The following is a 55,428-nucleotide window of genomic DNA, read 5'->3' as shown; positions in this document are numbered from 1 at the left end:
AACTGCAGCGCCTGGCCGGCGGTGTAGCGCGGCAGCAGGCGGGGCGTCCACCGCAGGCAGACGGTGATCATCGAGTGCGCCCACGCGAACTGCTGGCGCAGGTAGGTCGCCAGCGTGTCGGGCCCGTCGCCGGTGGCGATGATCTCCGGGTGGTAGACGCCCCGGTAGCCGTGGGCGGCGAGCACGACCGTGTCGAGGTGATCCTCGGCGCGGGTCGGCTGGAAGCCGCCGATCTCGCGGACGGCCGACGTGCGGTAGGTCGTGTGCGAGCCGATGATGAACGGCGTGCGCGAGTTGCCGTAGAAGCCCATCTGCAGCGGTCCCTGGAGGACGAGCTCGTGCTCGGCGAGGCCGCGCGCGGTCCAGCGCTCGAGGTTGCCGCCGACGCTCGGCGCCTGGACCCACCCGACCTGGGGATCGTCGAACTGCCCGAGCACCGCGTCGAGGTAGGACGGCTCGGGGTGGTGATCGACGTCCATCTGGACGAAGTAGTCGTAGTCCTCGCCGAGCGCGTCGAGGTGATCGAGCCACGCGTTGACGTTGCCAGCCTTCGTCTTGGCCTGCCACGGCGGAGCCGGCTGGTTCCAGCGGGCGACGCCGGCGCGCGTGAAGTACCGCACCCCGTACCGGTCCGCGAGCGCGCGCACCGCGGGCGAGCCACCCTCGTCCAGGACCCACGAGTCGTGCGGATAGCGCACGGCCGCCAGCGCGGCGAGCTGCTCCTCGATCACCTCGAGCGCCTCGACCGCCGGGACGCAGAGCGTCACCATCGCGACGCGCGTGCCAGCGGCGGAGGGCGCGAAGGCCGGCGCCGGCCGGCGCATGCGGGCGATGAACCACCAGAAGACGGACGGCAGGAACAGCGCCGTGTAGGTCAGCGCGACCGTCACGACGATGCCGAGCGGGAGCCAGCCCTCGGCCATCCGCGGGATCCACCACGCCCAGAACGAGACGTTGACGACCGCCCACAGGCCCGTCAGCGCGGCGTACGCGAGCCAGTGCGCCCGGGTCAGGACCGCCTGCGATCCACGCGCGTCGCGTGATCGCGGCAGCGCCCCGAAGCCGCCGCCGTCGACGACGGCGCCGCCGCCGGGATCGAGCGGCTCGTCCTGCTCGACGAGGGAAGAGGCGATCGGTGACCGCTGCGGTGCGTACGCCATGATCGGGTGCCTCACGTGCAACGTCCCCGACCAGCGGTCGGATGCGTGCGCCGCGTCCGTGACGAGCAGTCACGGGGCGGCAGCCGTTCGTACGCGGGGAGACAGCGTACGCCTCTTGGTGCGGTCCGTGGCGCCACCTTCTCGGGACCGCCCGGAGGTGGCCGGGACGGCCCGCGCCCCGCGACGCACGCGTGTCGGGCGATCGCTATATTCCTCCGTCGCTGCGCCCGTAGCTCAGCTGGATAGAGCGTCGGTCTACGGAACCGAAGGTCAGAGGTTCGAATCCTCTCGGGCGCGTCCACGAAACCCTCGCATTTGCGGGGGTTTCTTGCGTTCGCACGGAGCGCGCGCTCCCGGACCCGGCGGGCGGTCCTGCGCCCGCCCCTGCCACGGGAGCCCCGGTCCCGACTCAGCCGAGCCAGGCCGCGAGCTCTCCCACCGCGTCCGGCAGGACGTAGTAGTAGGCCCAGAGCCCCCGGCGCTCGGCGTCGACGATCCCGGCGTCGCGGAGCTTCTTCAGGTGGTGCGACAGCGTCGACTGCGAGACGTCGAACAGCGGCACGAGCTCGTACACGCAGACCTTGCCGGCGTGCTTGCGCAGGACGTCGACGATCTGCAGCCGGATCGGATCGCCGAGCGCCTTGGCGACCTCGGCCATCCGGACGGCCTCGTCGCGGTCGACGTTGGGATAGACGACGGGCTCGCAGCACGGAGCGCCCGCCGCGCGCTTCACCTTCGGCGCGAGCTCCAGATCGACATCCATGGATCTACTTCTATCGATTGAATCGATATGAATCAATGGATAGGGTGCCGCCCGTGACGGCCCCATCGACCGACGCGAGCGACGGCGCGGTGCTCGAGCGGCTCTCGACGCTCGACCGCTACCTGCCCGTGTGGATCCTCATGGCGATGGGGGCCGGCCTCGGCCTCGGCTCCGCGGTCGACGGCCTGGGCGACGCGCTCGACGCGCTCGCGATCGGCACGGTGTCCCTGCCGATCGGGCTGGGCCTGCTGCTCATGATGTACCCGGTCCTGGCGAAGGTCCGCTACGGCGAGATCGCGCGCGATCGGTCGCCCCAGACCCGCCGGATGCTCGGCGCGTCGCTCGTGCTCAACTGGGTGATCGGGCCCGCGCTGATGTTCGCGCTCGCCTGGCTGCTGCTGCCCGACGAGCCGGAGTTCCGCACCGGCCTCATCATCGTCGGTCTCGCCCGCTGCATCGCGATGGTGCTGATCTGGTCGGACCTCTCGTGCGCCGATCGCGAGGCGACGGCGCTGCTCGTCGCGATCAACTCGGTGTTCCAGATCGTCGCCTACAGCGTGCTCGGCTGGTTCTACCTCACCGCGCTCCCCGACCTGCTGGGCCTCGACAGCCAGGGATTCGCCGTCGGCCTCTGGGAGGTCGCCCGCACCGTCCTCATCTTCCTCGGCGTGCCGCTCGTCGCGGGCGCCCTCACCCGCGGCATCGGGGTCCGGCGCCTGGGCGAGCAGGCCTACGAGGCCCGCGTGCTGGCGAGGATCTCGCCGCTCGCGCTCCACGGCCTGCTCTTCACGATCGTCATGCTCTTCGCCCTCCAGGGGGACGCGATCACCCGTGAGCCGCTCGACGTCGCGCGGATCGCCTTGCCGCTGCTCGTCTACTTCGCGGTGATGTTCGCCGCGGGCATCGCGGTCGGCCGGCGGCTGCAGCTCGGCTACCCCCGCACCGCGTCGCTCGCCTTCACCGCCGCCGGCAACAACTTCGAGCTCGCGATCGCCGTCTCGATCGGCGTCTTCGGCGCGACCTCCGGCCAGGCGCTCGCCGGCGTCGTCGGACCCCTGATCGAGGTCCCCGTCCTCGTCGGGCTCGTCTCCGTGGCGCTCTGGCTCCGCCGCCGCTGGTCCACGCCGCTCCCGACCGGCACGACCGCCTGATCCCCGATGGCCAACGTCCTGTTCGTCTGCCTCCAGAACGCCGGTCGCTCGCAGATGAGTGAGGCGCTCTTCGCCCGCGTCGCCGGTCCCGCGCACCACGCCCGCTCCGCCGGCACCGCGCCCGCCGACCGCGTGCACCCGGAGGTCGTCACCGTCATGGACGAGCTCGGGATCGACCTGCGGGACCGCATTCCGTCGCTCCTGACCCGCGAGCTCGCCGAATGGGCCGACGTCGTGGTCACGATGGGGTGCGGCGACGACTGCCCCTACGTCCCCGGCGTGCGGTACGTCGACTGGGATCTCCCGGACCCCCACGGCCGCAGCGTGAGCGACGTCCGAGCGACCCGCGACGAGATCGCCGGGCGAACCGCCGCGCTGGCGCGCTCCCTCTCCGACTGAGACGGCCTCCCGCCGTCCGCGGACGCCACGCGGCACCAGGCCGCGCGCCCCAGGCGCCGCGGCACCCGGAGCGCGTTCGTCGGATCGGGTCCACGGGTAGTCCCGCTGGGCCCGCAGGTCCGGGCGCCCACGAATCCCCTGACGGGGAGGACCAGGAGAGCCCCATGGCTACCACCACCGCCACCACCCCGAGCACTGGCAGCAGCGACCGCGGCCGAGCGGCCGCCCATCGCCAGACGACCGAGACGAAGCACGCCTTCAAGACGACCGAGTTCCTCGGCATGGTCGCCGTGATCGCCGGGATCCTCATCAGCGCCGCCGTCATCAAGGGCGGCGACGACGGCACCGATCAGTTCATCGCCAAGCAGGCCTGGCTCTACGTCGCGATCGTGGCCGGCGCGTACTTCATCTCGCGCGGTCTGGCGAAGTCCGGCTCCCGCGAGCCGTACTACGAGGACGGCTCGAACGCCCACCGCGGCGACGGCCACCGCGGGGTCTGAGGCTGCCGGACGCGGCGGCCGTCCGACGGCCGCCGCCCTGGCGCAGCGCTCGCGCCCGCGCTCCCGAGGCGGCCGGGACCGCCTCGGCCGGACGAGGTCGGTCAGGCGACCGCCACGGCGACCTCGGTCGGCTCGGCCGCCAGCCGCTGCGCCGCGCGCCGCTCGTCCCGTCGGCGCTGGGCCGCCTCGACCGCCTCGCGGGTCAGCGCGAGCTCCTGGGTGAGCATCGCGTCGAGGGCGTGGTCGGCGGGCACCGCCGGCGTCCCCGCCTCGGCGGCGCCGAAGCGGCGGATGAGCACGATCGCCACGCCGCACAGCGCGACGGTCGCGAGGTTCGCCGCGCCGAGGAGCATCGCTCCCAGGCCGGCGAGGTTCACGTACGCCAGGCAGAGGTTCGTGACGGCGCCCATCCCCCACCCGACCGCGGACTGCCCGCCCGCCGAGCGGGTCCGGAGCATGCGGGAGATCTGGGGCAGGTTGGCGCCGAGGCCGAAGGCGATCGCAGCGGTGGAGAGCGCGGTGATGAGGAACATGGCGAAGCAGGGGTTCGAGAGGCGCGGCACCGGGACCCGCCACCCACCGCAGGGCGGGGGCCACGTGCACCGCAGGACATGGAGCGCCCGGCCGTGGCCGTGACGCGGTGGGCGACTCGGTGGCTGTCGCCGGCCTCCTCGGCCGCGGCGGCGCCACCTCCTCGCGTCGATTCACTGTAGCTCCGGTCGCCGGGACCGCAAGGGGTCTCGACGCCCGTCGGCCGTGTGATGCGTCACAAGACGCGCCGGGCTCGCCCGGCCTCGACGCCCGCGGCGAGGACGGCGCACGCCAGCGGCTCGTCGAGCGAGCGCTGCGGCCCGACCCGGCGCGGCGGGTACGGTCGACGTCATGAGCGACCTCTCCGCCCGCGCCACCCGCCTGCTCGAGCTCCACCAGGCCCCCGAGATCCTCGTCCTGGCCAACGTGTGGGACGTCGTCTCGGCCCAGGTCGTGGCCGCCACCGACGGCGTCCGGGCGCTCGCCACGGCGAGCCACTCGATCGCGTCGACCTTCGGCTACGAGGACGGCGAGAACATCCCGCTGGACCTCCACCTGGACATGGTCGGCCGGATCGCCCGGGCCGTCGACGTGCCGGTCACGATGGACCTCGAGGCCGGGTACGGCGATCCGGGCGAGACCGCGCGCCGCGCGATCGAGGCCGGCGCCGTCGGCGCGAACCTCGAGGACCAGCTCAAGCCGCTGGACGAGGCGGTCGCCGCGGTCGAGGCGGTGCTGCGCGCCGGGCGCGACGCTGGCATCGACTTCGTCCTCAACGCCCGCACGGACGCGTTCGTGCGCGGGGCGGAGGACCCGGTGCAGGAGGCGATCCGTCGGGGGCGCGCGTTCCTCGAGGCCGGCGCGCCGGTGGTCTTCGTCCCCGGCGCGATCGAGCGCGACCACGTCGCGGAGATCGCCGAGGCCCTTGGTCCCCGCCGGCTCACCGTCATCTCCGTCCCCGGCGCGTCGCTGCCGGCGTCCGAGCTCGAGGCGCTCGGCGTCGCCCGCGTCTCGACCGGGCCGTTCACCCAGCGCGTCGCGCTCACGGCGCTGCAGGACGCGGCGGCCGCGATCGTCGCGGGCGGCACGCTGCCCGAGGGCACGCGGGCGCTGAACTGAGCCGCGGCGCGCGGGGCCGGCCCGGCCGGCCCCGCGGCCGGGCCTAGGGCCCGACCTCGAGCAGCTGCTCGTACGTGCCGCGGTCGAAGAACGGCAGCGGCGGCGGCTGCTGCGCGCCCTGGGCCGACATGTCGTACATCTCGCGCGGCGCCCGCCAGCGGGCGGGGTCCGGCGTGCCGAAGCGCTTCGTCATCGCCGCGGCGGTCGTGGCCGCCGCCTCGCGGTACCCCGCCGGCGAGAGCGTGCGCAGCGCGTAGGCCTCCTTCGCGGTGATGTCGAAGGCGTGGCTCGTGCCGGGGCGATCCTCGAACGCCTTGGCGCCCTTCGCGAACGGCGCGACGGCGAGGTCGGCCGCGGCGGTCTTGAACGCCTCCCACGTCGCGACGCCCGGGTCGACCGTGCCCTTGGCGTCGGTGGCGACGTAGTCCCCGCTCCAGGCGGTGAGGACGCCGAGGACCTTCGCCGCCTCGCCGGTCGCGCCCCGCGACGCCTTGCGCAGGCGCGCGGAGGCGAGCGGGCGCTGCTGCGCGACGCTGCCGGCGCGGCGGATCGTCGCCTGCAGGTCGGCGAACGTCGGCGACGGCAGCGCCTTCAGCGCCCCGGCGAGCCGCGCGAGGTAGGCGTCGCGATCGAACGGGCCCGTCACGCGCTCGGACGCCGGGCCGTCGCCGGTCGTCCAGCCCTGCGAGGGGACGTTGTTCCAGTTCGAGAGCCAGCCCTGCTTCGGGTTGATGACGTGCGGCATCCGCTCGCGCGGCACGAGGCCCTCCCACTCCGCCTCGCCGGTGCCCGGCAGCGGCAGGCGTTGGTCCCAGCCGGCGGGACGCAGCTGCACGAGGCCGGGGTGCCAGTAGCCGATGTTGCCCTGCGAGTCGGCGGCCATGAGGTTCTCGTTCCACGTCAGGCGCCGTGCGGCGGCGTCGACGTCCTGGATCGTCCGGGCGCGGTTGACGAGGTCGAGGCCCTCGATCGTCTCCAGCTCGCGGCCCCAGATCGCGTAGCGGCGGGCGTAGGCGACGTTCCCGACGACCGACTGGACCGGACCGTGGACCGTGCGGCAGACCCGCTTGCGCGTGGAGCCGATCGACGGCAGCGCGCCGTCGAGGAGCGTCGTGACCGGGTCCTTCCAGCGGATCGTCACGTCGCGGCAGTCCATCGACCGGACCTCGCCGTTGTACCAGTACTTCTCCTTCTCGCCGGGCACGAGCTTCTCCGCGTAGAGGTCGTCCTCGTCGGAGAGCCCGGAGGTGATCCCCCAGGCGACGTTGCCGTTGTGCCCGATGCCGATCACCGGCAGGCCGGGCGCGGTGACGCCGCGGACGTCGAGCCCCGGCGCGTGGACCTCGAGCTCGACGAAGAGCTCCGGCGCCGAGAAGCCCAGCTGCGGGCCGTTGAAGAGGAATGCCCGGTTGCCGGGCGCGCGGACCGCGAGCATCGACGAGCCGCCGACGCGGCCGATCTCGCCGGGGTCGAGCTCGGACTTGCGCGCGGTGGCGCGGGCGAGCGAGGCCGGCGTGCCGGGCAGCGTCGCGGCGAACGCCAGCGACCGGTCGCGCGCCGCGGTCACCTGCTTGGCGCTCAGCGCCCGGCCCTGCGGGAACGTCCCCTCGGACCGCGGGATGGTCGAGACCTGTCGCGGCGGCTGGACCGGCAGCAGCGCGTCGAGCACGGCGGGACGCATCCCCTCGGCCTGCAGGGCGCGGAGGTTGCGCAGCTCCTCGCCGTCGCCCGACGGCACGGTGCGGGCGAGGAAGACGCCGATCCGCAGCGAGTCCATGACGGTCCAGGCCGCGAGCGACGACGTCGTCGCGACGTACTCGGCCGGCACGTCGAGCGGGTTCGTCCGCACGTGCGTGATCCAGGCGTTGATGCCGTCGCGGTAGGCCTCCAGTCGCTGGCGGAAGCGCACCGGCAGCCGGTCGTGCTGGCGCTCGAGCTCGGCGCGCGTGTAGTAGTCGCGGTGCGTGACGAGGTCGGTCTCGACGTCGCCCTTGCCGGTGACGAGCGCCCGCTCGCCCCGCGTCGCGTGGCGGAACGCCTCGAGCTGGAAGAGCCGGTCCTGGGCCACCGCGTACCCCGCCCCCTTCCAGGCGGCGAGGTCGTCGGCGCCGACGACGTTCGGCACGCCGTAGGCGTCGCGCGTGATCGTCACGCCGGGGAACGGCCGCTCGGTCGAGCGCGCCGGCTGGTGGAACCCGAACGGCTTGCGCCGGAACCCGATGAACGGCGACTGCTGGTCGTAGGCGTGCGGCGAGCCCCCGCCGCTCGTCAGGCCGGTCAGCGAGACGTAGCCGCTCTGGCCCGGGGGCAGGATCGACTCGGCGTTCAGGACCCGCGCGCCCGCGGGTGCGGCCCCCGCCAGGGCCGCCGCCGCGACCCCGACGACCACCGCCTGTCGCCATCCGCGCGTGCCTGACCGCTCCCGTGCCCCCCACATGGGGGGCCAGCCTAGCCGGACCGGGACACCGGGGTGCGGCGTGTACCGCGTCCGCGCGGCGCGCGTCTGGGATCGTCCGCGTGCAGCGATGTCCGACGCGCGCGCCACGACCGGGCTGGTCGCCCACGGGCTGCACCTCGCCCGCGCGGGGCGGCCGGTGCTGCGCGACGCCGGGATCGTCCTGCCGCCTGGGCGGGTCACCGCGCTCGTCGCCCCGTCCGGCGCGGGCAAGAGCACCCTGCTGCGCTGCCTCGTGCGCCTCGTCGAGCCGGACGCGGGCGAGATCCGCCTCGACGGCCGGCCGGTGACCGAGCTCGAGGCCACCGCGCTGCGCCGCCGCGTCGGGCTCGTCGCCCAGCACCCGGCGATGCTGCCGGGCACCGTCGCCGACAACGTCCGCCACGGGCTGCCCGACCTCGCCGACGAGGCGGTCGGTGAGGCGCTACGGGCCGCCGGGCTCACCGAGGGGTTCGCCGGGCGCCCGGCGGCCGCGCTCTCCGGCGGCGAGCAGGCGCGGGTCGGCCTCGCCCGCGCCCTCTCCCGGCGTCCGGAGATCCTGCTGCTCGACGAGCCGACGGCGGCCCTCGACGAGGCGGCCGCCGGCCGGATCGGGACGACGCTGCGCACGCTCGCCGCCGACGGGATCGGGATCTGCCTCTCCACGCACGACCTCGCGCTCGCCGACGCGGTGGCCGACACCCGCGCGACCCTGCCGGGGCCGGCGTGAGCCAGCCGCTGCTTCAGGTGGTCGGAGCCGTGGGGCTGGCCTCCCTCGCGATCGTCGTCGCCTGGCGACTCGGGCTCGGCCTGGCTCGCGCGATCGCCGTCGCCGCGGTCCGCGCGATCGTGCAGCTCGCGGCCGTCGGCGCGCTGATCGCGCTCGTCCTGCGGGTGCCGGCGCTCGCGGTCGCGTTCGTCGCGACGATGATCCTCACGGCCGCGCTCACCGCCGGTGGCCGATTGCGGCCCGTGCCGGGCGCGCGGCGCCGCGCGGCGCTCGCCATCGGCCTGCCCGCGGTCGGGGCCACCGGCGCGCTGGTCGCGATCGGCGCGTTCGATGCGACGCCGCGGACGGTCGTCCCGGCGGCGGGGATCCTGCTCGGCGGCGCGATGACCGCCACGACGCTCGCGGGCCGCCGGATGCTCGAGGCGCTGCACGACGACGCGGCGACGATCGAGGCGCGGCTCGCGCTCGGCGACCCGGCGGTCGAGGCGCTGCGCCCGACGGTCCGTCGCGCGGTCGCCACGGCCGTCGTCCCCGCGATCGACCAGACCCGCAGCGTCGGGCTCGTGACGCTGCCCGGGACGTTCGTCGGCCTCGTCCTCGGCGGCGCGGACCCCGCCGACGCCGCGCGACTCCAGGCGGTCGTCCTGCTGGCGCTGCTCGCCGTCGAGCTGCTGGCGGCGCTGCTCGTCGCCGAGCTCCTCGCGCGCGCCGTGGTCGCGCCCGGGGAGCGGATCCGCGACGAGGACGAGCTGCGGCGGCGCGGCCGGTCCCCGTCCCGCGCCTGCCGCGGCGACGGCTGAGCGCCGCGCGCGACCGGCGGGGGCGCCGGCCCCTGGTCGGGCGCCCGCGGCGGTGGCAGACTCGGGGCGTGTCGACGCACGCTCCGGGGGTCCACGCCGCGCTCGCCCGCGAGCTCGACCCCGCGCGCCTGGCCTCCGTCCTCGCCGCCGCCCTCGCCGACGAGGTCTATCCCGACCTCGCGGTCCGCCCGGCGTTCCGGGGGCTCGTCGACGACGCGTGCCGCGCGAAGGCCGAGCTCCTCGTCGACCTGCTCGCCGATCGCGTGTCGCCCGACGACCTCGCCCCGGCGGCGGCCGTCGCCCTGGCGCACGAGCTCGCCGTCGCGGGCGTGCCGGCGGAGACGGTCGCGCGCTCGTACCGGGTCGGCCAGGAGGTCGCGTGGGCGACGCTGCTGGACGCGATCGAGCGGCTCGCCGAGCGCGACGGCGTCCCCGTGGTCGAGAGCGTGCGGGCCACCACCCCGGTGCTCTTCGCGTTCGTCGAGCGGATGATGACCGTGACGATGGCCGCCTACGACGACGCGCTGGACGACGAGCGTCGCTCGCTCGCCCGGCGCCGGCGACGGCTCGTGGACGGCCTGCTCGACGGCACGGTCGCGGCGATCGGTGAGGACGGCGAGCGCTTCCTCGGCTACCGGCTCGACGGCCTGCACCTGGCGATCGCGCTGCCCGGGCCGGCGACCCGGACGGACGAGGGCCTCGTCCGTCGCCTCGGCACGGACCTCGGGACCGGCGGCACGCTCGTCGTCGGCGAGCGGGCGTGGATCCACCTCGCACGGCCGCTGCGACCGAGCGACCGCGCGGCGGTGGGTCGCGCGTTCGCCGAGGCCGGGCGCCGCGGCGGCGTCGGCGACCCCGGGTCCGGCGTCCCGGGCTTCCGCGCGAGCCACGAGCAGGCCGAGCTCGCCCTGCGCGTGCGCCGCGCCCGCGGCCACGAGGACGTCGGGGCGACGTGGGCGCGCGACGTCGGCATCGAGGCGCTCGGGCTGGAGGCGACGACGTCGGCGCGGCGCCTGGCGACGGCCGAGCTCGCGGCGCTCGAGGGCCTGTCGGCGCGCACGCGGCGCACCCTCCTGGCGTGGCTGGAGACCGGCAGCAACGTCGGCGCCGCCGCGCGGCTCGGCGTGCACGAGCAGACGGTGCGCAACCACCTGCGCCTCGTCGAGGACCGCCTGCCCGGTCCGCTGCTCGAGCGCCGCACCGAGCTCCACGTGGCCCTGCGGCTCGCCGCGGTGCTCGAACCGCGGAATCCGCGAACCGGAGGCCCGGGATTCACGCAAGACGCGCTTCGCGGGGCCGCCGGGCGCTCCTAGCATCGGGCGATGACGCCCCCGCCCCGCCCCGTCGCCGAGATCGTCTGGAAGATCCACCGCAAGCTCTACGCCGGCACCCGTGGCCGCGTGGGTCGGCGGTTCCTCGGGATGACGACCCTCCTGCTGACGACGGTGGGACGCAAGAGCGGCGAGCCGCGCTCGACCGCCTTGATGTACCGGGAGGAGGGGCCGGCGCTGGCCGTCGTCGCGTCGAACCTCGGCAGCGACCGGCCGCCGGCGTGGTGGCTGAACCTCCAGGCCACCCCGATCGCGCAGGTCCGGGTCGGACCCGAGCGGCGCCGGGTCCGGGCGCGGCTGGCCTCCCCGGAGGAGCGCGACGAGATGTGGCCGCGGTTCGTCGAGATGTACGCCGATTACGCCGAGTACGAGCGGATGACCGACCGCCCGATCCCGATCGTCCTCCTGGAGCGGGCATGAGGGTCGAGGAGACCGACGTCGTCGTCGTGGGCGGTCGCCTGGCCGGCTCGGCGACGGCGATCACCCTCGCCCGGGGCGGCCATCGCGTCGTCGTGCTCGAGAAGCGGCGGCTCCCCTCCGACACCCTCTCCTCGCACGCGCTCGTCCCGTCGGCCGTCGCGGAGACGGCGCGCCTGGGCGCGCTGGACCGCCTGCTCGCGCTGCGTCCGCCGCGCTCGCCCTGGGTCCACGTCGGGGCCGGCGACGTCCAGGTCCACGAGCACTGGTCGGCGGTCGACGGGATCGGCTACGGCCTCTGCATCCCCCGGATCGACCAGGACGTCGAGCTCGCGCGGACCGCGGAGGCCGCCGGGGCCGACGTGCGGATGGACGCCGAGGTCGTCGACGTGGTCTGGCGCGGCGGGCGCGCGGCCGGCGTGCGGGTCGTGCAGGACGGCGAGGAGCGCGAGATCCGCGCGCGGCTCGTCGTCGGGGCCGACGGGCGGCGCTCGACGGTCGCCGCGCGCGTCGGGGCGTGGCAGCCCTATCGCGCCTCGCGCAACGGACGGGGCGCCGCCTACCGCTACATGACCGACCCGCAGGTCGGGACCCGCTGGCACGAGACGATGTCCCAGTGGCGCTGGGGGACGACGATCGGCTACACGTTCCCGATCCCGGGCGAGCGGATGATCTGCATGCTCATGCCGCCCGCCGAGCGGATCGCCGAGCTGCGGCGCGACCCCGAGGCGGCGTGGAGTCGCCTCGTGGCCGAGGACCCGGCCGGGATCGGCGAGCGGCTGCGCGGCGCCGCGGAGCACACGAAGATCCGCTCGACGGCCGAGACGATCTCGTTCTTCCGGGCCTCGAGCGGCCCCGGCTGGGCGCTCGCCGGCGATGCGGGGCACTTCAAGGACCCGGTGATCGGGTCCGGTCAGCGCGACGCGCTGCGGTTCGGCCGCAGGCTCGGCGAGCTCGTCGGCCCGGTGCTCGACGCCGACGGCGAGGACCACGAGCTCGACGACGCCCTGCGGACCTGGGAGCGGGAGCGCGACCGCACGTGCATGGCCTCCTACCACTGGGGCTCGCGCGAGAGCCGTCCGATCGCGCCGGCCACGCCGCTGCAGCGCGAGATCATCCGGACCTTCGACGGCCACCGCGGCCAGCTCGCCGACAACTTCGGACGCGTCCGCGACCCCGAGCGGATCGTCGGTCCCCGCGTCGTCGCGCTCGGGCTGCTGAACGCCCTGCACCGCTTCCCGGAGCAGCGGGGCGCGATCGTCCGCGAGGCACTGGGCGAGCTGCCGATCGAGGCCGGCATCCGGCTGGACCGCTGGCTCGGCCGGCGTCTGTTCCGCGCGTCGACCACCCGGCCCTCCGAGCGCGGCGACGTGGCGTTCCCGCCCGCCCCGCGGCCTCGCCGCGCGGCGGAGCCCACCGGCGGATCGGGCGAGGCCGCCGGCGCGCCCGCGGCGGAGGCGTCGCCCGCGCCGGCGGCGTGACGCCGGCGCGGATCAGGCGAGGATCGTCCGCCGGAGGAACGCGACCTGGTCGGCCGCGATCCGCGTGGGGAGCTCGCCGTGGAACGGCGCGAAGTGGTCGCCGGGGTAGTCGTGCAGCTCGGCGCGCGGCGCGCGGTCGGCGAGCTTCCCGATCGCCTTCCCGTCGGCGCTGACGTCGTCGGCGCAGCGACCGACCCAGGTCGGCACGCCGATCCGCGACGCCCGGGCGACGGGCCGGAACGCCGCGACCGTCGCGAAGAGCCCGGGCGAGATCTCGTTGCGCCAGCGCGAGTCCGGTCGCACCGTGGCGGCGAAGCCGTCCGCCTCGCCGGGCAGGTTCATCGCGGCGCGCTCCCCCGGCTGGCCGGTGACCGGCACCGTGACGTGGCGCCCCGCCATGTCGGCGAGGGCCCGCGGCAGCAGCCACGCGACCGTCTTCGGCGGGCTGGCGAGCACCCGCGGGACGCCGTCCGAGAACGGGCAGAGCAGCAGCGCGGCGGCGACGTCGATACCGTCGGCGAGGAGCGTCGCGACGTGGCCGCCGCTGAACGAGAACCCCCAGAGGGCGATCCGCGCGGCGTCGACGTCGTCCCGACTCCGGACGTGCGCCACGGCGTTGCGCCAGTCCTCGCGCTGCTCGCCGGCGCGGAAGCGCTGGCGCGGCGCGCCGCCGGAGTCGCCGAGGTAGCGGTGGTCGAAGACGAGGACGTGCGCTCCCGCCGCCTGCAGCGCCTCGGCGTACGAGGCGAGGCCGTCCTCCCGGGTGAGGCTGAACCCGTGGGCCATCACGACGCACGGCGCCGGGGTCGTGGCCCCGGCCGCCGGGTACCACCAGGCGGCGCACTCGACCCCGCCGGACGTGAAGGTCAGGTCCTCGCGCATGGGTGCACCCTAGCCCGGGGGTGGCAGCCCGACCACGGCGCGTCCCGCCGACCGGGGGCTCCGTCGCCTCCCCCCCCCGCCCGGGTCCGCCGGCGCGGGTCCGGGCATCGGAGGGGATCAGCCGCCCGCGAGCGGCGCAGCGGCGATCGCGGTGGCCGTCGCCGACAGCGCCTCGGCCAGCGCGGCGTCGTCGACGGCGAGCGTCCCGTCGAGCCGGCGGCCGATGAGCGCGACGGCGGCGCCGCCGATCGCGGTGGCCCGCACGCGCCGCTCCTCGACGTCGGCGGCGACCTGCGGGAAGAACGTCTCCCACCGCTCGCCGAGGAGGTCGAAGAGGCCGAGGATCGCCTCGCGTCGGCGCTGCTCCAGGCCCTGGAGGCCGATGCCCTCCAGGAGCGCCGCGCGGCCCCGGCGCGGGTCGCCGACGAGCTGCGCCACGAGCGCGGCGGACGAGGCGCGCATGCGCTCGGCCGGGTCGTCGTGCCGGGCCGCGGCGCCGAAGACCGCCGCGCGCAGCTCGTCGCCGAGGTCGTCGAGCAGCGCCTCGTAGAGCGCCTCGCGCGAGCGGAAGCTCTCGTAGAAGTAGCGCTCGGTGAGGCCGGCGACCCGGCAGATCTCGGTCATCGTCGCCTCGGCCCAGCCGCGGGTGCCGATGACCTCCAGCGCCGCCTCCTCGAGCCGGGCGCGGCGCTCCGCCACCCGCTCGGCCGTCGTCCGGCCCTTGTAGGTGCGTTGCCCCGAGGTCCCGTCGACGGCGGCCATCGACCCCATCTTGACAGGGGGTCCTGTCAATTGCGAGGATCGCGGCAAGCATTGACAGGATGCCCTGTCACTTCGCCGAGCCCCTAAGAGTCCTCCGCGCATGACCCGCACCTCGCCGCCCAGCCCGAAGGCCCGCGTCGCCCCGAGCGCGCCGCCGCCCGCGCCCGTCGACCGGCGGCTGCACGTCGACGTCGCCCGGGACCTGCGCGACGAACGCGCCGCGCGCCAGCGGATCCCGTTGCCGGCCGGCTCGCACCGCCCGAGCCTGCGCAACACGTGGCTCACGACGAGCGACCCGCTGCGGCTGCTGCTCGAGCACGAGCGCCGCTTCGGGCCGGTCTTCACCATCCGTCACGGGCACCAGGCCGTCGTCTGGGGGATCGGCGCGGAGGCCAACCACCAGATCCTCGTCCGCGAGGCCGACGCGTTCTCGTGGCGCCACGGGCGCTTCGCCGACCTCTGGCACCTGCTCGGCGACAGCTTCTTCGCGATCGACGGGCCCTACCACCACCAGACGCGGCGGATGCTCCTGCCGGGCTTCCACGCCGATGCCGTCGAGGGCGTCGCGAACGGGATCGTCGCCGAGGCGCGCGCCGGGGCCGACGCGCTCGCCGCGCAGGCCGGATCGCGGATCGACCTCAACGGCTGGATCCGCGAGCTCGCGATGCGGATCGCGCTGCGCGTCCTGGCCGGGATCCGCGGGGACGAGGCCGGCGAGCGGCGGATGGCCCACGAGTTCGAGCGGGCGCTGCGCTACCACGGGCACTCGATCCCGGCCCAGATGCTGCGCGGTCCGCGCACGCCGTTCGCGGACATGCAGGACGCCCGGGCGATCCTGGACCGGATGCTCGGTGCCGAGATCGAGCGTCGTCGCGCCGCCGACGATCCCGGTCCGGGCGTGCTCGGGATGCTCGTCGGCGCGACCGACGAGCACGGCGCGCCGCTGCCGGCGTCGGTCGTCCGCGACCACCTGACGTCGCTGCTCTTCGCCGGGCACGACACGACGACCGCGACGTTCACGTTCCTCGCCTACGAGCTCGGCCGCAACCCGGCGGCGCGCGAGGCGCTGCTGGCCGAGCTCGACGAGCACGTCGACGGCGGCCCGACGGCGGCCCAGCTCGACGGCACCGCGCTGCCCGTGCTCGAGCGCACGCTGAGCGAGACGCTGCGTCGCTACCCGATCGCCTGGCTCGGGCCGCGGCGCACCGTCCGCGACGTCGAGCTCTGCGGGGTGCCGATCCCGGCGGGCGTCGGCGTGCACTACTCCAGCTGGGTCACCCACCACCTCGACGCGCTCTATCCCGACCCGCTCGCCTTCCGGCCCGATCGCTTCCTGCCCGGGGGCGAGGTCGACCGCCTGCCGAAGGGCGCCTACGTCCCGTTCGGCGGTGGCTCGCGGATCTGCCTCGGCAAGCGCTTCGCCCAGTACGAGCTGCGGGCGATCGCCGCGACGGTCCTCCCCCGCCTGCTCCTGGAGCCCGATCCCGCCGACCCGCTGCGGATGAGCTTCACCCCGACGCTCGGCCCGCGGGGCGGAATGCGGTTCATGGTCCGCCCGCGCTGATCGCCGGCCGGCCGGAGCACCCGGCCCGCCGGCGACGACGCGGCGTGGATCGCCCTCAGCGACGCCGGGGCAGGAGCCGCAGCGAGCGGGTCGCGGTCGGGGCGACGAGGCCGTCGGCCGTCGCCCCGACGACGAGCCGGTAGCGCCCGGCGCGGGTGCCGAGGAACGTCCGCGAGAGCGCCACCGACGACGCACCGGCGGGCAGCGAGCGCGAGAGGGTCCGGACGGTCGTCGTCCGCGTGCAGCGCGCCCCACGTCGCCCGGGCTTCGGCGCCACGCACCGCCCGTTCCGGCGCACGCCGGTGCTCCGGCGGACCAGTCGCACGGTGACCCGGGCGGCACGGTTCAGGCGCAGCCGCACCGTGGCGCGCGCACCCACCCGGACCGTGGCCGGGGCGCGCACGGCCGAGAGGCGCGGCGCGACCGGCGGCGTGTCGCCGCCACCGCCACCGCCTCCGGTGCCGCCGCCCGTGCCGCCGCCCCCACCGGGGCCGGTCGCCGCCGCCGTGGTGAACGTCCCGTCGGTGCTCTGCGCCGTCCCGGCGGGCGTCGTGACGACGAGCCGGTAGTGGTAGGTCGTCGCGGGCGAGAGCCCGGAGATCGCCGCCGTCTGCGGCAGCGGATCGTCGCTCCCGGCGGTGATCGCGGCGTCCGGCGTGCTCGCGCCGTAGCTCGTCGTCGTGCCGTACTCGAAGCGCGCCGTCCCGGCGTTGCGGCCGGTGCCCGCGACGCCGGCGAGGGTCGCGCCGGTGCTCGTCACCCCGGTGGCCGCCGCCGTCGTCGCCTGCGGGGCGGGCTGCCACTCGTCGGCGCCGATGTCGGTCCGCGCGCCGAGCGTGCGGAGGGTGGCCCCGCCGAGCGCCGTCAGGCCGTTCGCGGCGTCGTCGAGTCCGGCGTCGATCGTCGGCGAGGTGGCGAGCTGGCGGAGATCGCCCGACGCGGGCGCCACGAGCTGCGGCGGCGTCGCGAGGTTGCTCGCCGCCACCGGCCCGGTCGCGCCGCCGGCGACCACGACCTTCGCCGGATCGTAGGCCGAGCGGGTGGCCGAGACGGAGGCCGGGTCGCCGCTCTTCGCGACGTAGATGTCGTACCCCGCTCCGTGGACGATCGAGTTCACGAGCTGCAGGCTGATCGGGCGGGTGGCGACCGACTGCGCCTCGAGACCGTTCCCGCCGACCGCCCAGATCGTGCTGTTGCGGATCACGGCGTTCGTCGGCCCCCACAGGCCGCTGATCGCCGCCAACGCCGGGGCGTTCACCGCCTCGCTCCAGCAGGTCGAGCTGCGCACGACGTTGCCCCCGACGCCGCCGACGAGGCAGGCGTACCCGCTGCCGCCGATCCGCCGGACGACGACGTCGTCGACGACGATCGGGGCCGGTGAGCCCGCGGTGGCGGCGACGATCGCGAACCCGACCTGACCGGACGGGTTCGACGCCGGCCGCACCGCGTCGACCTCGAGGTGCGAGATGCGCGACCCGGCGGCGCTGCCTCCGATCGAGAACCCGTAGTCGGCGGTCGTGAAGATCCGCGGGCGCGGCTGGCCCGCGACGCCGTGGACGTCGAGGTTCGTCGAGGAGGGCGAGAGCACGTCGGTCAGGGGCGTCGCCTCGCTGCCGTAGTCGCCGGGCGCGACGACGACCTCGTCGCCCGACGAGGCGCTGTTGATGCCCGTCGTCACCGCGCACGGCGCCGCGCTCGAGCACGCTCCGCCGCTGCCCGTGGGCGCCACGTAGCGCGTGGCGGCCTGGGTCGCGGCGGGCAGGACGAGCGGCAGCAGGACCGCTCCGAGGGCGAATGGACGACGCATGCCGCGATCCTGCTCCGCGCGTACGGTGCATGCATGGGTCCTGGCGCAGCCGCGCTCGATCCTGGACGGTCCCGGCGCGCCGACGCTCGCCGTCCTGTCGCGGTCGCGTTGCCACGGCCCGCGCCCCTCCTCCCCTCGCCGGTTCCGGGCGCGCTCAGCAGCGCCGCATGCGCTTCGTGCGCACGCTGCGCAGGCCGCCGGTGCGCTCGACCTCGACGCGGACGCGGGTGAGCCGGCCGCGCGCGAGGCGGCGCGCGGCGAAGCGCACGCGGTAGGGCGCAACGACGTCGGAGCCGACGGCCCGGCCGCCGACCCGCACGAGCATGCCGGTGACGTCGGGGCCGGCCACGCGGACGGTCACCGCACCGGCCCGGCAGGCGCGACGGGCGACGCGCCGCTCGCGGCCGGTGTACGTCACGAACGGCCCCAGCCGGGTCGTCGAGGCCGGCGGACGGGCCGCCGCCTCGCGCTCCGCGCGCCAGGTCGCGGTCTGGGCGGCGACCGCCCGCTGCAGGTCGCCCAGCGCGACGTTCACGTCAACGAGGTGCACGCCCCAGCCCGGCCCGGGGAACGGCTGCAGCGGTCGGGCGCCGTCGATGCCGGACAGCCGCAGCACGCGTGCGCCGCCCTCGCGGACGCACCGGGCCCGGTACCGGTCGGCCGGCCGGACCCACGGCGTGTCGGCACGCGGCGGCAGGCCGCCGTAGGTCACCAGCACGCCGGCCGCGATCCCGCCCGGCGCGAACGCGCGGGACGGCACGTACGAGGTCAGCTCGGTCGGGGCGTTGGCGGCGATCGACGCCGGATTGACGCACGCGACCTCGCGGCCCGTCGGGGGGAGCCGTTCCTCGGTCTGCGGGTCGACCCCCGGCGTGACGCGTCCGAAGCGCGAGGTCGCCGGCGGCGACGCGGCGAACGCCGAGTACGCGATGACGCACCCGGCCTGCGCCTCCCGCGTGCAGAGCGGCACGTCGATGAGGTCGCCGCCGCGGTCGCGTCCCGCGGCGACGGTGACGTTGCCGCCGAGGAGCAGCGCCGACACGAGCCGCGCGCGCAGCGGGGCGCTCGCCGCGCCGTCGAACCGCTCGCGCAGGAGCCGCCGCAGGATGCCGGCGCCCTGCGAGTGCCCGACGAGGACGATGCCCCGCCCGCGGTTGTCGTCGCGCAGGTACTCGTCGAACGCCTGCGCGACGTCGGCGTAGGCGGTCCGCCGCACGGCGGCGTCGCCGTTGGCGGAGACGAGCGCCACGAGCGTCCGCTGCCGGTAGACCGGGGCGAAGACCCGGCACTGCTGCGAGAACCGCTGGGCCTGGAAGCGGGCGATGCTCTCGAGCTCCGGCTCGACGGTGCGCGAGGCGCTCGGGCCGAGCTGGTTGCTCACCGTCGGGTAGACGTAGAAGCAGTCGACCGGCGGCGTCGCGGGCACGGGCTCGGGCACGACGCGGTCCGCCTGGCCGCGGGCCTGGACCGTCGTCGTGAGGTCGCCGCTGCACGGATCGCCGGGCAGGCCCGGACGGCAGAGCCACACCGTCCGACCCTGCGCCGCGCCGGCCCGCTCCGGCCCGGTGAGCGGCGCTCCCGCGCCCGGCCCGAGCGCCGCGCCGCCGAGGGCGGCCGCCCCGACCGCGACCGTTGCCACCAGGGACCCCGTCGAGCGCATCGCGGCACTCTCCCACACGCCGGTGGACGCCCGCGACCGGGCGACCCGGTCTACGCTGGATCGGTGCGGGCCCCGACCTACGACGCCCTGCTGGCGATCTCCGCCCGCAACGCCTGGGACCCGGCGGGGATCGCCCTCGACGCGGACGCCGCGCGCTGGACGGCGCTGCCGGTCGACGACGCCGCGCGGCTGCGCGCCCTCGTCGCGGCCTTCGTCGTGGGCGAGGAGGCCGTCGCCGACCACCTCGCCGCGATCGGGCGCGCCGCGACCGATCCGGGGCTGCGCGCCTGCCTCGCCGCGCAGGAGCGCGAGGAGGAGCGCCACGCGGCCGCCGTGCGTCGCGCCTGGCGCGCGCTGCGCGCCGCCGAGGGCGGTCCCGACGAGAACGCCGCGGCGCACGCGCCGGCGGCGATCGTCGCGCTCTTCCGCGAGCGCCTGCCGGCGACCGTCGCGCGCGCGGCGCACGAGCTCGGCGAGGCGGTCGGGCTCTACCACGGCCTGCTGGAGGGCGTGATCTTCCTCGCCGGGCAGCGCGAGCTGCTGGCGCGCGCCAGGGCCGCCGGGCTGGCGGGACTGCACGAGACGTTCACGCGGATCGAGCGCGACGAGCGCTGGCACGTCGCCCTCGGCGTCCGGGCGCTCGTCGACCACCCGGACGGCCCCGCGGTGGCGGGGCGCCTGGCCGAGGAGGCCGACGCGGTCGCCGACGCGTGGGGCCCCCTCGTGGCGGAGGCGACCCGACGCGAGGTGGCGACGCTCGTCGCCCGCCGTGCGCGCGCCGTCGGCCTGCTGCCGCACCGCGCGCCGGCCTGACGTCGCACGGCGGGCCCCGCCGCGCACGAGCCGACGCCCAGGACGACCGGGGCGTCGCGCGACGCCGCGTCGGCCTACGCTCGGGCGGCGGCCCAGTCGGCGAACGAGCGCCAGCCGACCTCGGGATACCGCTCCCGCACCGCCGCGACGTCGATCCCGTAGCCGGGATCGCGGAGGAAGCGGTACATCGCCGCGAGATCGTGCGAGCGCGCCTCGACCTCCTCCAGCGGGGTCTCCACGTGGACGGCGCCGAGGGCGGCGGCCATCTCCCGGGGCGTCGGCGCGTCGCCGGCGAGCTCGATCCGCGCGCCGAGGTGCTCCTCGCGCCGGGCGAGGATCGCGGCCACCGCGGCGCCGAGGTCGGCGAGCGCGAGCTGATGCAGCGGCACGTCGCCGGGCAGCGGGACCGGCAGCCGACCGTCGCGCGCGCCGCCGGCGACGTTCTCGTAGAAGTAGCTCGGCGCGACGACCGTCCAGTCGAGCTCCGTCGCGCGCAGCTCGTCCTCGATCGCCGCCTTGCTCGCGAAGTGCGGGACGTCCGCGCGTCCGGCCGAGGCCACCGAGGCGAGGAGCAGCCAGCCGAGGCCGGCCTCCCGGGCGGCCGCGAGGATCGCCCGTCCCTGCGCGAGCTCGGCGTCGACGCCGTCGCCGAACGGGGTCGTGACCGCGTAGGCCGCGTCGACCGGCTCGAGCGCCGCCACGAGCGACGGGACGTCCGTGAGATCGCCGACCACGAGCGTCGCGCCCTCGCGCGCGAGGGCCGCGGCGGCGTCGCTCTCGGGCCGGCGCACGAGCGCGGAGACGGCGTGCCCGGCGGCGAGCAGGGCGCGGGCGACGTGGCCGCCCTGGCTGCCGGTCGCGCCGGTCACCAGGACGTGGGGCTTGCTCATGGGGGCCTCGGGATCCAGGGGGACGGGTCGCCCACGATAGCCCCCGCTCAGCCGACGGGCAGCTCCCCGGAGCGCTCGTCGGACCACCGCAGCGCGAGCTCGGTGCGCGAGCGGACGCCGAGCTTGCGGTAGGCGAGGCGGAGGTGGTGCTCGACCGTCCGGGGCGAGAGGAAGAGCTCCGCGGCGACCTCGCGGTTCGTCCGCCCGGCGGCCACGAGCGCGCAGACGTCGCGCTCGCGGGCGGTCATGGGCTCCGCGCCGTCGCCCGGCTCGATCGCGGTGGTCGCGGTCGTGGCCGCGAGCTCCGTCGCGGCGCGCCGCTCCCAGAGCGCGCAGCCCATCGCCTCGAACGCCGCCCGTGCCGCCTCCAGCTGCTCGCGCGCGTCGACCCGGCGACGCTCGCGCCGCAGTCGCTCGCCGACGACGAGCCGCGTGCGCGCCTCCTCGAAGGGCATCGGCTGCGCGGCGTGCGCGGCCAGCGCGCCCGCGAGCAGCGCGTCGACGTCGGCGTCGGGCTCCAGCAGTGCCCGATAGCGCGCCGTGACGGCCCGCGCCCAGGGCCCGCCCGTCCGCTCGGCGCCCTCGGCGAGCTCGGCGAGCAGCTCGGCCGGCTCCACCGTCCGTCCCTGGCGCAGCAGCGCCTCGAGCAGGTCGGGCTGCGTGAAGAGCAGCGCCGGGTTGCGGCCGCCGTGCGCGCGGCTGAGCGCCAGCGCCCGCCGCAGCGCGGGCTCGGCGGCCACGACGTCGCCGCGCGAGAGCTCGAGCATCCCGAGCGCCTGCCAGGCGCAGGCGACCGCGGACACGGAGTCCAGCGGCCCGCCGACCTCGATCGCCCGGGCGGCGGCCGCGCGGCAGGTCGCCTCGTCCCCGCGGTGAGCGGCGACCATCGCCACCGCAGCCGCCGCGAGCACGAGGGTGAAGCCCCCGAGTCCCGCCTCGGCGATGTCGAGCGCCTCCTCGGCGGTCGCCGCGGCCGCGGCGAACGCGCCGCGACGGATGTGCAGGGACGCGAGGATCGTCAGCGGCAGCGCGAGCGTCGAGACCGCGCCGATCGCCCGGTTGGCGTCGACGAGCGGCACGAGCAGCGCCTCGGCGTCGTCGTGGTCGCCGAGCCAGAGCCGCGCGAGGCCCACGAGGGTCACGATCTCGTGGCCCGGCAGCGTCGGGTCCCAGTCGCGCACCGCCGGCTCGACGAGGGCGAGCAGCCGCCGGGCCTCGTCCGTCCGGCCCAGCACGACCTGCATCTCGGCCAGCACGGCCGTCGGGATGACGGCGGCGCCCGCCGGAGCGAGGTCCCGCGCGCGCTCGGCGAGCGCGCCGAGCCGGTCGACCGGCCCCTGGTCCAGCAGGGCGACGCACGCCTGGACGAGCAGCGCCGAGGCGCGAGCGGGATCCTCGGGCTCGATCCGGGCGGCCTCCGCCTCCATGAGCGTCAGCGCCTCGCGCGGGGCGCCGGCCTGCGCCATCGCGACGCCGCGCAGCAGCTGGACGTCCGCGCGCGCCCGCGGGTCCCGAACGCGCGGCAGGAGCTCCTCCAGCAGCGCACGGGCGCGCGCCGGGCGACCGGCGACCGTCAGGTGGACCGCTGCGCCCAGCAGGCGCCGCTCCCCGTCGGCCGGCGCGGGGCTGAGCCGTGCCGCGCGCTCGAGGATCCGCCCCGCGCTGCCCGGAGCGCCACCCGCCAGCGCCTGGCCCGCGAGCCGCTCGAGCTGCCCGGCGAGGACCTCGTCCGGTCCGGGGGCGGCGAGCGCCAGCTGCCACGAGCGCTCCGGCTCCGGCACGTGGTCGGCGATCGCACGGTGCGCGGCGCGGCGCTGCGCCGGCGTGGCCGCGTGGTAGACCGCCGAGCGCACGAACGGGTGGGAGAACGCGACCCCGTCGCCGAGCCGGACGAGGCCCGCGTCCTGGGCCTCCTCGAGCGCGGGCGCCGTCTCGCCGGCCGCCGCTCCGCAGGCGGCCCGCAGCAGGGCATCGCGGGTCGCGGGCGCGAGCTGGGCCAGCCGCGCGCCGTAGGCCCGGCGCAGGCGCTCGCCGACCGGCAGCGGCTCGGGCAGCAGCGCGCGGCCGGCCCGCTGGGCGGCGGTCAGCGACGCGGGCGCCTCGACGAGCGCGAGCGGGTTGCCGCCCAGCGCGTCGACGAGCGCCTCGGCCACGAGCGGCACGACGCCCCCGGCCCGGGCGAGGCCCACGGCGTCCCGGCGGGCGAGCTCGGCGAGCTCCCAGTCCGCCACGCCCGGCCACGGATCCGGTTCCTCGCCCCGCTGCGACCAGACCGCGACGACCCCGATCCCCAGGCGCGGTGCGCGCCGGGCGAGGTAGCCGACGGCCAGCCGCGAGCCGTCGTCGAGCCACTGGAGGTCGTCGACGAGCACGAGCACCGGCGCCGCGGCGGCGAGCGTGGTGCCGAGCACCCGCAGCAGCGCGACGGGATCGCTCGCGTCGAGGGCGGCGGCGTCCGTCCCGAGCGGGTGCAGCAGCTCGTCGAGCGCCGCGTGCGGCAGCTCCGCCTCGTGCTCGACGCCGGTCGCGCGCAGGACCGTGAGGCCGGTCGCCTCGGTCGCCAGGGCGTCGAGCAGCGCGGTCTTGCCGACCCCGGGGGCACCGAGGACCCGCTGCGCGCCGCCGCGCCCCTCGCGCAGCCCGCCGAGCAGCGCGCGCAGGCGGCGCAGCTCGGCTCCGCGGCCGACCAGCGCCCGCCGTGGGGGATCGCCGGCTGACACGCGGACATCGTACTCCCGCCCCGACCGTCCTCCCGCAATCCGGACCGCCGCGCCCGGGCGCCCCGGCCGGACCGGCCCGCGCTCAGTCCTCGCGCGCGCCGATCGCGAACGTCTCGGGATCCCCGCCGACGCGCTCGCCCGTCGAGAGACCCGTGATCCGCGCGACCTCGTCGTCGCTCAGCGCGAAGCCGAAGAGGTCGAGGTTCGCGGCGATCCGCTCCGGCGTCACCGACTTCGGGATCACGACGTTGCCCAGCTGGACGTGCCAGCGCAGGACGACCTGCGCCGGCGTGACGCCGTGCGCGTCGGCGATCGCGCCGAGGGTCGGGTCCTCGAGCACCTCGGCCTGGGCGAGCGGGCTGTAGGCCTCGGTCGCGATCCCGCGGCGGGCGTGCTCGGCGCGCAGCTCCTCCTGCGCGAGCCGCGGGTGGACCTCGATCTGGTTCACGACGGGGACGGCGCCGGTCTCGGCGATCGCGCGCTCGAGGTGCTCCGGCGTGAAGTTCGAGACCCCGACGCTCCGGGTCAGGCCCTGCTCGCGCAGCCCCTGCAGCGCGCCCCAGGTCTCGACGTAGCGGTCCGCGGACGGGACCGGCCAGTGGATGAGGTAGAGGTCGACGTGGTCGAGGCCGAGGCGCTCGAGACTGCGGCGCAGCGCGTCCGGGGCCCGGTCGGCGCCCTGGTCCGCGTTCCAGAGCTTCGTCGTGACGTAGAGGTCGCCACGGGCGATCCCGGACGCCGCGATCGCGCGCCCCACGCCCTCCTCGTTGCCGTAGATCGCGGCGGTGTCGATGTGCCGGTAGCCGGCCTCGAGCGCCGCCGTCACGGCGCGCTCGGTCTCGTCCGCCGGGACCTGGAAGACGCCGAACCCGACCTGGGGGATCGAGGTGCCGTCGTTGAGGGGGATGCTCGGGACCGCCATGCCCCGATCATGCCGCGCCGCGAGCCGCGCCCCGTGGGCACGGGCGATCGGCGCCGTCGGCGCTCCGCCCGCGCGGCGCCGGCGGGTGGACGTTCGGCGTCGGCGATCCGTCGAGCCGGGCGCGCGGGCCGCGAGGGATCGCCGGGGCCCCGCCGTAGACTCCGGTGATGTCGGTCACCGTCGACGAGCCCTTCGCCCCCGAGCCGGTCGAGCCGGGCGCGTCCGCCACCTGGGCCGAGGAGCCCAACCGGGAGCTCGCGCCCGACCCGGTGATCGAGGAGCCGCGGGCGGAGATCGTCCAGGCGCCGCCGCCGACGCCCGCCGTCCTGCCCGAGGAGCGGCGGACCCGCGCCCTGCGCGACCTGACCCGGATCGAGGTGGCCCTGCTGCAGACGCAGCTCGACGCCGGTCACGGCCTGCACCGCGACGACGTCGATCGCCTGCGCTACCTCCTCGGCCTCGCGCGCCTGACGACCTTCGAGCCGGGCGCGGCGCTCACCGGGCGCTGCGGCGTCCGCGCGGACCTCGACGTCGGCGACGAGGTGGCCCCGTTCCGCCGGCGCGTGATCGACGGGCTCGCCGAGGTCCGTGACGCCCTCGGCGACCAGGACGCGACGCTGCGCGCCGCCGGCATGGCCGTCAGCCGGCTCTGGCCGCACGCCGTGGCCGAGCGGCGGCGCCTCATCGACCGCCACTCCGGGGTCTGCTCGCCCGAGGAGCTCGATGCCGAGGCCGGCACGCGCGTGCTCGTGAACGCCGCCGGCGGCGGCGGGGGCGCCGGATTCGTGTACCTCGGCGCCCAGCAGCGGCTCGACGAGCGCGACCTCACCGCGAAGTACGTCATCGGGGCCTCGATCGGCGCGCTCCTCGGCGTCTTCCGCGCGCGCCACCTGCGGGCGGACTGGCCCGCGCTGCTGGACCTCGCCCGGACCGCCGACCGCCGCGACCTGTTCGGCGCCGGCGCGACGCGCCGCCGCTTCGGCATGCCGGGACTGCGACCGCTGCGCCTGCGCTCGTCGTTCGACCGCTTCTTCACCGAGCCCGACGGGCGCTCCACGACGATCGACGACCTGGAGATCGCCTACGAGGCGGTCGTCGCCGGGGTGCGCCGGCGGCCGTTCCAGAAGCTGCCCGCGGCCTACCGCGCCGACGTCACCGAAACGCCGGACGGCGCGCTGCCCCAGGGCCGCACGTCGCCGCTGCGGCTGGCTCCCGCGCTGGCCCAGAGGATGTGGCAGGTCGCGGCGTTCTTCGACGCCCGCGTCGTCGAGCCGGTCGTCCTCGGCGCGGATCCCGACACGCGCCGGGTCCGGGCCCTCGACGCCGCGGGGTTCTCGGCGGCGATCCCCGGCGTCCTGCACTACGACCTGACGCCGGGCGACGACCACCCGGGCGCCGGCGCGCTCGAGCGGCTGATGGCCGAGCGCGACCTCGCGGCGCTCGTCGACGGGGGCGTCGTGGCGAACGTCCCCTCCGAGCTCGCCTGGCGGCGGGTCCAGGCCGGGCGCCTGGGCACCCGCAACGCGATCGTGCTGGCCTTCGACTGCTTCCACCCGCGCTGGGACCCGCGCCACCTCTGGCTGCAGCCCGTGACGCAGGGGATCGGCGTGCAGATGCGCCGTCAGATGCTCTTCACCGACGTCCTCGTGCGGTTCTCCCCCACGCTCTCCCCGATCAACCTCGTCCCCTCGGACCGGGCGCTGGAGCAGTCGCTGGAGTGGGGCCGGGCCTCGATCGACAAGGCGCTGCCCCTGATCGGCGCGCTGCTCGCGCCCCTCGCATACCGCTGGTGAGCGGCCCGGCGGGCCGCCCGCCGGGATCTCCCGCTTGATCCAGAATGCCGATCCGGATACAAGTGATTCGTGTTCGGCGCTCCGTGTCCCCGCCGATGAGCGTCGCGCTCGTCCTCCAGGCCCAGTCCGACGCCCCGCCGGGGCGCCTCGCGACGTGGGCGGCGCGCCGTGGCATCGCACTCGACGTCCAGGACGTCACGGCCGACCGACCGCTGCCCCGTCCCGGGAGTCACGACCTCGCGATCGCGCTCGGCTCGGACGCCTCGCTCGCCGGGCGCCCGTCCGGCTGGGCGCTGCGGCTCGTGGACTGGCTGCGCGACGCGGAGCGGATCGGGATGCCCGTCCTCGGGATCTGCTTCGGCGCCCAGGCGCTGGCGCTCGCGCACGGGGGGTCCGTCCACCGCCTCGCCGAGCCCGAGATCGGGCTCGTCCGGGTCGAAAGCGCCGACGCGCGCCTCGTCCCGACCGGCCCCTGGGTCACGTGGCACGAGGACGTCGTCACGCTGCCCCCGCTGGCCTACGAGCTGGCCCGCAACGAGGTCGGACCGCAGGCGTTCTCCGTCGGGCACGCGCTCGGCGTCCAGTTCCACCCCGAGGCGGACGCGGAGATCCTCGCCGGCTGGGTCGACGCCGACGGCGGCCGGCAGCTCGCGTCGACCCGGATCGACGGCGCGGCGCTGGCGGCTCGCGCCGCCGCGGCGGACCAGGCGCTCGGGCGGGACGCCGACGCGCTCTTCGACCGGTTCGCGGCGTCGAGCGTCGAGCCGCGACCCGTCGCCTGACCCGCGGGTCCCGCTTCCCGCCGCGGGACGACACGAGGCGTCGGGCTGCCGCGATCGCCCGTCCCCACGGGCCGCGCGACGGGGCCTGGCACCATCGGGAGGGTGAGCGACGTCGCCCTCTCCGTCCTCGACCTCGCCCCGGTGGTCCACGGCGCCACGGCGGCCCAGGCGCTCCAGGAGAGCGTGCTCCTGGCGCAGCTGGCCGAGCGCCTCGGCTACACCCGGGTCTGGTACGCCGAGCACCACAACATGCCGGGGATCGCCAGCAGCGCGCCGCCGGTGCTGATCGCCCACATCGCGGCGCGCACCGACCGGATCCGCGTCGGCTCCGGCGGCGTGATGCTGCCGAACCACAGCTCGCTGATCGTCGCCGAGCAGTTCGGGATGCTCGAGACGCTGCACCCCGGCCGGATCGACCTCGGCCTCGGGCGCGCGCCGGGCACGGACGGCCCGACCGCCGCCGCGCTGCGCCGGACGAGCGACCCGTTCGGGCTCGAGGACGACTTCCCCGACCAGCTCACCGAGCTGCGCGGGTTCCTCCAGGGGTCCCTGCCGGACGGCCATCCCTACCGCGGCGTGCGCGCCGTGCCCCAGCCCGCGCACGAGCCGCAGATCTGGCTGCTCGGCTCGAGCGGCTTCAGCGCCCAGCTCGCCGGGCAGCTCGGCCTGCCGTTCTCCTTCGCCCACCACTTCATGGCGGAGAACACCGAGCCGGCGGTGCGGCTCTACCGCTCGAGCTTCCAGGCCTCGGAGACGCTCGCGGCCCCGCGCGTGTCGCTCGGCGTGAACGTCGTCGCCGCCGAGGACGACGCGCGCGCCGAGTACCTCGCCGCTCCCGCGAACCTCCAGTTCCTGCGGCTGCGCCAGGGCCGCCCGGGCCGGCTGCCGACGCCCGAGGAGGCGGCGTCGCATCCCTACAGCGCCGCGGAGCGGGCGTTCCTCGAGCAGCGGCGCGCGTCGCAGATCGTCGGCGGTCCCGACACCGTGCGCCGCGGGATCGAGGAGCTCCTCGCCCGGACGAACGCGAACGAGCTCGTGATCACGACGATGGTCCACGACGGGGAGGACCGGCGCCGCTCCTACGAGCTCGTCGCCGAGGCGATGGACCTCGCGCCGCGCGAGGTCGCCCCGCCCGCCGCGGCCTGAGCCGGCCGACCTGCCCGTGACATCCGTCACGGGCAGGTCACGACGGCTCCCACTGGGCGGCGGGCGCGCCCCGTCCTAGGTTGCGGGCATGTCCTCCCCCATGCTGTCCCGACCGGCGCCGCCGTCCGCGGACCCTCCCGCCGGCGCCGGGGTCGTCTTGCGCGATCTCGCCCGGTCCTTCCCGGGCCCGACCGGGCCGGTCCACGCCGTGCGCGGCGTCGACCTGACGATCGAGCGCGGCCAGACGGTCGCCCTGCTCGGCCCCAACGGCGCCGGCAAGTCGACGACGATCGAGATGCTGCTCGGGCTCACCCGTCCGGAGCGCGGCGCGGTCGAGGTGCTCGGGCGGACGCCGGGCGCGGCCGTCGAGGCCGGCCTCGTCAGCGCGATGCTCCAGACCGGCGGGCTGCTGCACGAGGTCCGCGTCCGCGAGCTCGTCGCGCTGACCGCCGCGCTGTACCCGCGGCCGAGGGACGTCGACGAGGTCCTCGCGCTCGCCGGCCTGGAGCCGATCGCGAGCCGGTGGACGACGAAGCTCTCCGGCGGCCAGGTCCAGCGCGTGCGGTTCGCCCTGGCGCTCGTCGGCGACCCGGAGCTCCTCGTGCTCGACGAGCCGACCGTCGCGATGGACGTCGAGGGACGGCACGCGTTCTGGGAGACGATGCGCGGGTTCGCCGCGCACGGCAAGACCGTCGTCTTCGCCACGCACTACCTCGAGGAGGCCGACGCCTTCGCCGACCGCGTCGTGCTCATGGCGCGCGGCCGGGTCGTCGGCGACGGCAGCCCGAACGAGGTGAAGGCGCTCGTCGGGCGGCGCACGATCCGCGCCTCCCTCGACCACGTCGACCTCGACGCGCTCCGGCGGCTGCCCGGCGTCGAGGTCGCCGACCGCCGTGGACAGGCCGTCGTGCTCTCCTGCAGCGACTCCGACGCCGCGATCCGCGCGCTGCTGCAGGCCCACCCCGACGCCCATGGGGTCGAGATCGCGGCCGCCGGCCTCGAGCAGGCGTTCCTCGAGCTCACCGCCGACCACGACCCGCCCGCCGCGGGCGCCGACCAGGAGGCCGTCCGATGACCACCGTCGCCTACGCCCGCTTCGAGCTGCTGCGGGTCCTGCGCAACCGCCGGTTCGTCTTCTTCGCCCTCGGCTTCCCGCTCGTGATGTACCTGCTCATCGCGGGCAGCAACCAGGGCGAGGACGACCTGAGCGGCAGCGGCCTCTCCGCGCCGCTCTACTTCATGGTCTCGATGGTCGCCTGGGGCACGATGATGGCGATGCTGTCGACCGGCGGGCGGATCGCGAGCGAGCGCGCGATCGGCTGGAACCGACAGCTGCGGATCACCCCGCTGAGCGCGCGGGCCTACCTGCTGACGAAGGTCGCCACGGGCTACGCGATGGCGCTGTTGGCGATGGTCGTGATGTACGTCGCCGGTGCGGCGCTCGGCGTGCACCTGCAGGCCGGCCGGTGGATCGCGATGAGCCTCATGCTCCTGCTCGGGATCGTGCCGTTCGCCGCGCTCGGCATCCTGCTCGGCCATCTCGTCTCGACCGACTCGCTCGGCCCGGTGATGGGCGGTGGCGTGGGCCTGCTGGCGTTCGTCTCGGGGTTCTGGTTCCCGCTCGACGACGGCGTCCTGCGCGACGTCGGCGAGCAGCTGCCCTCGTACTGGCTCGTCCAGGCGGGGCACATCGGGCTCGGCGGGGACGGCTGGCCGGCGCACGGCTGGATCGTCCTCGGCGCCTGGACGATCGTCCTCGGCCTGCTCGCCGCGCGCGCCTACCGGCGCGACACCGGGCGGGTCTGAGCCTGGACGCGAGGGCCGACCGGTCCCGCGCGCGCGTCCCGGGCCGGTCGCTCCGGGACGCGCGCGTCCGAGGACGCGTCGACGGTCGGCCTGGCGACGCAGCGGTCGGCGGCGCGAGGGGGGACCACCGCTGCCCCTGACCGGCGGTCGCCGATCGAGGCTCAGACCTCGGCGCGGAAGACGACGCGACCGGTGGGCACCCGCGATCCGCCGTGCGGCTCGTCGGTGATCATCACCTGGTCGTAGTCGTTCACCGTGCCGGGCAGGTCGACGCTCGCGCGGCCCCGCCCGTCGACCGAGAAGAGCGCCGACGTCGGTCGCGGGGCGCGCTCGCCGCTGACGACCCACACCTGGTACTCGTGGCCGCGCGGCGCGGCCGGCAGGCCGGCGACCTCGACGTGCGCGCGGCCCGCGTGGACGGCGACGTGCCCGCTGCCCCGCGGCGCGATCGTGCGGGTGATCTCGGCCTGCGCGACGGTCGTCCCGCGGGCGTCCTCGCCGACGTCGCCGGCGCCGCCGATGGTCACGCCGGCCACGACGAGGGCGACGAGCACGGCGGCCAGCGCGCCGACCCGCGTCGGCGAGCGCAGCGCGGCGAGGAACGCCGCGCGGCGGCTCCCGGACGGGGGCGCTTCGGCGGTTTCGGCACCGTCCGCCGGGGGTACCGCTCCCGGCATGGCGGTGAGGTCGCCCAGCGCAGCGAGGTCCGCCGGTCGCGGCTGCTGCGGCACGCCGCCGGGGCCGGCCGCGGCGAAGAGGGACGCCTCCTCCCGCACCCGGGCCATGACCGCGCGCTTGACTTCGGGGCTCGGCGGCGGGGCCGCCGGCTCCTCGAGCAGGGCCGCCGTCACCGGCTGGAGCGAGCGCACCTGCTCGCGGCACGCGGCGCAGTCGACGAGGTGCTGCGCGACGAGCGCGCGCTCGGGCTCGGGACAGGCCCCGAGGACGTAGGCGCCGAGCAGCTCGGCCATCTCGGGCTGGCGGCAGCTCACGAGGCACCTCCGGCGGCGGTGACGGCCTTGCGCATGCGGGCGAGGCCGCGGTTCATCCGCGCCTTCACCGTGCCGAGCGGCAGCTCGAGCATGCCGGCGATCTCGCTGTGGGAGTAGCCGGAGTAGAAGGAGAGCTCGATCACGCGGCGCTGGTCGTCGGAGAGTTCTTCGAGCAGGCCGCGGGTCTCCCCGTCGGTCGCTCGCTGGATGGCGGCGTTCTCGGTCTGCTCGCCGGCGGGCGCGGGATGGCGCTCGGCCAGGGCCTCGTCGAACGTCTCCCGCTCCTTCGTGCGGGTGACGCGACGCAGGTGGTCGATGGCGCGGTTGCGCACGACGGTGAGGATCCAGGAACGCACGGTGCCCAGGCGCGGGTCGTAGTGGCCGGCGGAGCGCCAGACGGCGAGGAACGCCTCCTGCGAGACGTCGTCCGCCGCCTGGCGCGTGCCGACGATCCGGTACGCCAGGGCGTAGGCCGACCCCGAGTGCCGGTCGTACAGGAGCTCGAACGCGTCGGCGTCCATCGACGCCACGCGCTGCATGAGCGCGGCGTCCTCGACGCCGCCTCCGGGCTCCTCGATCGGCGGCATGGGGTCGCCCATACCCTACGCCCGGTCGGCGGAAGCGGCCGCGCCGGCGAGGGCGGGCTGCTCCTGCTCGGTGGCGGCGCGCTGCGCCGGACGGGCCGGCGCCTCGTCGGGGACCTCGAGCGACGGCGTCGAGCTCGAGACGGCGTCGCGGAACTGCCGAACACCGCGCCCGAGCGAGCTCGCCGCATCGGGGAGCTTCTTCGGGCCCAGCACGATCAGCGCGATCACCGCGACGACGAGGAGCTCCATCGGGCCGATGTTCGGCATGCGATCAGCCCTTCGCGATCAGGGGCGTGATGGCCTTGACGACGGCGTCCTTCTCGGACGCGACGTCGAAGTCCCGCGGCGCCGGCGGCTTGTCGTTCAGCAGCCGGATGACCGCGGCGTGGCGCGCCTCGACTTGCACGATCGAGCCGGCGGCCCCGAGGACCTCCTTGCTCTTGATCCCGGTCGCCGCGCCGTTGTAGGCGCTGACGCCCGTGTCCTCGAGCGTCATGGCGAGCTTGATGAAGCTCGCCTGGTTCGTGATCGGGAACGTGAACGTCGGCTCCTCGACGGGCGTCCCGCCGAGCTGCTGGATCGTCTTCTTCAGGGCGTCGACGTGCTCGGCCTCCTCGCGACCGAAGACGCGGGCGATGCCCATCGTCTCGTCGTTCAGGGAGAGCTTGCGGCCCTGCTTGTAGAAGTCCGCCTCGAGGTACTCGAGCGTCAGGGCGTAGTTCAGGATCTCGACGTCGCCCATGTCGCTCTGGGCGAGCGCGCGCGAGACGTTCGGGCCGAGCATCGCGGCGCCGGCGGTGGCCGCCGCGGCGAGCGTCGCCTTCAGGAGGAAGGCCTGGCGGGTGTGGCCGACGACCTCGATCGCATCGATCGCGCCGGCGTTCGCGGTGGGGAGCTCGTTGGTGCGCATCACGGGCCTCAGGAGACGATGAAGGGCTTGACGGCCTCGAGGACGGTGGCCTCGTCGGCGGGCTTGGCGAAGGCGCCGTCCGGCGTCGGCTTCTTGCCGAGCAGGTGGTTCAGGGCGCCGGCGTGGCGGGCCTCGACCGAGTGGATCGAGAGCGCAGCGGCGAGGATGTCCGGGTTCATGATCTCGCCGGCCTTCCCGAGGTACGCGGCGGCGCCGAGGTTCTCGACGGTCGCGGCGAGCTCGAGCACCGACTTGCGGTCCTCGAGCGGGAAGGTCGTCTCCGGCGCGGTGACCGGGGTGCCGCCGAGCTTCTTGATCGTGTCGGTCAGCACGTCGACGTGCGCCTGCTCGGACTCGCCGAACTTCTTCACGAGGTCGAGCTCAGCGCCCTTGAAGAGGTCCGCGTCGATCGCCTTCTTGTAGAAGTCGGCCTCGAGGAACTCGAGCGTCAGCGCGTAGTTCAGGATCTTCAGGTCGCCCTCGGCGCTGCCGCCGGAGCTCTTCTCGGTGGTCGAGGCCGTCGTCCCGGCCGCGGCGCCCGACGAGCTGTCGTCGTCGTCGCCACAGGCGGTCAGGAAGAGCGCCGCGCTGCCGGCAGCGCCCACGCCGGCCAGGCGCAGGAAGCCGCGGCGGGAGTCAGGGCGCTCCGTCGCATCGGGGGTGGTCGTCGGGGTGCTCACGGTCGGCGTGTCCTCTCGGCGGTCACCGGGTCGCTCCCGGTGGTTCATGGGGATCAACGCCGAGCTTCCGCGATCGGATGCATGTCATCGCCGCCGATCCGCGGGAGCGCGGCACGGCGGCGCCCCGCCGGGTGGCACGGCGATGCGGTGCGGCGGTGCGGCGGAGCGGCGGAGCGGCGGTGCGGCGGAGCGGCGGTGCGGCGGAGCGGCGGAGCGGCGGAGCGGCGGAGCGGCGGTGCGGCGGAGCAGCGCGGCGGCCGGGCGGGGTCGCGCGGCGGAGCAGCGTGGCGCGCCGCGGCAGCGCGGCGGTGCCAGCAGCGCGGCGGTGCGGCGGTGCGGGCGGCGGTGCGGGGTGACGGTGCGGGGTGACGCGGCCGGAGGGCCGCAGGGCAGGCGGCGGGGGCCGCCGGAGCCGGGACGGGCGGCACGGCCCGGAGAACGGCGGGGCGCGCCGACCAGGATCGTCGCCCGCCGCCGTGCACGGCGGGCGACCGTGCGCGGCGTCAAGGTCGGCCATCCTCGATCGCCGAGAACGACGCACGGCATCTCTCACCTGCAGATCGTCGAGATCGCGGACCGGGACGAGGCGAGAGCGACCGCTCGCACGACGACGGTCGATCGGTGCTGGCCCGTCGGCGACATGGCGCACCGCCACTTCGAGCGGTGGCGGGAGGCGAACGAGCGAGTGGCGAACGCAGTGGCCCGGACGCCGACGCGACCGCGGTCGCTCTCCCGGTCGCCCTCGGTCCCCCGCGCGTACGGACGCGTCGGTGCGGGACTTCGAGGCCGACCGTCGCCGATCAGCGAGACGGCCGCATCGCATCCGGTACCTGACGATCGTCGAGTTCGCAAGACGGAACGGAACGAGATCGACCGGAAACACGACGACGGGTGGCAGGACGTCCGAGATCGGCGGCCCGGTGACGCGCCGCCCGCACGCCGAACGACCCGGAACGCCGCGGGTACCGTCGACGCGCTCGCGGGGAAACGCCCAAGAGGAACGTCGAGGTCGACCGTCGCCGACCAGCGAGAACAACGGATCGCGTCCATGACCTGTCGACCGTCGAGTTCGCAAGACGGACCGGAACGAGATCGACCGCAAGCACGACGGCGTGCCGGGCCGGCGCGGCCGATCGGCCGCCCGCAGCGATACGACGCGCGCTCGCGGGCGACGGCGTGGAACTGTGCGGAACCCGCGACGGGCCCGTGACGATCCGGCCACGGGACGCCCGACGCGCGGCGCGACACCCGACGATGGCGCGATGATCGACGCCCGGATCGCGGCGCTCTCCGCGCGGCAGCGAGGTCTCGTCCACCGGCGACAGCTGCTCGACCTCGGTCTCGGGCGCGGCGCGATCGCCCACCGGATCCGCGTCGGGCGACTGATCCCGGTCCTCCCCCGGGTCTACGCGGTCGGGCGTCCCGCCGACGACCCGTGGGCGCCCGCGCTCGCGGCGCTGCTGTCGCTCGATCGCCCGGCCTGGCTCGCCGGCCGGACCGCCGCGCGGCTCTGGGGGATCCTGGCGGCGCCCGTCGGTGAACGACCGCGCACGGAGATCCTGGTGGTCGGCTCCGCGCCGCGCCCACGCGCCGGGGGTCGCGTGCGCGACCACGGCGCGGCTGCACCGGCAGGACGTGACCCGTCGGCGCGGGCTCGCCGTCACCGGGCTCGCCCGCACGATCGTCGACCTCGCCGCGGTCCTCGACGCGGCGACCCTCGAACGGTGCCTCGCGGAGGCGGTCGCGCTGCACCGCCTACGCCCGGACGCGGTGCGGGCCGCCGCGGCTCGCCGGTCCTCGACGCGTGGCCGCGCGACGCTCCGGGCCGTGCTCGACGCCGCCCACGGTCCGCGCCGCAGCCGCTCCGAGGCCGAGACCGCGTTCCTCGCCCTGGTGCGCCGCGCCGGTCTGCCCGATCCGCGGACCGACGTGCCGCTGCGTGGCTGGACCGTCGACGCGCTGTGGCCGGCCGAGCGCCTCATCGTCGAGGTCGACGGCTAGGCCTTCCACCACGGCCGCCGCGCGTTCGAGCGGGACCGCCGGCGCGACGCCGACCTCCAGGCCGCCGGCTACGTCGTCCTGCGCCTGAGCTGGCGGCAGGTCGTCGACGAGCCGGAAGCCACCGCGGCCCGCCTCGCCGCGTTGCTCGCCCGGCAGGCGACGCAGCCCTGAGGCACCTCCGCGCTCGTCGCCCCGCCTCCGTCCTCCCCGGGGCCGACGGCCCACATGCTGACCGTCGTGCTCGTGGTCACCCCGACGACGAGCACGACGAGCAGCACGTCCTTCGTGCGATCCGTCGGCCTCGGTCGCTGGGTCCCTTCGACCTCGACGTTCGACAGGCGAACCCCGGTCGCGGCCCACGGCGCGTGCGACCGGCTCCGCCGGCTCGCGGCGCGCGCGGCTGGCGGTCGGTTGACGCGCTCGGCGCCGACCCTTCCCAACGACCACACCACCGAGAACCGACCGCGGTCGCCAGCGGTGACGCTCGGCGCCGATCCATCCCAACGACGACACGACCGAGAACCGACCGGGGGCGGCACCGGAGACGCGCTCGGCGTCGACCCGTCGCTGCGGCCGCCCTCCTCAGCGCATCCGTCGGCCGCGGCCGCCATCGGGACCGGGCCGAGAGCTCGGCCCGGTCCCGACCCCTCAGGCCGGGCGGCAGAGGGCGAGGCCGAACAGGTCCTCGCCGTCGGTGAGCAGCCGCTCCAGGCGCAGGCCGGCAGCGGCGAGGTCGTCCTCGAGGCGCCGGCGGGTGAACTTCGAGGAGATCTCCGTGCGCAGCTCCTCGCGGGCGCGGAACGGCACCGCGAGGTCGAGGGCGCCGATCGTGACGACGTGGTCGCGGGTGGCGCGCAGGCGGATGTCGATCCACTCGTGCTCGCGGTCGAAGAACGCGACGTGCTCGTACTCGTCGACCGGGAAGTCGGCGTCGAGCTCGCGATTGACGACGCGCAGGACGTTGCGGTTGAACTGGCTCGTCACCCCGGCCGCGTCGTTGTAGGCGCGCTCGAGGACCGCCGGGTCCTTCACGAGGTCGACGCCGATCAGCAGCCACCCGTCGTCGTCCAGCAGACCGGCGAGCCGGCGCAGGAAGTGGCGCCGCGAGCCGGGCGGGAGGTTGCCGAGGGTCCCGCCGAGGATGGCGAGCAACCGCGGACCCCCCGCGCCCGGGATGAGGCCCAGGTCGCGCTCGAAGTCGCCGACGATCCCGTGGACGGCGATCCCGTAGCGGGCGGCGATCTCGTCCCCCGCCTCCCGGATCGGCGGCTCGCTCACGTCGAACGGCACGTAGCGCCGCAGGCTGCCGGCGGCGTCCAGCGCGTCGAGCAGCACCCGGGTCTTCGTCGCGTAGCCGGCACCGAGCTCGACGAGCTCGGACGCTCCCGTGAGGTCGGCGAGCTCCCCGGAGCGCTCGACGAGGATCTGGCGCTCGGTCCGCGTCGGGTAGTACTCCGGCAGCTCGCAGATCTCGGCGAACAGGCGCGACCCGTGGTCGTCGTAGAGGTGCTTCGGCGGCAGCTCCTTGAACGGCGCGGTGAGGCCGTCCAGCACGTCGTCGGCGAGCGTCCGCGGCGCGTCGTCGCCCAGGGCGTGGACGACGGTCGCCGCCGAGGCCGCGGCCTGACCGGTGCTCATGCGACGTCCTCCGCCGGGCGCACGCCGGCGAAGAGCTGGCGCCGATGCGGGTGGTCCCAGTTGCGGAACGTCGTCGTGGCGACCCGCCGGTGGGTCACGAACGAGCCGCCGCGCAGCGCCCGGTACCCGCGGTCGAAGAAGACCTCGGAGTACTCGCGGTACGGGTGCGCGCGGAACCCGGGGTAGCCGGAGAACGCGGAGTCGGTCCACTCCCAGACCGCGCCCGTCTGCTGCAGCGCCCCGGCGCGGGCGGCGTGCTCCCACTCCGCCTCGGTCGGCAGCCGGAGGCCCAGCCAGCGCACGAGCGCGCACGCCTCGTACCAGCTCAGGTGGCAGGCCGGGGCGCCGTCGGGGAGCTCCGCGGCCGCCGGCGGCCGGGCGTCGCCCGCCGGCAGCGTCCGGATGCCCCACCCGTCCTCGCACCACCACCGGCGGTCGCGCGCGCCGCCGTCGTCGAGGAAGGCTCGCCAGTGGCCCATCGTCAGCGGCCGACGAGCGATCGCGAAGGGGGCCAGCGTCACCTCGTGCGCCGGCCGCTCGTTGTCGTAGGAGAACCCGGGACCGGTGGCGCCGATCGTCGTGCGACCGCCGTCGAGGACGAGCATCTCCGGCTCGTCGGTCGGGTCGTCGCGCACCGGCCCGGCCCACGGCCCGGTCAGCCACGAGGCGAGGCCCCCGATCCGGATCGCCTGGAGCATCGTCTCGTGGTGCTGCAGCTCGTGCTGGAGGACGAGCTCGTGGAGCACCGGATCCGCCCCGCGCTCGGCCACGACGTCGAGCGCCCGCGCGCGGACCTCGTCGAGGTAGCGCCACGCCGCCGGGACGTCGAGGAGCTCGAGGTCCCCGCGGACGGCGCGCGGCGTCTCGAACGCGTCGTAGAGCGCCGCGAGGTCGTCGTGCAGGAGCGGCCGCTCGCCGTGGCGATGCACGAGCCACAGGTCCTCGTACGCGGCGATGTGCGCGAGGTCCCAGACGAGCGGGCTCATCCGCTCGTCGATCTGGCGCTCGAGGTCCACGCGGGAGATCCCGGCGACGAGCGCGCGCGTGCGGGCCCGCGCCCCGGCGAGGGCGGCGACGGGATCGTCGGGGAGCGGCGCGCGGAGCGCGGCGGGCAGCTGGGGCGTCGGGATGGGCGGGAGGACTGCGGGGATCTCGGCCTGGTGCACGGGGTCTCCGTCGGCGGGGCGCTCGGTCAGCGCGCCGTTACCCGATGCCCGGCGCCCGCACGCACCCGATCCGGGCGCCGGGACGGTCGGCGATCGAGGCCCGCCGGCGCGCGTGCGACGACGCGCGCGAGCGGGTTCGCCCGAGGTCCCGCTCACGGCTGCAGCCGCTCCCGCACCCAGCCGTCCGGGCCGCGCCGGTAGCGGACGCGGTCGTGCATCCGGTCCGGCCGGCCCTGCCAGAGCTCGACCTCGTCCGGCACCACGCGGTAGCCGCCCCAGTGGTCCGGGAGCGGGATCGCGTCGTCGTCGGGATAGCGCCGAGCGACCTCCGCCATGGCGTCCTCGAGCGCCGCCCGATCGGGAGCCGGCGCGCTCTGCCGCGACGCCCACGCGCTGCGGCGGGACCCGGCGGGCCGGGTGGCGAAGTACGCCGCGGACTCCTCGCGCGGGACCTGGGCGCACGGACCGACGACCCGGACCTGGCGGTACAGCGGCGCCCAGTGCAGGCAGAGCGCCGCCTGCGGGTTCGCCGCCAGCTCGACGGCCTTGCGCGAGCCGAGGTTCGTGAAGAACGTCAGCCCGCGCGCGTCGAGGTCCTTCAGGAGCACCATGCGGACCGCCGGCCGCCCGCCGGCGTCGGCGGTGGCCAGCGCCATCGCGTTGACCTCTGTGGGTCCGTCGAGCGCCGCGTGCGCCTCGGCGACCCAGCGCGCGAGCTGGACGAGCGGGTCGGGGTCCAGCGTCGCCTCCTCCAGCGGGGTGCCGTCGTACGTGCGCCGCAGGTCGCCGAGTCCCATGGCCCGATCGTCGCACGACCGCGTCTGCGCCCAGCGAGCGGCGGACCGGTCAGTCGTTCGCGCGCACGAGGCGCGCCGCGAGCTCGGGCGTCGGCGCGTAGGCCAGCGCGAGCGTCGTGCCCGTCGCGATCGCCGCCGCGGCCCCGGACCGCCCCTCGCGACCGGGGACCGTCCAGCGCCCCGCCCCGGCCGGACGCGCCCGGCGGTGGCGCACGAGGACCGTCCCGAACGCCTCGGCGGCGCGCCGCGCGGCCTCGGGCGTCGCCATCGCCACCCGTCCCACGAACGCGTCGCGCTCGAGGCACGGTGCGGTGCAGCCACGGCCGTCGTCGGACCGCCGGCGCAGGTACGCGTAGCGCCCGCCGCGCCAGCTCGTCGCGATCGCCGACGCCCCGACCGACTCCTCCTCGGTGAACGCGAGGAGGCTCACGAGGTCCAGGGCGCTGAAGCGGTCCTCGTCCTGCATCGCGGTCCACCCGTCGCCGAGGACCGCGGCCGCGCGGACGCGGACCGAGGTCGGGCGGAAGTCGGCGGCGTAGAGGCGCGGGTCGATGATCTCGACCGCGCTGCGCGGCGGCCGCTCGCCGAACGCGGCCCGCAGCCGCGGGGCGTCGCCGGGCGCGCCGAGCGACGAGGCGAACGCCGACCCGAACGCGTAGGGGAAGCTCAGGCTCAGGAGCATCCCGAAGGGCAGCTCGCGCCGCAGCCGCTCGGCCTGCTCCTCCTCGCCCGGGGCGCTGCGCGGCACCGAGTAGCGCTCGGCGTAGCGGTCGGCGACCGCCTCGGCGCTGCCCTCCAGGAGCGACTGGTACGCCAGCGCGACGTCGTCGACCGGGCCGCGGGCGAGGACCTTCAGGCGGCGGAAGATCCCGAAGTGCTGGTCGTCGATCGCGTGGACGAGCTCGTGGGCGACCGTCGCCTCGGCGGCCGCCGGCAGCTCGCCGTCGCGCCCGACGATGATCATCTCGTTGCGCGCGCCGTCGTAGAGCCCGAGGATGCCCTGCTCGGAGACGGTCTTCTGGAGCCGGTCGAGGTCGGCGCCGGGGGGCAGCAGCCCGAGGAGCTTCAGGAGCGCGAGCGACACCCGCTCCTCGCGCGGGGACTCCTCCGTCCCGTCGCGCTCGCCCTGACGGCGGACGATCGCGTCGATCCGGCTGGCGGGCACGACGCGGAACCGCGGACGCCGCTTCAGGCGCAGGCCGCGCAGCTCCTCGACCCGGCGGATGATCCGGTCCGGCTGGAGGCCGGCGAGGGTCAGCCGGCTCGGCGGCGGAGGCGCCGACGCGGTGGTCGCGCCGCGGGAGGCCCGCTCGTCGCTCGCGTCGGAGACGAGCAGCGTGAGCACGACGGCGGCCGCCGCGAGCAGCAGCGTCAGGGCGACGAGCAGCCGGTGGCGCCGCACGCGCTCAGCCGACCGTCGCGGCGGGGGCCGGCAGCGGGAAGGCGACCCCGGTCAGCTCCTCGGATCGGGCCCAGAGCGCCGCGGCGACGTCGCGGTCGTGGCCGGCCCGGGTCGACGGGACCTCGCTGATCGCGCCCCGCGTCTGCCCGAGCCGCGTCGGGCCGACGAGCGCGCCGCCGGAGACCTCCGGATGGGTCGCCGCGTAGAGCGAGGGCAGCGCGCCGTAGGCGTCGGAGGTCGCCAGCAGCGGGTTGCCGACCTTGCTCATGAGCAGCCCGGTGGCGCGGTCCACGAGCGAGCTGCCGTGCGCCGGGCCGGTCGTCTGCAGGTGCGTGGAGGAGTACCCCGGGTGCGAGGCGACGCTGCGCAGCGGCAGGTCGGCGGCGTCGGCACGGCGCTGGAGCTCCCGGGCGAAGAGGAGGTTCGCGAGCTTCGACTGGCCGTACGCCGGCCACCGGCGGTAGTCGCGGCGCTCCCAGTTCAGGTCGTCGAGGTCGATCGACCCGAACCGGTGCATGAGGCTGGAGACCGTGACCACGCGCGGGCTCGTCGCGGCCCGCAGGCGATCCAGCAGCAGCGCGGTGAGCGCGAAGTGCCCGAGGTGGTTCGTGCCGAGCTGCAGCTCGAACCCGTCGGCGGTGCGCTGCAGCGGCGGCGCCATGACGCCCGCGTTGTTCACGAGCAGGTCCAGCGGCGCACCGTCGGCGTCGAGCTCGGCGGCGAGCGCCCGGACGGACGCCAGCGAGGAGAGGTCCAGCGACCGCAGGTCCAGCCGCGCGTCGGGCACCTCGCGCTGGATCGTCGCGACGGCCGATGCGCCGCGCTCGGGGCTGCGGCACGCCAGGACGACCTCCGCGCCGGCGCGGGCGAGCTCGAGCGCGGTCTGCAGCCCGAGGCCGCTGTTGGCGCCGGTGACGAGCGCCCGGCGACCGTCGAGCCGCGGGATGTGGTTGCGGGTCCAGCCCATGGCCGCGGAGCCTAGCGGCGCCGGTCGCCGCCGGAGGACGCTCAGCGGGTCCGGTGGCGCTGGGTCGCGCGGCGGGCGGGGATCCGGGCGGCGACGAACCGCTCGAGCCGGTCGACGGAGGCCGTCCAGATCTCGAGCTCGGGGTAGTCCTCGTGCGGCGCCGTGGCGCGCGCCTGCGCGGGCGCGTCGCGCAGGGCGAGGACCGGGACCGGCGCCAGGCCACCGAGCCGCTGGTCGCGCATCGCGGCGGCGAGCCGGGCGAGGCGCCTCCGGTCCGCGTCGCGGTCGGCGTCGGCCAGCAGGACGAGGAACGCGAGGCGCTGGCGCCGGGCGATGACGAGGGCGCTGTCGCCGGTGGCGGGCTCGGGCAGCACGATCTCGTCGACGATGTCGGCGAGCGGCTGCAGGGCCCGCTCGAGCTGCCAGCGGCGCTCGCGGACCCGCGGCGAGCGCAGGCGTCGCGCGACCCGGTCGACCGGTCCGGCCCCCGGCGCGGGCGTCGTGCTCGCGGTCGGCGGCGCGGCGGGCTCGTCGACGGTCGGCGGCAGGAGCGTCGCGGTGCCCGACACGGCCTCGTCGCCGTCGACGGCGGTGGCCGGGTCGGCGGTCGCGAGGTCGTCGGCGAGGGCGTCGGCGACCGCCGGCTGCTCGCCGGCCGGCAGCAGCAGCGACGGTGGCGCGTCGGGCACCACGATGCCCGGCGGCAGCGGCGGCAGCGCCGTGAAGCGGTCGCCGGACGGTCCCGCGTGCGCGGCGGCGAGACGGTGCGGACGGGAGGGCGCGCGGGCGATCGCGGCCCGGCGACGGGCCGCGCCGGCGCGCCGGCGGCGGACGCCCTGCGCCACGCGCCACCCGCCCGCGGCGATCGCCAGGACGAGGAGCAGCGGCAGGACGACCCGGATGACCGGCTCGAGCGCCGCGGCGAGCGAGCGGCCGACGACGGGATCGAGGAACGCCCCGACGCGGCTGCCCACGACGGTGCTCGTCCGCGCCAGGACACCGCCGCCGACGCGCCGCATCGTCGCGCAGACGCGGACGCCGTCGTGGCCGGCAACCGCGGCGGTCCCCACGAGCGTGAAGGCCCGGCCGGCGGGCAGCCGCGTCCGCGGCCCGATCGCGCTCAGCCGGTGCCAGTCGATGTCGCGCCGACCCGCGCTGCAGCCGGACCCCGGCTCGACCGTCGAGACGCCGATCCGGACGGGGCCGCCCTCGCTCGGGGTACGGCCGGTGACGCGGATCCGCAGGCGCTCCTCGCTGCCCCCGGTCGTGCGTTCCGCGTGGACGGTCAGCGGCGCGGCGCTCGTGGCGGCTCGGGCGGTGGTCGCCCCGCCGGCGAGCACCGCGCCCAGGAGCGCCAGCACGATCGCCAGCAGCGCGCCTGGCCGGGACGCGCGCGAGATGGTCCGAAGGAGGTCCCTGCCCTGCACACCGGAACGGTCGTCGGCACGACCCGCGCAGCGGAGCACCGGATGCGGTGCGCGGACGGATGATGGACGCGCGGGGGGATGCGCGCGCCGAGCGTCCGTCGCGGACCCCCCGCACCCGTCCGGCACGGCGGTCCGTACGGCGCTCCGCAGGCTGGGGCGGGGTCAGGGACGCGGTGCCTGGCGCCGAAGCAGCACGGGGTCGCAGGACCGCGGCCGCGGACGGCGCTCAGCGGCGCGCGCGGCCGCCGAGCGCGCGCAGCACGAGCAGCAGCAGGATCGCGCCGAGGATCGAGATCGCCCACGTCCCGCCGTCGTAGAACGTGCCGATCTCGCCGACGTCGGCGGCCGCCGCGATCGCGCCGCCGATGATCGCCCCGAGGATGCCCACGGCGGTCGTCGCCAGGCACCCCTGGGCCTGGCTCCCGGGGACCACGATCCGGGCCAGGAGCCCCGAGATGAGACCCAGCACGACCCACGCGACGATGCCCATCAGGTCACCGTATCGCGACCCGCGCTACCCTTCCCGTCCTTGCCTCCGTAGCTCAGCTGGTAGAGCACTTCACTCGTAATGAAGGGGTCAGCGGTTCGAGTCCGCTCGGAGGCTCTTCTCGGACGGCCCGCCATCGGCGGGCCGTCCGCGTTCCGGCACCGCTCACCGGAGCCGGCGGCGCAGCTGGGACGCGCCGGACGTCCCCGGTCGCCCACGTCGAGGTCTCGAGGGAGCGAGCCTCAGCCCCTACCATGACGGCGTGGCCGAGCCCTACCAGGGCCCGATCCGCGACGAGCGCCTCGCGATCGAGCTGCACAACACGCGCTACGCTAGGGACGGGACCGGGGTCGACGCGCTCGACGACCCCGTGCAGGCGCGGGCCTGGCTCGCGGCGGTCTCCCGGCGGGGCGCGCTGTCCGAGCTGCCGGCGGGCGCCGGACCGACGCCCGACGCGCTGCGCGGGCTCCGCGCGGCGATCCGGATGCTCGTCGCCGCGACGGTCGCCGCACGGCCGCTCGACCCGGCCGCCGTCGCCGCGGTGAACGCGGCGTGCGCGGCGGCTCCGGGCGTCCCGCGGCTGCGTCTGACCGACGACGGGCCGGCGGTGCGCGAGACGACGTTCGGGGACGCGACGCGGGCGGCGGTCGTGCTGGCGGTGATCGCCGCCGACGCGATCGACCTGCTGGCCGGCCCGCACCGCACGAAGGTGCGGCTGTGTGGCGCGCCGGGCTGCGTGCTGGCGTTCGTCGCCACGCACCCGCGCCGCACGTGGTGCTCGGACGCCTGCGGCAACCGGGCCCGGCAGGCACGCCACGCCCGCCGCGTCCGCGGCGGCGGCTGACCCGCGGGCGACCATCCTCCACGGGGCCCGCACCCGCGGCCGGGCCGCGACGGGCGCCGCCGTCACGGGTTGAACGGGGAGAGCTCCTCGAGGCGCCAGCGCAGCGGGCTGGCCCGTGGGAACCGGGACACGTGCGCGACCGCGACGTCGACGACGCGCCGGGCACCCGGGAGCGTCGCCGCGCGCTCGCGCGACCAGTCGATGGTCGCGTTCCCGCGAAGCTCGAGCACGTCGCCCGTCGCCCAGTCGACGAACAGCAGCGCCACGCGCGGGTCCACCTCGAGGTTGCCGAGGGTCATGAACATCGAGTTGCCGGCGTAGTCGGGGAAGGCGAGCGTCCCGTCCCGCCCGACCGTCACGAACCCCGGCGCGCCGCCGCGGTGCGACGCGTCCACGTGTCCGTCGCCGTCGGTCGAGGCGATGAAGAACGCGTCGGCGGCCTCGATCAGCGCCCGATCTCCCGCCCCGAGGACCGGGGCGTCCTCCCGGCGGTCGAGCGTCGGGGCGGCGAGCGCCGTCGGCTCGCGCACGGCGATGTACTTCGGGCAGTTCGCGAAGACCTGCTCCGTGGTGACGACGATCCGGTCGCCCTCGCGCGACGCCGTGCCGTTGATCCGCACGCGCCGCCGCGTCGCGGGCTCGATCGCCAGCAGCCCGATCGGGGTCGCGGCGCGCTCGAGCGCCGCGACCAGCGGATCGGCCGACGCCGGGATCCGGTCGATCACGAGCGTTCGCGGACCGGTCACCCGCACGAAGCCCGGCGCGCCGCTCAGGAGCGACGCGTCGGGGTGGCCGCCGGCGTCCGTCGACGCGACGACGACGAAGGCCTGCGCGGCGAGGTACGCCGCTGCCGCGGCGGGGATCTCGTCCTGCACGCTCCGCGCGACGCGCGCGGCGATCTCGGCCTCGCCGGCTCGCCGCTGGACCGCGAGCTCCCCGCGGTGGAACGACGCGGTCATCCCCGTCGGTCCGGCGCCGCCGTCGGCACACCGGCATCGCCCGTCGCGTGGATCCGCAGCCGCGTCATGCCGCGGAACCTAGACGGCGCGCGCTAACGCGTCAATCCATTTCCACCCGTTAGGACCGCGGCGCGCCGTGCGCCGCGGCCCCGTTCGGTCAGCGCCTCGTGCCGCGCACGGCCACGCTGCCGGGCTGCCGGCTCGTCGTGCCGCCGGTCCCGCGCAGGGACACCTGCAGGCGCACCGTGGCGCCGCGGGCCAGGCGCCGGGCGAGCGAGCCCTTCGCCGTCACCCGCAGGGCCCGCGTCCGGCCGGCCTTCACCGTCAGCGTGCGGCGCAGGACGACCGTCCGCCCGTACGTCGCGGTGACGCGCACCCGGCAGGAGCTCGGGGCCCCCGGCGCGCAGCGGATCGGGAACGCGATCCGCCCCGTCCGGGTCGCCCGGATCGTGCGGGTCGTCAGGCGCACCTCGCGCTTGACCGTCGCGGCGGGCTTCGCCGGGGCCGCGGGCGTCGCGGGCACCGGCGGGTTCAGCGCGCCCGGATCGACGTTCGTCGACGGGAGCGGCGCCGGGGCCGCGGTCTCCGGGGCGGGGGCCGGCTCGATGACGATCGGCTGCGGCGTCACGCCGGGCTCGTACTTCAGCGGCGGCAGCTGCGTGGGCTCGACGTGGCCGCGCAGCCGCTGCTCGATCGCGTAGGCGAAGCCGAGGAGCTTCGCGTCGTCCCACGCCCGTCCCTGGATCTGCAGGGAGACCGGGTGGCCGTGGTCGTTCTCCCCGACCGGGACGATGACCTCGGGCGCGCCGGAGTTCGACGCGGGCGCGGTGGCGAAGGCGCCGCCGAGCTGGAGCGAGTCGTTGTCGTGGAAGTCCGACGTGTTGTTCGGGTAGATCACCGCGGCGACGTCGGCGTCGTCCATCCACTGGGCGATCCGGCGCTTGTACTCCAGCCGTCGCTCGCGGTGCGCGGCCAGCTGCTCGGGCGTCATCCGGCCGGTCGCCGTCGTCGGGCTCGAGGAGCGGTTGTAGGGGAGCTTCTTCGGCGAGTCCTGGATCTCGGCCGCCGTCTTGTACGGCGACTCCGGGTGCGCCTCGATCCAGCGGGCCCAGCCCTCGGTGCCCGTCGAGGTCCCCGGCGTGGAGACGTTCGGCGGCGCGCCCGGCGCATCGGAGACGGGCACGAGCGTCGCGCCCATCGCGACGAGCTCCTGGAGTGCCGCGTCGGCGACGTCGAGCGTCCCGGTGGTGCCGTAGGAGGTCGAGGAGAACGTGGCCGGGACGTAGCCGATCCGCTTGCCGCGCAGGCTGTCGGCGTCCAGGAACGTCCGCCAGTCCGCGGGTCGACGCCGGTCGGCGTCGGCGGCGACGGAGACCTCGTCGTCGGGGTCGGTCCCGGTCGTGACGTTCAGCACCGTCGCGAGGTCGCTGACCGAGCGCGCCATCGGGCCGGCGTAGTCCTGCAGGAAGTTCAGCGGCATGACGCCCGAGCCGGAGCTCATGCCGTCCGTGCCGCGCAGCGCCACGAGCGAGCTCGCGCCGGACGGGGCGTTCAGCGAGACGCCGGTCTGGCTGCCCATCGCGAACGCGGCGAAGCTCGCCGCCACCGCCACGCCGGAGCCGCCCGAGGAGCCCTGCGAGGTCTTCGACGGCTGGATCGCGTTCCAGACCTGGCCCCACGGGCTCTCGGAGTGCCGGCCCGAGTTCGCGTACTCGGACATGTTCGCCTTGCCGAGGATGACCGCGCCCGCCTCGCGCATCCGCGCGACCTGGAAGGCGTCCTTCGTCGGGCGGAAGCCCTCGAAGACGAGCGAGCCGTTCGTCGTCGGCATGTCCTTCGTGTCGTAGAGGTCCTTCACGGCGACCGGGATGCCGAGCAGGTCGGTGTCCTTCCCGCGGGCGCGGGCGACGTCGGCGGCCTTCGCCTGGTCCATCGCGTCCTCGGCGACGTGGATGAAGCTGTGCAGCCCCATCTGCCCGGTGTCGTAGGCGGCGATCCGGTCGAGGTACGCGCGGGTGATCTCCTGCGAGGTCGTGCGGCCCGCGCGCATGTCGGCCTGCATCTCGGTGATCGTCTTGCCGACGACGTCGTAGGGCGAGCTCGTCGTGGGGACCTTCGGGACCGGGCCCTTCTCGGGCTGCGGGGGCTGGACCGTCGCGCAGGTGGCCGGCAGCGACGCGTCGATCGCGGCGAGATCCCAGTTCACGAGGGTGCAGCGCATCGCGGTGCTGATGCCCGAGAGGTCCGGCGCGGCGGCCAGCGCGGCGGCGCGCGAGGTCACCGCCTGGATCTGCGCGCCCGCGGTCGCGGCGCTGTCGCGCAGGCCGATGACCGCGAAGTGCGCGAGCGACCGGGTCTGCCCGGGCGCCAGCGTGATCCGGCGCAGGTAGCCGTGGAAGTTCGACTCGTGCCCGGCCGCCGGCAGCGCGTTGGCGAACGGGTTGCGCAGCTGGTTGCCCATCCGCAGCAGCCCGCTCGGGGTGCCGATGACCGTGGCGGAGGTGCCGTTCTGCGTCGGGCCCGAGGTCGGCGTGGCGGCCGCGGCCGTCGGCGTGCCGACCGCGACCCACGAGTCGGCCGCGGTGATCGCGGCGTCGCCGCTCGACGTCGTGAGGACCTTCGCGCTCGTCGCCTGGAAGGTGCTCGAGGTGTCGCTCGCCTGGCCGAGGATGCCGCCGAAGGAGACCTCGATGGTCACCGGAGCGTCCGTGCGGTTCGTGAACGAGTCGACCCAGCGGGCCCAGTTCTCCGCGCCGTTGATCCGCAGGTTGCGGCTCACGTCCACGCCCGCGACGTGCAGCGGCGTCGTCGTGCGGAACTCGTCGATGCCGTCGAAGGTCAGGCCGAACCCGCGGAGGAGCTCGCCGTCGAGCCGGTCGCGCCGCGTGCCCGAGACGTTCATTCGCAGGCCGCCGTAGCCGAGCAGCGAGTTCTGGTTCGTCGAGCGGATCGAACCGGTGTCGACCCCCGGCATCGCGGCGTCGTTCACCGCCCACGACTCGCCGTTGGCGGAGGAGACGTAGTTGATCGCCGAGGCGGACGGCGCGCCGACGAGCGCGGCGGCAGCGGCAGCGAGGCCGACCGACGCCGTGCGGACGGCGCGGGGTCGCCCGCGGGAGGCGGATGAGCGAGGCATGGGACTCCGTCGATTCGGGCGCTGCCGGGCACCGAGCGCGCCGGCGGGCGCGGAGGGTCCTGGCGCCGAGCGGCGCATGTGGCGCCGTCCCGCCAGGGTGCGACCCATGCTGGCAGCGATCCGGACGCGGCCGTCCGCCGGTGTGGCGCGTACGCACCCGTTCGAGTGTGCCGATCGGACGATCGACATCGAACGATCGATCCTCTACTCGCGCGCAACCCGTCGTGCACGACGTCGGGCGCCGGCCCTAGCGTCGCGCCGATGCTGCGCGAGGCCCGGAGCGCCCGATTCGATCGCCGCACGACCCTGCTCGGTCGCCGGTACGGCCTCGTGCACGGCCACGAGCGGGCGACGGTCACGTGGAGCGGCCGGGCGTTCCGGCGGCTCCAGGTCGCGCAGCGCGACCGCCCGGTGGCGCTCCTGCGCGACGACCTGCGGACCTGGTGGGCGTTCGAGGACCGCGTCTGGTGGGAGGACGAGGACCTCGCCGCCGACGACGTGCTGGCGCTCGTGCGCGAGCGGGAGCGGCGCAGCCGGCGACGCCTGGACCGCGCCCGCGCGGCGCTCGCCCAGGGGGACGGTCCCGCGCCCGGGGAGCGCCGGCCGATCCCGCGGGAGGTCCGCCGCGCGGTCTGGGAGCGCGACGGCGGGGCGTGCGTCGCCTGCGGCGCGACGTTCGACCTGCAGTACGACCACGTCATCCCCGTCGCGCTCGGCGGCGCGGACACGGCCGCGAACCTCCAGGTGCTCTGCGCCCCGTGCAACCAGGCGAAGGGCGCCGCGCTCTGAGCGGCGGGCCGGGCGCCGCCACCGCCGAGCGCGCCTCCCGAAGGACGGATCAGTCCGCGGCGGGCGGCGCCGGCGCGCCCTGCGACACGACGAAGTCCTGTCGCCGGATGAGCAGCGCCGCGCCGGCGGCGCCGACGAGCGCCACGATCGCCGTGATGAGGAACAGGGTGTTGAGCCCGCTGACGAACGTCGCGTCGGCGAGGTCCCGCAGCCGCTCCAGCTGCTCGGCCGAGAGGCTCGGGATCGCCTGCAGCGCCCGGTCGGTCTGCCCCGCGGTCACCGCGGCGGCGAGCTGGTCGATCCGCTCCGGGTCGCCCGCCGCTCCCGGCGCGCCGGCCGCCGCGGCCGCGAGCTCGTCGTGCACGTGGTGCTGGAAGACCGCGCCGAGCGCCGCGACGCCGGACGCGATCCCCACCTGGCGGAACGTCGAGTTGATGCCCGACGCCATGCCGCTGCGCCGCGGCTCGACGACCCCGATCGCGGTCGACGCGAGCGGCGGGTTCACGAGCCCCGAGCCGATGCCCGCCACGACGAAGCCGACCACGAGCACCGTCCAGCCCGACGTCGGCTCGACGCCCCGCATGAGCAGCAGCCCGACGCCGACGAGCAGCAGGCCGGCGCCCAGGAGCGCGCGGACCGGGACGATCGCCGACAGGCGCCCCGCGATCGGCCCGACGAGGAGCATGAGCCCGGTGATCGGCAGGAAGCGCAGCCCCGCCTCGAGCGGCCCGTAGTCCAGCACGCCCTGCAGGTAGAGCGTGAGGTACAGGAAGATCGAGAAGAGCGACGCCGACATGCAGAAGGCGACCATCGAGGCGCCGACGAACGTCGGCTTGCGCAGCAGCCGCAGGTCGAACAGCGGATGCTCGCGGCGCAGCTCGACGAGGACGAACAGCACGAGCAGGACGACCGAGCCCGCGAGGCAGCCGACGATCTGGGTCGACCCCCACCCCTCGGCGTTCCCGCGCACGAGCCCGAAGATCCCGAGGAACAGCGCGACGCTGAAGAGCACCGCGCCGATCCAGTCGATCCCCGCAGGGTGCGGGTCGCGCGACTCGCTGACCTTCGTGAGCGTCAGGAACCCGGCGATCGCACCGATCGGCAGGTTCACGAAGAAGATCCACTCCCAGCCGAGGCCGTCGGTCAGCAGCCCGCCCAGCAGCGGCCCGACCGCGACGGCCGCACCGGTCACCGCCCCCATGACGCCGAACGCGATCCCGCGGTCGGGTCCGTGGAAGGCCTGGGCGATGAGCGCCAGCGACGTGGCGAACATCATGCCGCCGCCGATCCCCTGGACCCCGCGCAGGAGGTTCAGCACGAGCGGCGTCCCGGCCAGGCCGCAGCCCAGCGACGCGAGGCAGAAGACGACGAGCCCGCCGACGAACACCCGTCGGCGCCCCACGAGGTCGGCGAGCGATCCGGCGACGAGGAGGCTCGCGGCGAGCATGAGCGAGTAGGCGTTGACGACCCACTCGAGGTCCGAGAACGACGACTCGAGGTCCCGCCCGATGTCCGGCAGGGCGACGTTCACGATCGTGACGTCGATGAGGAGCATGAAGACGCCCATCGCGATCGCGATCAGCGTCCACCAGCGGCGTTCCATGGGGACCTCCGGGACGGGTGCGCGGCGCCGCGCCCGGCGCCGCAGCGCAGCCTACGGCCCGCCGGCGCGGCGCCGGGCGCACTCGGCGCGTCGCCGCTCGGGGCGCCGCGGACCGCTCAGCGCACGACGGTGCGGCGGGTCGCGCTCGACCGGCGACCGGCACTGTCGCGCACGGCGACCGTCGTCACGAGCCGCTTCGCGCGGCGCACGCGCGCGAGCTGGGCAGCGGTCAGGCGCACGGCGACCGTCCGCCGCGCGCCCGGCGGGAGGTCCCGGACGACGGGCAGGCTCCGCAGCCGCGCGCTGCCGGCGCGCAGGCGCCCCTCGACCCAGCAGCTGCCGATCGCGGTCGTCGGGCACCCCACCGTCGCCCGCACCCGCCGGCCGGACACCCGGACCGCCGGGCGGCTCGCGCGCAGCGCGGCGGGCGCGGCCTCGGGACCGAGGGCGACGATCCGCGCCGGCGCGACGCGGATCGCGGCGCGGCTGGAGGTCGGCAGGTCGACGCGGGCGCGCGCGACCGTCCGGTACCGGCCCCCGAGCGCCAGCCCGTCGGCGGGCAGCACGACCGGGCCGACGGTCTGCCGCGTCCCGTCGAGCGGCAGCGACCGCGCGGCGACGGTCGCGACCGGCTTGCCGCTGTCGCGACCGTCGATGCCGACGGGGACGATGTCGAGCGTCGTCGACGCCCGCGCGCCGCCGCGTCCCTCGCCGCGCCGGTCGTAGCTCACCCGGAGGGTCGAGGGCACCCGTCCGGACGCGCCGTCGTAGACGAAGGGCTCCGACCGGACCTCGATCGTCCCTCCGCCGACGCCGAGCACCGGGCCGGAGACGTCCATGCCCACGAGGTCGGACGAGCCCGCGACCGGGTTCGCCGGGCTGCCGGACGAGCACAGCAGGACGCACGCGTCCGGGGCGAAGGTGCCCGTCATGAGCGGCGCCCCGAGGTACAGCGTGTCGCCCGTCGTCGCCCGGACGTCCGCGCGGTCCGCGGCCGCGGGGCTCACGCCGATCCCGAGGACCGCCGCGGTGGTGGCGATCCCGGCGATCGCGCTCGTCGTCCTGTGCTGCACGTTGGCCGTCCCCTCGCTGCTGGCTCTCACGGTCCGGGCGCCAGGCTAACGCGCCGTCCCCCGGACGGCGGCGGCTGCGACGCCGTCCGTCCACCCACGGCCGGCCCGGGCTCCACCGAACGTCGACCGCCTCCCCCGGGCGCACCGTGGGCACGGGCCGCCGACGCGGGGCCGGCCGCTCGGCGTCGCGCGGCCCGCGCCGCCGTCAGGCGCAGGCGGCGCGTCCGGCGCGGGGGCTCGTCGTCGTCGGCACGAGCCGCACCGCGATCGTGCGCGAGCGCGCCTTCGGCGCCGGGAACGAGAGGAGCACGACCTTGCGGGTCTGCGGCGACGTCGGCCCGCCGCGGACGCTCGCGAGGCGCACGCGGGCGCCCGGCGGCAGCCGGCAGAGCGCCGCGCGGTAGCCGCCGACGGCCGAGGAGAGCAGCATGGAGCGCGCGCCGGCCAGCCGCGTCCAGCGCCCGCCGAGCGTCCCGCCCCCGCCGCCCGTGCGGACCAGGCGGGCGCTGCCCGCGCCCCACAGCGGCAGGCGGACCGTCGCCGTGGCGTCCGCGGCGGCGCGGACCGTCCGCGTCACGAGGATCGAGTTGCGGGCGAAGCTCGTCGTCACGGTCGCGCGAGCGCCGTCGGTCGCGACCGTCGCGCGCGCGACGAGGTCGCGCGTGAACGTCCCGCGCAGGTCGACCTTCCCGGCGTGGCGCACCGACAGGCGCGTCGTCCCGCGGCGCGCCGCCACGAGCCCCGGTTGCGTGTCCAGCAGCAGCCGACCGCCGCGCACGACGTCGAGCCCGAACGCGGCGCGGCCGCTGCCGCCGAGGCCCGCCACGGGGTCGCCGTCGCCCGACAGCAGGCGCGCCAGCTCGACGCCGCCGTAGTCGTCGGTCGGGTGGCGGAGCAGGATCGCCGTCGAGTACGCCGGCGAGGAGACCGCCAGGCGGGGGACGTCCGGGTCGTAGGCGAACCACGGCCGCGGCGTGCTCACCGCGCCCGAGCCCGCACGCTCCTGCGCGAGCCGCGCGGCGTGCGCCGCCATCCGGGACGCGGTCAAGACGGGGTCCTGGACCGGCGCGCCGTCGCGTCCGCGCACGCCCCAGAGCTGGCTGGGCAGGCGACCGCCGTTCTGCGCGGCGAGGTGCTCGTAGGTGTCCAGGCCGCGGTCCGCGACGTACGTGGCGAGCTGGCGCTGCCGCGGCACGGCGGCGAGCCGGCCGGCGGTGAGGAGCGTCTCCAGGCCCTGCTGCGCGAAGCCCCAGTACCGCGCGAGGTGCCACCGGCGGGTGCCGAGGCTCGTGTCCCAGTTGAGGTAGCCGGCGTGGGTCCAGTCGCCGAAGAGCGCGCGCTGGGACCACTGGCGCAGGGTCGCCTCCTCGGCGGCGGGCAGCCGCTCCATCCCCTGCTCGACCGCCCAGTCGTAGTGCTGCAGCCCCGAGACGACGAGGCTCTCGTACTCCGGCGAGGAGAGCAGCGCCGCGCCGCGCGCCGCGGACGCGCGCGGGGCGTAGATGAGCCCCATGCCCTCGTTGAGGTACGAGGTACGCCCGGCCTGCAGCGGGCTGCGCGCACCGCGGGCGAAGCGCTGGAGCTGCAGCCGGTAGTCGGCCAGGAACGAGGCGTTGCCGGTGACGCGCGCCGCGAACGCGTCGAGGTCCGCGTGCCAGTTGAACTGCGTCAGCAGCATCGCCGGGTAGCGGAAGAAGCTCGAGGCGGCGACCGCCGAGAGCACCTCGGGGATCCGGCGCCGCAGGTCCTCCGGCAGGCCGACGATGTCGCGGGCCTCCCACGCGGCGACGAGCGCCTCGGCGATCTGCGGGTCGATCGCGACGTGCTGGCCGCCGACGCGCTGCGTCGAGGCGGTCCACCCGGGGACGTGGCCCTGCCCGGGCGGCTGCGGGTACGGCGGCTCGAGGTAGGCCGGGAACGACGTCAGCGCCCGTGCGAGCGCGATCACGCGGTCGTCCCGGCGGCTCGGGCCCCGGTGCCCGGCGCTCGCCGCGAGCGCGTGGGTCATGAGCATGTTCGCGTCGAGCCGGGCGTCGTCGAGGCTCTGCACCGGCAGGTAGACCCCGTGCGCGGCGTCCCACGTCGGCTCGACGTCGGCCTGGCGGCGGTCGACGAACGCCCAGTAGTCGGCGGTCGTCCGGACGGCGGCTGACGCGGACGACGCACCGGCCGCCGCGCCGGTGCCCGCGAGCGCGCCGACCGCGAGACCCGCCGCGAGCCGCCGACGGACCCGGGCGGCGCGGGGTCGCCCCGTCACGCGGCGGCGTCCTCGAGCAGCTCGGTGTCGGCGTCGGCGTAGGGCGGCGCGCAGCAGCAGAGGATCGCCAGCTCCTCGTCGCCGGTGTTCGTGAGCTTGTGGGCGGCACCGGGCGGGATGACGACGCAGTCGCCGACCCGGACGTCGCGCTCCTCGTCCTCGATCCGCATCCGCCCGCGACCGTGGGTGACGTAGTACAGCTCCTCCGTCACGTGGTGGCGGTGGGCGGTGGTGGCGCCGCCGACGGGGATCGTGGCCTCGGCGAGGGACTGGTTCGCCGTCGGCAGCGAGACCGGGCCCGCGAGCTCGCGGATCGTCGAGCCGTCGAGCGTCGTGAACGGCTCGGCGTCGGCGTGGTTGCCCAGGTGCATGCGGGCGAAGCTAGCAGCGGTCGACGAAGTCCCGCGGCGCCTCCTCGGTGCGCGATCATGCGCGTGGGACGATGTCGTGCGCAGGTCGGTCCTGACCTTCCGGCCCCTCGCGCGTCGTCCTCTCGTGGGAGACGACCACGCACCCGATGCCCCCCTCCGTTCCGCTCCGCGCCCGACGGCGACCCTCATCGACCTCCGTGACGTCGATGGCGGCCCGTGTCGATGCGGAGGCCTTCGCGCGGATCTACGCGGAGCACCACGATGCGCTCTCCCGGTACTGCCGCTCGATCGTCCGGGACGAGGAGGACGCGCGGGACGCGCTGCAGAGCGCGATGACGAAGGCCTTCGCGGCGCTCCAGGAGGAGCGGCGGAGCTTCGAGCTGCGGCCATGGCTCTTCCGGATCGTGCACAACGAGGCGCTGAGCCTCGTGCGACGACGGCGGCCGACGACGGACCTCGACGCGGCCTACGACGTGGGGCGGGACGACCTGGAGCGCACGGTCGAGACGCGCGAGCGCCTCGCGCACCTGCGCGGGGACCTCGCCGCGCTGCCGGAGCGCCAGCGCTCGGCGCTGCTGCTGCGCGAGCTCGTCGGCCTGTCCCTGCCGGAGATCGCGCAGGTGCTCGACGTGGGTGAGCGCGGCGTGAAGCAGACGATCTACGAGGCGCGCCGTGCCCTGCTGGAGTGCGACGAGGGCCGCGCGCTGGCGTGCGAGGAGGCGCAGCAGGCGCTCTCGGACGGCGACGGGCGCACGCGCCGCGGTCGCCGGCTGCGCGCGCACGTGCGCTCCTGCGACGCGTGCCGCCGGTTCGAGCAGGCCCTGCTCGCCCGTCCCGCGCAGCTGCAGGCGCTCGCGCCGCCGCTGCCCCTGGCGGCGGCCGGTGGGCTCCTCGCCGCCGTCACCGGGGGCTCCGCGGCCGCCGTCGGCGGCGCGACGGCGGGCGGCAGCGCGGCCATCGCGGGCGGCGGCGCGGCGGT

49 protein-coding genes, 2 tRNA genes and 1 pseudogene (1 of these 52 only partly in view) are annotated in these 55,428 nt (G+C 76.3%); 23 read left to right on the top strand and 29 right to left on the bottom strand.

Annotated elements, in window-relative coordinates; all coding sequences use genetic code 11:
* On the bottom strand, positions 1–1,160 hold the 5' portion of the coding sequence (locus tag SK069_RS05260) for a glycosyltransferase family 2 protein (RefSeq protein WP_319953146.1). It extends 667 nt beyond the left edge of the window; the window shows 1,160 of its 1,827 coding nt (coding positions 1–1,160); it begins with the start codon at positions 1,158–1,160; its stop codon lies off the left edge, out of view.
* A gap of 223 nt (positions 1,161–1,383) precedes the next feature.
* Here SK069_RS05260 and SK069_RS05255 point away from each other — a divergent pair.
* A tRNA-Arg gene (locus tag SK069_RS05255) sits at positions 1,384–1,457 on the top strand.
* Positions 1,458–1,569: 112 nt separating this feature from the next.
* Here the strand turns inward: SK069_RS05255 and SK069_RS05250 are convergent.
* Complete coding sequence (locus tag SK069_RS05250; RefSeq protein ID WP_319953145.1) at positions 1,570–1,923, bottom strand: ArsR/SmtB family transcription factor; 354 nt, start codon at positions 1,921–1,923, stop codon at positions 1,570–1,572.
* Between the two features lie 35 nt (positions 1,924–1,958).
* Between SK069_RS05250 and arsB the strand changes: the two genes are divergently transcribed.
* The 3 genes from arsB to SK069_RS05235 all read left to right on the top strand — a co-directional run bounded on the left by arsB (position 1,959) and on the right by SK069_RS05235 (position 3,973).
* Complete coding sequence (arsB, locus tag SK069_RS05245; protein WP_406628252.1) at positions 1,959–3,074, top strand: ACR3 family arsenite efflux transporter; 1,116 nt, start codon at positions 1,959–1,961, stop codon at positions 3,072–3,074.
* Between the two features lie 6 nt (positions 3,075–3,080).
* Positions 3,081–3,473 carry an arsenate-mycothiol transferase ArsC gene (locus tag SK069_RS05240; protein WP_319953143.1) on the top strand — a complete coding sequence of 131 codons (393 nt, stop codon included), beginning with the start codon at positions 3,081–3,083 and terminating at the stop codon, positions 3,471–3,473.
* 164 nt (positions 3,474–3,637) lie between these two features.
* Complete coding sequence (locus SK069_RS05235) at positions 3,638–3,973, top strand: hypothetical protein (RefSeq protein WP_319953142.1); 336 nt, start codon at positions 3,638–3,640, stop codon at positions 3,971–3,973.
* Between the two features lie 101 nt (positions 3,974–4,074).
* Here the strand turns inward: SK069_RS05235 and SK069_RS05230 are convergent, their stop codons facing one another.
* Positions 4,075–4,506: a hypothetical protein gene (locus SK069_RS05230; RefSeq protein ID WP_319953141.1), complete on the bottom strand. Its 432-nt coding sequence runs from the start codon at positions 4,504–4,506 to the stop codon at positions 4,075–4,077.
* A gap of 349 nt (positions 4,507–4,855) precedes the next feature.
* Between SK069_RS05230 and SK069_RS05225 the strand changes: the two genes are divergently transcribed.
* Positions 4,856–5,623, top strand: coding sequence for an isocitrate lyase/PEP mutase family protein (locus SK069_RS05225; RefSeq protein WP_319953140.1), 768 nt, complete (start codon positions 4,856–4,858; stop codon positions 5,621–5,623).
* 43 nt (positions 5,624–5,666) lie between these two features.
* Here the strand turns inward: SK069_RS05225 and SK069_RS05220 are convergent, their stop codons facing one another.
* On the bottom strand, positions 5,667–8,012 hold the full coding sequence (locus SK069_RS05220; protein ID WP_319953139.1) for a penicillin acylase family protein: 2,346 nt from the start codon (positions 8,010–8,012) through the stop codon (positions 5,667–5,669).
* 136 nt (positions 8,013–8,148) lie between these two features.
* Between SK069_RS05220 and SK069_RS05215 the strand changes: the two genes are divergently transcribed.
* The 5 genes from SK069_RS05215 (at position 8,149) to SK069_RS05195 (ending at position 12,816) form a co-directional block, all read left to right on the top strand.
* Entirely contained in the window at positions 8,149–8,787 is a 639-nt protein-coding gene (locus tag SK069_RS05215; protein ID WP_319953138.1) for an ABC transporter ATP-binding protein, read from the top strand.
* Positions 8,784–9,587, top strand: coding sequence for an ABC transporter permease (locus tag SK069_RS05210; RefSeq protein ID WP_319953137.1), 804 nt, complete (start codon positions 8,784–8,786; stop codon positions 9,585–9,587). The genes SK069_RS05215 and SK069_RS05210 overlap by 4 nt, the downstream gene beginning before the upstream one ends.
* A gap of 68 nt (positions 9,588–9,655) precedes the next feature.
* The gene (locus SK069_RS05205; RefSeq protein ID WP_319953136.1) at positions 9,656–10,900 is read left to right on the top strand and encodes a PucR family transcriptional regulator; all 1,245 of its coding nucleotides are present in this window, start codon (positions 9,656–9,658) and stop codon (positions 10,898–10,900) included.
* 9 nt (positions 10,901–10,909) lie between these two features.
* A complete protein-coding gene (locus tag SK069_RS05200) occupies positions 10,910–11,338 on the top strand; it encodes a nitroreductase/quinone reductase family protein (protein ID WP_319953135.1) in 429 nt (142 codons plus the stop codon).
* Positions 11,335–12,816: an NAD(P)/FAD-dependent oxidoreductase gene (locus tag SK069_RS05195; RefSeq protein ID WP_319953134.1), complete on the top strand. Its 1,482-nt coding sequence runs from the start codon at positions 11,335–11,337 to the stop codon at positions 12,814–12,816. The genes SK069_RS05200 and SK069_RS05195 overlap by 4 nt, the downstream gene beginning before the upstream one ends.
* Positions 12,817–12,828: 12 nt before the next feature.
* Here the strand turns inward: SK069_RS05195 and SK069_RS05190 are convergent, their stop codons facing one another.
* Positions 12,829–13,698 (bottom strand): alpha/beta hydrolase, encoded by an 870-nt coding sequence (locus SK069_RS05190; protein WP_319953133.1) that lies wholly within the window; start codon positions 13,696–13,698, stop codon positions 12,829–12,831.
* A gap of 117 nt (positions 13,699–13,815) precedes the next feature.
* Positions 13,816–14,460, bottom strand: coding sequence for a TetR/AcrR family transcriptional regulator (locus tag SK069_RS05185; RefSeq protein WP_319953132.1), 645 nt, complete (start codon positions 14,458–14,460; stop codon positions 13,816–13,818).
* 100 nt (positions 14,461–14,560) lie between these two features.
* On the opposite strand from SK069_RS05185, the gene SK069_RS05180 reads away from it, so the two are divergent.
* Positions 14,561–16,024, top strand: a complete 1,464-nt coding sequence (locus SK069_RS05180) for a cytochrome P450 (RefSeq protein WP_319953131.1) — start codon at positions 14,561–14,563, stop codon at positions 16,022–16,024.
* A 55-nt stretch (positions 16,025–16,079) separates the two neighbouring features.
* Here SK069_RS05180 and SK069_RS05175 read toward each other — a convergent pair whose 3' ends face one another.
* Both SK069_RS05175 and SK069_RS05170 read right to left on the bottom strand, forming a co-directional pair.
* A complete protein-coding gene (locus SK069_RS05175) occupies positions 16,080–17,831 on the bottom strand; it encodes a hypothetical protein (protein ID WP_319953130.1) in 1,752 nt (583 codons plus the stop codon).
* A gap of 154 nt (positions 17,832–17,985) precedes the next feature.
* Positions 17,986–19,491 (bottom strand): DUF3089 domain-containing protein, encoded by a 1,506-nt coding sequence (locus SK069_RS05170; protein ID WP_319953129.1) that lies wholly within the window; start codon positions 19,489–19,491, stop codon positions 17,986–17,988.
* Between the two features lie 63 nt (positions 19,492–19,554).
* On the opposite strand from SK069_RS05170, the gene SK069_RS05165 reads away from it, so the two are divergent.
* Entirely contained in the window at positions 19,555–20,304 is a 750-nt protein-coding gene (locus SK069_RS05165; protein WP_319953128.1) for a hypothetical protein, read from the top strand.
* A gap of 74 nt (positions 20,305–20,378) precedes the next feature.
* On the opposite strand, the gene SK069_RS05160 is transcribed toward SK069_RS05165, so the two are convergent.
* The 3 genes from SK069_RS05160 to SK069_RS05150 all read right to left on the bottom strand — a co-directional run bounded on the left by SK069_RS05160 (position 20,379) and on the right by SK069_RS05150 (position 24,836).
* Positions 20,379–21,194: an NmrA/HSCARG family protein gene (locus tag SK069_RS05160; protein WP_319953127.1), complete on the bottom strand. Its 816-nt coding sequence runs from the start codon at positions 21,192–21,194 to the stop codon at positions 20,379–20,381.
* A gap of 47 nt (positions 21,195–21,241) precedes the next feature.
* Positions 21,242–23,914: an AAA family ATPase gene (locus SK069_RS05155; protein ID WP_319953126.1), complete on the bottom strand. Its 2,673-nt coding sequence runs from the start codon at positions 23,912–23,914 to the stop codon at positions 21,242–21,244.
* Positions 23,915–23,996: 82 nt separating this feature from the next.
* A complete protein-coding gene (locus SK069_RS05150; protein WP_319953125.1) occupies positions 23,997–24,836 on the bottom strand; it encodes an aldo/keto reductase in 840 nt (279 codons plus the stop codon).
* A gap of 167 nt (positions 24,837–25,003) precedes the next feature.
* Here SK069_RS05150 and SK069_RS05145 point away from each other — a divergent pair, with 167 nt between their 5' ends.
* The 5 genes from SK069_RS05145 to SK069_RS05125 all read left to right on the top strand — a co-directional run bounded on the left by SK069_RS05145 (position 25,004) and on the right by SK069_RS05125 (position 30,363).
* Positions 25,004–26,629, top strand: a complete 1,626-nt coding sequence (locus SK069_RS05145) for a patatin-like phospholipase family protein (RefSeq protein WP_319953124.1) — start codon at positions 25,004–25,006, stop codon at positions 26,627–26,629.
* Positions 26,630–26,724: 95 nt separating this feature from the next.
* Positions 26,725–27,411 (top strand): type 1 glutamine amidotransferase, encoded by a 687-nt coding sequence (locus tag SK069_RS05140; RefSeq protein ID WP_319953123.1) that lies wholly within the window; start codon positions 26,725–26,727, stop codon positions 27,409–27,411.
* Positions 27,412–27,504: 93 nt separating this feature from the next.
* Positions 27,505–28,557 carry an LLM class flavin-dependent oxidoreductase gene (locus tag SK069_RS05135; RefSeq protein ID WP_406628260.1) on the top strand — a complete coding sequence of 351 codons (1,053 nt, stop codon included), beginning with the start codon at positions 27,505–27,507 and terminating at the stop codon, positions 28,555–28,557.
* A gap of 88 nt (positions 28,558–28,645) precedes the next feature.
* Positions 28,646–29,632: an ABC transporter ATP-binding protein gene (locus tag SK069_RS05130; protein WP_319953121.1), complete on the top strand. Its 987-nt coding sequence runs from the start codon at positions 28,646–28,648 to the stop codon at positions 29,630–29,632.
* Positions 29,629–30,363: an ABC transporter permease gene (locus tag SK069_RS05125; protein WP_319953120.1), complete on the top strand. Its 735-nt coding sequence runs from the start codon at positions 29,629–29,631 to the stop codon at positions 30,361–30,363. Before SK069_RS05130 ends, SK069_RS05125 begins: the two co-directional genes overlap by 4 nt.
* A gap of 161 nt (positions 30,364–30,524) precedes the next feature.
* On the opposite strand, the gene SK069_RS05120 is transcribed toward SK069_RS05125, so the two are convergent.
* Genes SK069_RS05120 through SK069_RS05100 form a run of 5 tightly spaced genes read right to left on the bottom strand, consistent with a single transcriptional unit; the run spans position 30,525 to position 33,532 of the window.
* Positions 30,525–31,355 (bottom strand): anti-sigma factor domain-containing protein, encoded by an 831-nt coding sequence (locus tag SK069_RS05120; RefSeq protein WP_319953119.1) that lies wholly within the window; start codon positions 31,353–31,355, stop codon positions 30,525–30,527.
* Positions 31,352–31,942 carry an RNA polymerase sigma factor gene (locus SK069_RS05115; RefSeq protein ID WP_319953118.1) on the bottom strand — a complete coding sequence of 197 codons (591 nt, stop codon included), beginning with the start codon at positions 31,940–31,942 and terminating at the stop codon, positions 31,352–31,354. Before SK069_RS05115 ends, SK069_RS05120 begins: the two co-directional genes overlap by 4 nt.
* A gap of 15 nt (positions 31,943–31,957) precedes the next feature.
* Positions 31,958–32,209 (bottom strand): Sec-independent protein translocase subunit TatA/TatB, encoded by a 252-nt coding sequence (locus SK069_RS05110; protein WP_319953117.1) that lies wholly within the window; start codon positions 32,207–32,209, stop codon positions 31,958–31,960.
* Between the two features lie 4 nt (positions 32,210–32,213).
* Positions 32,214–32,852, bottom strand: coding sequence for a ferritin-like domain-containing protein (locus SK069_RS05105; RefSeq protein WP_319953116.1), 639 nt, complete (start codon positions 32,850–32,852; stop codon positions 32,214–32,216).
* An 8-nt stretch (positions 32,853–32,860) separates the two neighbouring features.
* Entirely contained in the window at positions 32,861–33,532 is a 672-nt protein-coding gene (locus SK069_RS05100; protein ID WP_319953115.1) for a ferritin-like domain-containing protein, read from the bottom strand.
* Positions 33,533–35,167: 1,635 nt separating this feature from the next.
* Between SK069_RS05100 and SK069_RS05095 the strand changes: the two genes are divergently transcribed.
* Together SK069_RS05095 and SK069_RS20220 are read left to right on the top strand one after the other, a co-directional pair.
* Positions 35,168–35,533: a hypothetical protein gene (locus tag SK069_RS05095; protein WP_319953114.1), complete on the top strand. Its 366-nt coding sequence runs from the start codon at positions 35,168–35,170 to the stop codon at positions 35,531–35,533.
* 30 nt (positions 35,534–35,563) lie between these two features.
* Positions 35,564–35,704, top strand: a pseudogene (locus tag SK069_RS20220) (hypothetical protein); the annotation flags it as partial.
* A gap of 477 nt (positions 35,705–36,181) precedes the next feature.
* Here SK069_RS20220 and egtD read toward each other — a convergent pair.
* From egtD to SK069_RS05060, 7 genes are all read right to left on the bottom strand, one after another.
* Positions 36,182–37,171: an L-histidine N(alpha)-methyltransferase gene (gene egtD / locus SK069_RS05090; RefSeq protein WP_319953113.1), complete on the bottom strand. Its 990-nt coding sequence runs from the start codon at positions 37,169–37,171 to the stop codon at positions 36,182–36,184.
* Entirely contained in the window at positions 37,168–38,337 is a 1,170-nt protein-coding gene (locus tag SK069_RS05085) for an SUMF1/EgtB/PvdO family nonheme iron enzyme (RefSeq protein ID WP_319953112.1), read from the bottom strand. The genes egtD and SK069_RS05085 overlap by 4 nt, the downstream gene beginning before the upstream one ends.
* 152 nt (positions 38,338–38,489) lie before the next feature.
* The gene (pdxH, locus tag SK069_RS05080; RefSeq protein ID WP_319953111.1) at positions 38,490–39,134 is read right to left on the bottom strand and encodes a pyridoxamine 5'-phosphate oxidase; all 645 of its coding nucleotides are present in this window, start codon (positions 39,132–39,134) and stop codon (positions 38,490–38,492) included.
* Between the two features lie 49 nt (positions 39,135–39,183).
* Entirely contained in the window at positions 39,184–40,536 is a 1,353-nt protein-coding gene (locus tag SK069_RS05075; RefSeq protein ID WP_319953110.1) for a hypothetical protein, read from the bottom strand.
* Between the two features lie 4 nt (positions 40,537–40,540).
* Positions 40,541–41,503, bottom strand: a complete 963-nt coding sequence (locus tag SK069_RS05070) for an oxidoreductase (RefSeq protein WP_319953109.1) — start codon at positions 41,501–41,503, stop codon at positions 40,541–40,543.
* 41 nt (positions 41,504–41,544) lie between these two features.
* Complete coding sequence (locus SK069_RS05065) at positions 41,545–42,864, bottom strand: hypothetical protein (protein WP_319953108.1); 1,320 nt, start codon at positions 42,862–42,864, stop codon at positions 41,545–41,547.
* A gap of 292 nt (positions 42,865–43,156) precedes the next feature.
* Complete coding sequence (locus tag SK069_RS05060) at positions 43,157–43,420, bottom strand: GlsB/YeaQ/YmgE family stress response membrane protein (protein WP_319953107.1); 264 nt, start codon at positions 43,418–43,420, stop codon at positions 43,157–43,159.
* Positions 43,421–43,461: 41 nt separating this feature from the next.
* Here SK069_RS05060 and SK069_RS05055 point away from each other — a divergent pair.
* Positions 43,462–43,534: transfer RNA gene (locus tag SK069_RS05055), tRNA-Thr, on the top strand.
* A gap of 145 nt (positions 43,535–43,679) precedes the next feature.
* Entirely contained in the window at positions 43,680–44,261 is a 582-nt protein-coding gene (locus SK069_RS05050) for a CGNR zinc finger domain-containing protein (RefSeq protein ID WP_319953106.1), read from the top strand.
* 62 nt (positions 44,262–44,323) lie between these two features.
* On the opposite strand, the gene SK069_RS05045 is transcribed toward SK069_RS05050, so the two are convergent.
* Both SK069_RS05045 and SK069_RS05040 read right to left on the bottom strand, forming a co-directional pair.
* Positions 44,324–45,220, bottom strand: a complete 897-nt coding sequence (locus SK069_RS05045; protein ID WP_319953105.1) for a pyridoxamine 5'-phosphate oxidase family protein — start codon at positions 45,218–45,220, stop codon at positions 44,324–44,326.
* Between the two features lie 157 nt (positions 45,221–45,377).
* Positions 45,378–48,356 carry an amidase gene (locus SK069_RS05040; protein ID WP_319953104.1) on the bottom strand — a complete coding sequence of 993 codons (2,979 nt, stop codon included), beginning with the start codon at positions 48,354–48,356 and terminating at the stop codon, positions 45,378–45,380.
* A 261-nt stretch (positions 48,357–48,617) separates the two neighbouring features.
* On the opposite strand from SK069_RS05040, the gene SK069_RS05035 reads away from it, so the two are divergent.
* Positions 48,618–49,145 (top strand): HNH endonuclease, encoded by a 528-nt coding sequence (locus SK069_RS05035; protein WP_319953103.1) that lies wholly within the window; start codon positions 48,618–48,620, stop codon positions 49,143–49,145.
* A gap of 49 nt (positions 49,146–49,194) precedes the next feature.
* Here SK069_RS05035 and SK069_RS05030 read toward each other — a convergent pair whose 3' ends face one another.
* The 4 genes from SK069_RS05030 to SK069_RS05015 all read right to left on the bottom strand — a co-directional run bounded on the left by SK069_RS05030 (position 49,195) and on the right by SK069_RS05015 (position 54,449).
* Positions 49,195–50,748 (bottom strand): MFS transporter, encoded by a 1,554-nt coding sequence (locus SK069_RS05030; protein ID WP_319953102.1) that lies wholly within the window; start codon positions 50,746–50,748, stop codon positions 49,195–49,197.
* A 116-nt stretch (positions 50,749–50,864) separates the two neighbouring features.
* A complete protein-coding gene (locus tag SK069_RS05025; protein ID WP_319953101.1) occupies positions 50,865–51,851 on the bottom strand; it encodes a hypothetical protein in 987 nt (328 codons plus the stop codon).
* A gap of 175 nt (positions 51,852–52,026) precedes the next feature.
* Positions 52,027–54,078 (bottom strand): hypothetical protein, encoded by a 2,052-nt coding sequence (locus SK069_RS05020; protein WP_319953100.1) that lies wholly within the window; start codon positions 54,076–54,078, stop codon positions 52,027–52,029.
* Complete coding sequence (locus SK069_RS05015; RefSeq protein ID WP_319953099.1) at positions 54,075–54,449, bottom strand: cupin domain-containing protein; 375 nt, start codon at positions 54,447–54,449, stop codon at positions 54,075–54,077. Before SK069_RS05015 ends, SK069_RS05020 begins: the two co-directional genes overlap by 4 nt.
* A 206-nt stretch (positions 54,450–54,655) precedes the next feature.
* Here SK069_RS05015 and SK069_RS05010 point away from each other — a divergent pair.
* Positions 54,656–55,428 (top strand): RNA polymerase sigma factor (locus SK069_RS05010; protein ID WP_319953624.1); only part of this gene is annotated, 773 nt, incomplete at its 3' end.

The sequence above is a fragment of the Patulibacter brassicae genome (assembly GCF_033949425.1).
In the GTDB taxonomy this organism is placed as follows: domain Bacteria; phylum Actinomycetota; class Thermoleophilia; order Solirubrobacterales; family Solirubrobacteraceae; genus Patulibacter; species Patulibacter brassicae.
The sequence above is the reverse complement of the archived record's forward strand: the minus strand, read 5'-3'. Positions and strand labels throughout refer to the sequence as shown.

What these genes read in the sequence shown, in the direction of transcription:
- SK069_RS05250 (WP_319953145.1), bottom strand. Translation starts at nt 1,923, where the DNA reads ATGGATGTCGATCTGGAGCTCGCGCCGAAGGTGAAGCGCGCGGCGGGC.
- arsB (WP_406628252.1), top strand. Translation starts at nt 1,959, where the DNA reads ATGGATAGGGTGCCGCCCGTGACGGCCCCATCGACCGACGCGAGCGAC.
- SK069_RS05240 (WP_319953143.1), top strand. Translation starts at nt 3,081, where the DNA reads ATGGCCAACGTCCTGTTCGTCTGCCTCCAGAACGCCGGTCGCTCGCAG.
- SK069_RS05235 (WP_319953142.1), top strand. Translation starts at nt 3,638, where the DNA reads ATGGCTACCACCACCGCCACCACCCCGAGCACTGGCAGCAGCGACCGC.
- SK069_RS05230 (WP_319953141.1), bottom strand. Translation starts at nt 4,506, where the DNA reads ATGTTCCTCATCACCGCGCTCTCCACCGCTGCGATCGCCTTCGGCCTC.
- SK069_RS05225 (WP_319953140.1), top strand. Translation starts at nt 4,856, where the DNA reads ATGAGCGACCTCTCCGCCCGCGCCACCCGCCTGCTCGAGCTCCACCAG.
- SK069_RS05215 (WP_319953138.1), top strand. Translation starts at nt 8,149, where the DNA reads ATGTCCGACGCGCGCGCCACGACCGGGCTGGTCGCCCACGGGCTGCAC.
- SK069_RS05200 (WP_319953135.1), top strand. Translation starts at nt 10,910, where the DNA reads ATGACGCCCCCGCCCCGCCCCGTCGCCGAGATCGTCTGGAAGATCCAC.
- SK069_RS05195 (WP_319953134.1), top strand. Translation starts at nt 11,335, where the DNA reads ATGAGGGTCGAGGAGACCGACGTCGTCGTCGTGGGCGGTCGCCTGGCC.
- SK069_RS05190 (WP_319953133.1), bottom strand. Translation starts at nt 13,698, where the DNA reads ATGCGCGAGGACCTGACCTTCACGTCCGGCGGGGTCGAGTGCGCCGCC.
- SK069_RS05185 (WP_319953132.1), bottom strand. Translation starts at nt 14,460, where the DNA reads ATGGCCGCCGTCGACGGGACCTCGGGGCAACGCACCTACAAGGGCCGG.
- SK069_RS05180 (WP_319953131.1), top strand. Translation starts at nt 14,561, where the DNA reads ATGACCCGCACCTCGCCGCCCAGCCCGAAGGCCCGCGTCGCCCCGAGC.
- SK069_RS05175 (WP_319953130.1), bottom strand. Translation starts at nt 17,831, where the DNA reads ATGCGTCGTCCATTCGCCCTCGGAGCGGTCCTGCTGCCGCTCGTCCTG.
- SK069_RS05170 (WP_319953129.1), bottom strand. Translation starts at nt 19,491, where the DNA reads ATGCGCTCGACGGGGTCCCTGGTGGCAACGGTCGCGGTCGGGGCGGCC.
- SK069_RS05160 (WP_319953127.1), bottom strand. Translation starts at nt 21,194, where the DNA reads ATGAGCAAGCCCCACGTCCTGGTGACCGGCGCGACCGGCAGCCAGGGC.
- SK069_RS05150 (WP_319953125.1), bottom strand. Translation starts at nt 24,836, where the DNA reads ATGGCGGTCCCGAGCATCCCCCTCAACGACGGCACCTCGATCCCCCAG.
- SK069_RS05145 (WP_319953124.1), top strand. Translation starts at nt 25,004, where the DNA reads ATGTCGGTCACCGTCGACGAGCCCTTCGCCCCCGAGCCGGTCGAGCCG.
- SK069_RS05140 (WP_319953123.1), top strand. Translation starts at nt 26,725, where the DNA reads ATGAGCGTCGCGCTCGTCCTCCAGGCCCAGTCCGACGCCCCGCCGGGG.
- SK069_RS05130 (WP_319953121.1), top strand. Translation starts at nt 28,646, where the DNA reads ATGTCCTCCCCCATGCTGTCCCGACCGGCGCCGCCGTCCGCGGACCCT.
- SK069_RS05125 (WP_319953120.1), top strand. Translation starts at nt 29,629, where the DNA reads ATGACCACCGTCGCCTACGCCCGCTTCGAGCTGCTGCGGGTCCTGCGC.
- SK069_RS05115 (WP_319953118.1), bottom strand. Translation starts at nt 31,942, where the DNA reads ATGCCGCCGATCGAGGAGCCCGGAGGCGGCGTCGAGGACGCCGCGCTC.
- SK069_RS05110 (WP_319953117.1), bottom strand. Translation starts at nt 32,209, where the DNA reads ATGCCGAACATCGGCCCGATGGAGCTCCTCGTCGTCGCGGTGATCGCG.
- SK069_RS05105 (WP_319953116.1), bottom strand. Translation starts at nt 32,852, where the DNA reads ATGCGCACCAACGAGCTCCCCACCGCGAACGCCGGCGCGATCGATGCG.
- egtD (WP_319953113.1), bottom strand. Translation starts at nt 37,171, where the DNA reads ATGAGCACCGGTCAGGCCGCGGCCTCGGCGGCGACCGTCGTCCACGCC.
- pdxH (WP_319953111.1), bottom strand. Translation starts at nt 39,134, where the DNA reads ATGGGACTCGGCGACCTGCGGCGCACGTACGACGGCACCCCGCTGGAG.
- SK069_RS05070 (WP_319953109.1), bottom strand. Translation starts at nt 41,503, where the DNA reads ATGGGCTGGACCCGCAACCACATCCCGCGGCTCGACGGTCGCCGGGCG.
- SK069_RS05060 (WP_319953107.1), bottom strand. Translation starts at nt 43,420, where the DNA reads ATGGGCATCGTCGCGTGGGTCGTGCTGGGTCTCATCTCGGGGCTCCTG.
- SK069_RS05045 (WP_319953105.1), bottom strand. Translation starts at nt 45,220, where the DNA reads ATGACCGCGTCGTTCCACCGCGGGGAGCTCGCGGTCCAGCGGCGAGCC.
- SK069_RS05040 (WP_319953104.1), bottom strand. Translation starts at nt 48,356, where the DNA reads ATGCCTCGCTCATCCGCCTCCCGCGGGCGACCCCGCGCCGTCCGCACG.
- SK069_RS05035 (WP_319953103.1), top strand. Translation starts at nt 48,618, where the DNA reads ATGCTGCGCGAGGCCCGGAGCGCCCGATTCGATCGCCGCACGACCCTG.
- SK069_RS05030 (WP_319953102.1), bottom strand. Translation starts at nt 50,748, where the DNA reads ATGGAACGCCGCTGGTGGACGCTGATCGCGATCGCGATGGGCGTCTTC.
- SK069_RS05015 (WP_319953099.1), bottom strand. Translation starts at nt 54,449, where the DNA reads ATGCACCTGGGCAACCACGCCGACGCCGAGCCGTTCACGACGCTCGAC.